Source organism: Pseudomonas sp. Leaf48 (assembly GCF_001421885.1).
GTDB lineage: Bacteria > Pseudomonadota > Gammaproteobacteria > Pseudomonadales > Pseudomonadaceae > Aquipseudomonas.
Map to the genome: position 1 here is coordinate 57,672 of NZ_LMLH01000006.1, position 57,671 is coordinate 115,342.

Genomic DNA, 57,671 nt, shown 5'->3' on the forward strand with positions numbered 1-57,671 from the left:
GCCAAGCTGTCCTCGCAACTGCTCGCGTTCGCCCGGCGCCAGCCATTGTCGCCAGCCGTTTTTACGCTGCGGCAGATTTTCGATGGCCTGGCAGAGCTGTTGCAACGTGCATTGGGCGAAACCCTTCAGGTGCATATGAGCGCTCCGAAGGCGCCATGGCAGGTGTTCGTCGATCGCAATCAGCTGGAAAACGCCATCCTCAACCTGGCCATCAATGCCCGGGACGCCATGCACGGTGAAGGAACGATCAATCTTTGTACCGAAAACATCACCCTCGACCGCGAGTTCTGCACCGGCAAAGGCATCGTCGCCGGGGACTACGTGCGCGTGTCAATTGCCGACAGCGGTGTCGGCATGGCGCCGCAGGTACTGGCCCAGGCGTTCGAGCCTTTCTTCACTACCAAAGCCGACGGTCAGGGTACCGGGTTGGGTTTGAGCATGGTCTTCGGTTTCGTCAAGCAGAGCGGCGGGCATATCGAGATTGCCAGCGAGGTCGGGCAGGGCACCCGGGTGCAAATGTATTTCCCCCGCACCTTGCGTCTGGCTGCAAGTGACGCGCCGAACCCCAACGTAGAGCAACGGGGCGGGCATGAGCGCATCCTGGTAGTCGAGGACAATGACGCGGTGCGGGTGTCGGTGGTCGAGTTACTGCGCGATGAAGGTTATGAGATCCTGACGGCTACCCATGCTGATGCCGCCATGCAAATCTTGCTGGAAGGTGCGCAGGTAGACCTGATTTTCACTGACGTGGTCATGCCCGGCCTGATCAAGAGTCCGGAGCTGGCCGCCTGGGCGAAAGTGCAGGAGCCACCGGTGGCGGTGCTGTTTACCTCCGGGCATACCCGCGACATCATCTCGCGCAACCATCAGCTCAGCCCGGATACCCACTTGCTGAGCAAACCTTATAGCCCAGAAGCACTGACACAGATGATCCGTACAGTGCTCAAAGGTTGACCACGATCGAAATGTGGGAGCGGGCTTGCTCGCGAAGGCGCAGTGTCATTCAACACTCATAGTGACTGATACACCGCCTTCGCGAGCAAGCCCGCTCCCACATTATGATCGTGTTCTTTCAGTTTCCAACAAGGCGATTCGATGACTTCCAAACGTACCGGCAACTCTCTCTCCGGCATGGTCAGGGTGCGCGGCGCCCGGGAACACAACCTCAAGAATGTCGATGTGGATATCCCCCGCGATGCCCTGGTGGTGTTCACCGGGGTATCCGGCTCGGGGAAGTCGTCACTGGCGTTCTCGACCCTGTATGCCGAAGCGCAACGCCGCTATTTCGAATCCGTGGCGCCTTACGCGCGGCGCCTGATCGATCAGGTCGGCGTGCCGGATGTGGATTCCATTGAGGGGTTGCCGCCGGCAGTGGCCTTGCAGCAACAACGAGGCACGCCGAGCACGCGTTCTTCGGTGGGCAGCGTGACGACCTTGTCGAGCCTGATCCGCATGCTGTACTCCCGGGCTGGCAGTTACCCGCCGGGACAGCCGATGCTGTATGCCGAAGACTTTTCGCCAAACACCCCGCAAGGCGCCTGCCCGCAATGCCACGGCCTGGGCCGGGTGTATGAAGTCACCGAGGCGCTGATGGTCCCGGACCCGAGCCTGACCATACGCCAGCGTGCCGTTGCTTCCTGGCCCCTGGCCTGGCAGGGCCAGAACCTGCGCGACATTCTGGTGACCATGGGCTACGACGTCGATATTCCCTGGCGCGACCTGCCGAAAAAACAGCGCGACTGGATACTCTTCACCGAAGAAACCCCGACGGTGCCAGTCTACGCCGGGCTTACACCGCAGGAGACCCGAGTCGCCCTCAAGCGCAAAATGGAGCCCAGCTACCAAGGCACGTTCACCGGCGCGCGGCGGTACATCCTGCACACCTTCAGCCACTCCCAGAGTGCGTTGATGAAGAAGCGAGTCGCGCAGTTCATGCTCGGCAGTCCCTGCCCGTTGTGCGATGGCAAACGCCTCAAGCGCGAGGCGCTGTCGGTGACCTTTGCCGGCTACGACATCGGCGAACTGGCACAAATGCCGTTGCTGCAGGTCGCGCAAGTCCTCAGGCCGGTGGCGGCCGAGGATTATCCTGAACAGGGCGATGAGACGGGCGAAGTCTTGACTCACAGCCAGACCCGCGAGGCCCGTGAACAGCGCGTGGCCCACGGGGCCAGTGGTCACGCCAACGCCCCGGATGTGCGCCACACGCCGAACCTGTCCGTGGAAAAACGCCTGGCCGCGCAACGCATCGCCCAGGACTTGCTGGAGCGGGTCAGCACCCTGACCGATCTTGGCCTCGGTTACCTGGCCCTGGAACGCAGCACGCCGACCTTGTCGTCCGGCGAGTTGCAGCGCCTGCGCCTGGCAACGCAATTGGGTTCGCAGTTGTTCGGGGTGATTTACGTGCTGGACGAGCCTTCGGCCGGCCTGCACCCGGCGGATGGCGAAGCGTTGTTCGAAGCCCTGCAACGCCTGAAAGCGGCGGGCAATACCCTGTTCGTGGTCGAGCATGATCTGGAAACCATGCGTCGCGCCGACTGGTTGATCGATGTCGGTCCGGCGGCAGGCGAGAAGGGTGGACGGGTGCTGTACAGCGGCCCGCCGGCCGGGCTGGCGGATGTGCCGGACTCGCAGACCCGCGATTATCTGTTCGCCGGACAGCGCAGCCAATCGGCGAGCAATCGCAAGCCCGGCGACTGGCTGCGCCTGGAAGGTGTCACCCGCAATAACCTGAACAACCTCAGCGTCGAATTCCCCCTTGGCTGTTTTACCGCAGTGACCGGTGTGTCGGGCTCGGGGAAATCGAGTCTGGTCAGCCAGGCGTTGCTGGAACTGGTCGGCAGTCATCTCGGCCGCCCGGTGGCCGAGAGCGAAGCGCAGGAGTTGAATCTGGAAGACGATACGCCGCAAGTCAGCGGTGGCCGGGTCACCGCCGGGCTGGAATCGATCAAGCGCCTGGTCCAGGTCGACCAGAAACCCATCGGCCGTACGCCGCGCTCCAACCTTGCGACCTACACCGGGCTGTTCGACAACGTGCGCAAGCTGTATGCCGCCACAGCCGAGGCGCAGGCGGCGGGCTATGACGCCGGACAGTTTTCCTTCAACGTCGCCAAGGGGCGCTGCGCGACCTGTGAAGGCGAGGGCTTTGTCAGCGTCGAGTTGTTGTTCATGCCCAGCGTCTATGCGCCATGCCCGACCTGTCACGGTGCCCGTTATAACCCCCAGACCCTGGCGATCAGTTGGCAGGGACGCAACATTGCCCAGGTGTTGCAGCTGACGGTGGACGAAGCGGTCGAGGTGTTCGCCGAGCAGGCGTCCATACGTCGATCGCTGGAGGTGCTGCGCGATATCGGCCTGGGTTACCTGCGTCTTGGTCAGCCGGCGACCGAGTTGTCGGGTGGCGAGGCCCAGCGCATCAAACTGGCCACCGAACTGCAACGCAATCAGCGCGGGGCGACGCTATACGTGCTCGACGAACCCACCACCGGCTTGCACCCTCGCGACGTCGACCGGTTGCTCGAACAGCTCAATACGCTGGTGACGGCGGGTCACACGGTGATTGTCGTCGAACATGAAATGCGCGTGGTGGCGCAGAGTGACTGGGTGATCGACATTGGCCCGGGGGCGGGCGATTCGGGGGGGAGGGTGGTGGTCGCCGGAACTCCGCATAAAGTCGCCAAAAGCAAGAAGAGCCGCACGGCGCCGTTTTTGGCCAAGGCTCTTGAACTGGCTTGAAATGGAGGTGTTCTTCCTCACCTCATCGTCGGAACGCCGTCCGGACCAAGCCGGCTCCCACAGGGATTCGGGAACGCTACAGATCCCGTGTGGGAGCGGGCTTGCTCGCGAAAGCTATCTGTCATGCACCATCAATCGTGCGCCGTACCTTGTCCAGCAGCTCATTGATCTGGAACGGCTTGATCAGCATTTCCATGCCGTCGCCGAGGAACACCTGGCGATTGATCGCGGTTTCCGCATAACCGGTCATGAACAGGATCGGCAATGTTTCACGCCAGCCCCGCGCGACATCCGCCAGTTCGCGGCCGCTCATGCGCGGCAGGCCGACATCGGTCAGCAGCAGGTCGATTGACCGGTCGTTCTGGAGGCGCTCCAGGGCGCTCTCGATGTCGCCCGCCTGGGTGCAACGGTAGCCGGCATCCGCCAACACCTCAGCCACGAACAAACGCACCGACGCTGTATCTTCGACGATCAAGACATGTTCACCGGCACCCTGGGGATCGACGCTGACGGGTTCCAGCTGGCTCACGGTGGGGGCGGAGCTGGCCGGCAACATGATGGTCACTTCGGTGCCGCGCCGCGCCACGCTGCGAATGTGCGCATCGCCTCCCGACTGCCGGGCGAAACCATAGATGCTCGACAGCCCGAGCCCGGTCCCCTGGCCCAGGGGTTTGGTGGTGAAGAACGGGTCGAAAACCTTGCCGATCACGCTGTGGTCGATGCCGGTGCCGTCATCGCGTACCGACAGCGCAACGTAGGCGCCATCGGCCAGGTTCGGGTCGCCATGGGAGAAGGCGGCATAGGTGTTGACCCAGATGTTGCCACCTTGGGGCAGGGCATCGCGCGCGTTGATCACCAGGTTGAGCATGGCGCTTTCGAGCTGGATCGGATCGACCAACGCGATGGCTGGCTTGGACGTCAATTCCAGCTTCAGAGTGATGCGTTCGCCGATGGTGCGCACCAGCAATTCTTCGAGAGAGCGGATGTGTTCGTTGATATCCACGGGCCGGGTATCGAGTGGCTGCTGGCGGGCGAACGCCAACAGGCGATGCGTCAGGGACGCGGCGCTCATGGCCGAGCTCAGTGCCGCTTCGGCGTAGAACCCGACCTTGTCGGTGCGCGATTCGGCGGCGCGTTTCTGGATCAGCTCCAGGCTGGTGATGATGCCGGTGAGCAAGTTGTTGAAGTCATGGGCGATGCCTCCGGTCAATTTGCCGAGGGCGTCCATTTTCTGCACTTGCAGCAGTTGCGCTTCGGTGCGCGCGCGTTCAGCGACTTCCCTGGCCAGCTGGGTGGTGGCGTCGTCCAGCCGGGCCAGGTGCGAGCGTTCGCGGTGGCGGTGTTCGGTGACGTCCTCGACGAACACCAGGCTCAGTTCCGGGGTGCGATAGGGTGAAATCTGCCATTCGGTTTCGCGGGTTTCACCCAGCACCCGCATGTTCAGGGTGCCTTTCCAACGCTCGCCATAGGCCAGGCGCAGGCGCAGCTCTTCGATCACGCTATCCTGGTCGTCGGCAAAACACTCGTGCAGGGTGTCCGGTTCACGGTTGTCCTGCACCAGTTGCGTGAATGCGTGATTGCATTCGTGGACCTTGAGTTGAGCGTCGAGCACCGCAATGGGCGCCGAAACGTTGACAAAAATCTCGCGAAACCGCGCCTCGCTTTCGCGCAGGGCGTTTTCGGTATCCCGTACCCGCAGCAGGGTGCGCAGGGTGGCCAGCAGTACATCCGGGTCGACGGGGTGGATCAGGTACGCATCGGCACCGGCGTCCAGGCCGGTGATGATGTCGCCAGTCTGGATCGATGCCGCCGACACGTGAATCACCGGGAGCAGGGCGGTGGCAGGGTCGGCGCGCAGTTTGCGCACGATGTCGAAACCGCTCATGTCCGGCAGGTTGACGTCGAGTACCAGGGCGTCGAAGGTTACGCTGGCGATCAGTTCCAGGCCCTCGGTACCCGTGCCGGCTTCGAGTACCTCGTAACCGTGACGTTCCAGGCGCCGGCGCAAGGCGTAGCGCGTGGCAACGTTGTCGTCGACGACCAGCAAGCGCAGGTCACGTTTCATCGGCAGGCTCCATGGCGATGGCCAGAGGGATGATCACGAAAAAGGTCGAGCCTACGCCTGGAGCGCTTTGCATCCCGACCTCGCCACCGAGCAGGATGGCGAAGCGTTTGCACAGCGACAATCCGAGCCCGGTACCGCGCAGCCGCTTTTGCAGCGGTGAATCGACCTGGGAGAAGTCTTCGAACAATGCACCATGTAGCGACTCGGCGATACCGATACCGGTGTCGCTGACGGCAAAACGCACGTGGGTGTTGTTTTGTAGCTGCGCCGAAATCCTGACTTCACCCCGGGTGGTGAACTTCAGCGCATTGGCGATGAAGTTGCGCAGGATCTGCGCGAGCTTCTTGTCGTCGGTGTACAGGCGTGGCAGGCCCACCGGTTCCTCGAAAATCAGATCCACGGCGCTGGCGTCGACAATCGGCCGGAACATCCCGCGCAGCGCGGCGAACAGGTCGAACATGTCGAACCAGGCGGGTGAGATGGTGATGCGCCCGGCCTCGATCTTCGCAAGGTCAAGCAGATCGTCGACCATGTCGCTCAGTTCCCGTGCGGCAGTACTGACGAAGGTTACCTGTTTGTGCTGCTCGGGGCTCAACGGACCGTCCAGTTCATCGCTCAGCAGGCTGGCGATGCTCAGAATCGAGCCAAGCGGCGTACGAAACTCGTGGCTCATGTACGACAGGAACCGGCTTTTGAGGTCCGAGGCCTGGCGCAACTGTTCGGCCTGGGTATCGAGTTCGGCATACAGCGCCAGCACGCCCTGGTTGGTTTCATCCAGTTCTTCGCGCAACGCGGCGGCTTCGCCCTGCAACTGCGCAATGAGTGCGGCTTGATCAGCAAGCTCAATCAGGGGTGTCTCAGCCATGGGAGGCCTCCAGAGCTATCACCAGCACCGTGACATCGTCCCGCCCGCGACAGAAGTCGCGGTGCAACAAAGCGGCAATCACGGCCGGATGCCGGTACACCAGACCGGGGTAATCCTGCAGGTTCCAACGAGACTGCAAACCGTCGCTGTACATAATCAAAAGTTGTCCATTCACTTGAGCATAGTCAAAGGGTTGCGCCTTTCGATATTGCCCGCCAACGATGCCGGGATGGGAGGCCAGGCCACGGGATCGGTCCGGGGCTATCAGGCAGGCGCCGATGTTGCCTATACCGACGTAGTTCAGCGCATTGCGATGGGCGTCAAACTGGGCAATGGCCAGGGCACCTCCGCGCGTGCCGTTCATGGCCTGGTGAATGTCTTCGAGCAACAGAAGCGGCGTGTTGAATGACGAGGATGCGAACACTTTCTCCCCCGCCCGGGCCGCCAGTTCAGCGTCTTCGCCATGCCCCAGGCCATCGATCACCAGGGCACTGATGCGCGATCCGTCATAAGCTACGTGCCAGATATCGCCACAGGCCGGATCGTTGCGTAACGAATGCTGGCTGACGCCCATGCGTTGGTCCGGTCTCTTGTCTTCGCGCGGATACAGCCGGGCCAACAGCACGGCGCCCCGGGAATCGGCGTAGGCATCGAATACTTGCGCCTGACGTGAAATCGCCCCCAGCCCGATACCCTGTGTACCCCCCGTGGAAAAGCCATCGCTCAGACAGGCCTGCAGGTCGAAGCCCTGGGCACGGTCGACGGCCAGTATCTCGATGCCTGCGCCCGATGCACGGGGCAAGACCCGCAGATGAATTTCACCGCATGCCGCATGCTTGAGAATGTTACTGGCAAGTTCGGTGGCGACCAAGGCGACACGCCCGGCGTCGGTCTCATCAAAACCGTGCCTTTGCGCCAGCTGTTGGGCGGTGCGGCGGGCGTGACCGACCTGGCTACTGTCTTCGATCGCCAGCACCTGGGTCAGGGAGCTGCCGATGTTCATTCTGCCGATATTCATGTCCATCGGGTGATCGTTACGCGAGTGCCTTTGCCCGGCGCGGTATCGAGTTCGAACTCTTCCACCAGCCGCCTGGCACCGGTCAGGCCCAGGCCCAGGCCGGAGCCTGAGGTCCAGCCATCGGTCAGCGCCAGCTTGATGTCCGGGATGCCCGGTCCTTCATCGCGGAAGGTCAGGCGCAGGCCGGTGCGTGATTCTTCGTCGAGGATCTGCCAATCCATATCACCGCCGCCGCCGTAGACCATGGTATTGCGCGCCAGCTCGCTGACCGCGGTGACCAGTTTGGTCAGGTCGATCAGGCGCATGCCACACTCCTGGGCCAGCTTGCGCGCGGTCTGGCGCGCCAGCACGACGTCCTGCTCAATTTGAATGGGCTGGGTGCCGCTGCTGCGCACGGTCATTGTTCTTGTACTCGGTCCTGCAGCAGTTTCATCCCGCGCTCGACATTCAACGCGGTCCTGACACCCGGCAAGGTCAGGCCCAGTTCCACCAGGGTAATGGCGACCGCTGGCTGCATGCCGACCAGAACGGTCTGGGCATCCATGATGCTCGACAGCCCGGAGATGGTGCCGATCATTCGGCCAATGAACGAGTCGACCATGTCCAGCGCCGAAATGTCGATCAGTACGCCACGGGCGGAGGTTCTGCTGATGCGCTCGGACAGGTCGTCCAGCAAGGTCAGGGCCAGTTGATCATGCATGTCGACCTGAATGGTCACCAGCAGAAAGTCGCCCATCTGCAATATGGGAATACGTTCCATGGGCTCAGCCCGCCTTGCCGACAGTCAATCCCAGGCGGGTCAGGGCCAGCTTCAGGGCATCGGCCAGGTTGGCTTTGGTCACCACGCCTTGCAGGTCCAGGCCCAAGTGCACGATGGTCTGGGCGATCTGTGGGCGCACGCCACTGATGATGCAATCGGCACCCATCAGGCGAATCGCGGTCACGGTTTTGAGCAGGTGCTGGGCCACCAGCGTATCGACAGTCGGTACGCCGGTGATGTCGATAATGGCGATTTCCGAACCGGTGTCGACGATTCGTTGCAGCAACGATTCCATCACCACCTGGGTGCGTTGCGAATCGAGGGTGCCGATCATCGGCAGGGCCAGTACACCGTCCCAGAGCTTGACCACCGGGGTCGACAGCTCGAGCAACTCTTCCTGCTGGCGCTTGATCACCGCTTCCCGGGACTTCTGGAAGGTACGAATGGTGTGCATGCCCAGGGCGTCGAGCAGTTGGGAGACTTCCCAGAGCTGTTCGGCCAGCAATGCCGGGCTGTCCTGGTAATGATTTTGCAGCAGGGCGAACACCGGGCCCTTAAGGGAAAAGATGAAACTGGCGGTCTGGTGCGAATCCTGGCCGAGCAGGGCGCGGCTGTGGGAGAGCTTTTCGAGGAACTGCCGAATCGCGTCCCAGCCCGGCGCTGCCACGTTCTGTCCATTGCCCTCCTGCAGTCCGCTAACCAGTAATTGCAGGAACTCCGAGGTCTGCTGCCTCAGGTCCGCGTCTTTGAGATTGCGTGTGGCCCCACTGTTTTCCAGGCTTTTGGACCATTCGGCAATCAGTTGCGCCTGGCTTTTGTTCATCGCATCGAGAGTGCTGGTTTGCAGTGCCGCCATGAGACTTTAACTCCTTGAAAGTGTGGGCCCGGTTGCCAAAAAACGGCCGGCGCAATGCAGTGACATTTGCCGGATGAAATAGTTGTTCGTTTTTTGCAGGAATTTGAATTTGCTCACAGCAACTGTAGGAGCTTGTGAAGCCTGCGATCTGTTTTTTTTAGTCTTTCGCAGGCGCAAAGGGCTGTTTCCAGTGAAGAAGTTCAGTCGCCAGAAAAAAACAGCCGCCAGAACAGGCGGCTGTTTTAGTGCAGGGGGACGCTACTTGTCCGGGTGGGCGGCCTGGAGCTTTTTCGCCATGGCCAGGTGTTTCTCCAGCGCAGGCAGCATTTTTTGCGCAAAGGCCTTGAGTTCGGTGGCGCCCTTGGTCTTGTCGTCGGTCACCGTGTTGGCTTCCTTCTTGAACAACTCGATAGTGTCTTCGTGGGCTTTGACCTGGTTGTTGGCGTAGGCCGAATCGAAGGACTCGTCGCGCATGTCGAGTAGCTTCTCCTTGGCCTGCTTAACCAGAGTCGAGGTATCCGGAACCTCGATATCGTGCTTTTTCGCCAGGGTCGCCAGTTCATCGTTGGCCTTGGAATGATCGGTGATCATCATGTTGGCGAATGCCTTGATGTCGGCCGACTGGCTTTTTTCCAGGGCCAGGCGGCTGGTTTCGATTTCCGCGATGCCACCGGCGGCGGCATTGTCGACGAAGTCATTGGAAGTGGCAGCAAAAGCGCTGCCCATGCTGGTGCTCAGGGCGACAGCCAGGGCGAGGTGGCGCAAGTTGAATCCGTCCATTGGTCATTCTCCACACAGGTTTTTATGGCCGATCGATTGATCGTTATGCTGTGGAGGCGTTTTTACCGGTAAAGGTTTTATCGCATTTGCGACAGGACGACGAACGGAGGCCGCTGGTCTGACAGGTGGTCGACAGAACCGGCTAACCAAGGCCATTCTGATAGTTGGTGAACGCAATTGATCGCGTTTCGCTGCCGATCAACAAACGGAGGTGTTCCATGCCGGTGACCCATGACCTTTATCAGGATTTACGCTGCACGAAGGAAGAGATCCAGCAAAAACGCACCAAGGATCCGTTACTGGATTCACTGCTGAACAAGTATTCCCAGGCCGATGCCGACGTGGTCAAGGCCGAGACCGCGACATCGGATGCCCCCAGCGATGACGCCCTGAAAAAACTCAAGGAAAAGCGCTTGCAGGTCAAGGACAAGATCGTCCAGCAACTCCAGGCCAGCTCCTGACGTTAAGTCATCTGCCGCCGACGGCTGGTGACTGAAAAGTTGGAACGGCGATCAAAACCGGCACCTCGAATGTTCAGAGACGCAATTTTACGGCTCTATGCGAGGTGCCCCATGACCGACCCCAAATTCCCCAGCGAACAAACCGGTGGTTACGACCCGATGCCCACCCATCCCGAACCCTTGAGCCCGGAGCACAGCACGGTCAATCCTGAGGAAGAGCCGGGCATCGATGAATTGCCGGAGGATGAAGGTAACGAACCCTCGTAGGCGCCGGCTTGCCGGCGATGGCGTCACTACGGGCGTTGCTTTACTGCAATGCCTTACTCAAAGGCAACCGCACCATGTACCTTGCCTTGAGTGAACCGAAATACAACCAGTCCCCATACTCACGCACGGTGGTGACTGGCGAGTAATTGTCACTGCCGGCATCCTGCAAATTGGCAATCACCTTGCCCTCAAGGTCCAGGCCGAGGGCAAAGGCACGTTTCTCGACGGGCTTGGGCAGCACGGTCATCGCCCGTACGATCATCTTGCGTACGAAGGGATGCGCTGCAGTGGCGTCGAGTAGCGCATTGCGCGGGGCATACAGCGCCACCCAGAAACGGTCATGACCGTTGAACGACAAGTTGTCTGGCAGGCCAGGCAGGTTATCGATGAACAGATCATGGGTGCCCGCCTTCGGCCCGCTGAGCCAGTAGCGGCTGATGCGATAGGCGCCGGTTTCATTGACCAGCACGAACGCATCTTCCGGGCCCAGGGTCACGCCATTGGCGAACTGCAGTTTATCCAGCAGGACCGAGGTTTTGCCGGTCTGGAAGTCGTAGCGCAGCAAACGGCCGTCACCGCCGTGCTCGAGGATGGCTTCGCCGTCGTGGCCATAGCCGAAGCGGCTGGAGGCATCGCTGAAGTAGGCGTAGTGACCGGGCTTGTCGATGGCCACGTCGTCGGTGAAACCGAACGGCACGCCACCGGCCTCGGTGCTCAGCGCGACCAACTGCCCTTGGGCATCCAGCGACAACAAGCCTTTGACCGCATCGGCGATCACCAGCAAACCATTGGGATGTCGGGCCAGGCCCAGCGGTCGGCCGCCGGTATCGGTCAGGACCTTGGTGCTCTTGCCGTCCAGGCTGGTGTGGATCAGGCGGCCGTCGTGCAGGCCAGTGAGCAATGTGTCGCCCTCCAGGAGCAAGGCTTCCGGCCCGTCGATGTCGGCCGCGCCAACGCGCTCCACGGCTTTGAGGCGCTGGTTGTCGGCGTACGCTCCGGTGCTGAGGGAGGGCGCCGGTTGCGGCGTCCAGGCCACTGGCTTGACCTTGGTCGGCATCAGCAGCAGGAAGCCGCCGATGGCGATGAACACCGGTAATACGATGTGGCGCCACTTCACGCGCTGACTCCGTTGAGGTGTTGGTGCGCCATTTCGCGCAAGGCCAGCATGGAAGCTGCGGATTCGTGATCGATTCGGCGCTTGAGCAGCAGCCGGTTGGCAATCCGCATCGCCAAGCCGCTGAACTGGTAGTGCAAGGTGCGCACAAACCGGGTGCTGTCGCCCTCGGCTTCGCACTCGTAAGTCAGCAGCAGCGACAGGCCATGATCACCTTGCGCCCGCGCGCACCAGCGCCGTCCGGGCAGGTACTGCGTCACCTCCCAGCTCAGGTGCCCATCGCGCCCGCCGGCGCGGATGTCTTCCTCGAAGCGCGCCCCGGCATGTAACGGGCCTTTCGGCCCATCGATGCGCAGCGATGACGGATGCCACTGCGGCCAAAGGGCGACGGTACTGGCGTAGGCAAGCACGGCGATCGGGGGCGCGGCGATGACGGTCTGGTGCTGCATGCGGGTCATGGGAGTTCTCGTCGGGTCGAGGGGTTCAGGCTCCCAATAGAGGGTGCCGAACAGATAGTCCATCAGTGGGAAAACGATGTTGAAATTACGCTCCTGCATCAACTCGCGGCGGTGATGCAGTTCATGCAGGCGACGCATCTGGCGGATCCACGGCAACCGCGTGAGCGGGTTGTGCGGCGGCAAGTGCTCGCAGGCGTGAAACACCTCGTAGGCCAGGTATCCGAGGACCAGGCAACCGCCGACCAACCCGGCGACGTTGGCATCCAGTTGCTTGAGCAACCACCACAGGGGCAGGGTGATGACGAGGGTGTGCAGCACGATCAGCCACGCCGGGAACAGGATCACCCGCCAGTCGCGTGCGCTGTTGTAGGTCATGTGGCCGGGGGCGAAAAAACTGTGATGGTCGCCGGCATGGCGGGCATAAAACAGCCGGGCGAATGGTTTTTTATGATGCCCCAGATGACGATGCACCAGATACACCCCAAGGTTGAAAAACAACAGGGTTACAGGCACAGCCAGCCATTGCAGAGGCAGTACCTGATGCACGGTGCTCCAGAAAACACTGATGGCCAGCACTCCGAACAACAGGACAAAGGCGCCGTGCAGCCAGGGGTTGTAGAGGGGATGAATGTCGGCACGGTAGCGGCTGCGGAATGCTTCGGTGGTCTGCCTCACTGCAATCACCTGACGTTATTGTTCTCTCCTGCAGATTAGTCGATTCCGGCGTGTTGATTGCGCTTACCTGGGCGACACAACGGCCATGCTCCGGTGCGCAGCGCATTCAGCTCAGCGGGTCCCAGCGTTGCGACCAGTCCTCGTGCGAGTCGATGACCTCGCGCAGCAGGTTGAAGGCCCGTTGCAAGGTGGGTGAGTCGCGGTCGCGGGAGTAGACCAGATAGGTCGGGTAACTGAACTCGGGCGCCCGGGGCACACGTTCCAGCACGCCGCTTTGCAGATAACTCTGCACGACGCGGGTACGGAAATAGCCGCTGCCGCCGTTCTCGAGGATGTACTGCAAGCCCAGCGGGCCGAGATTGAAGCTCAGCGCCGCCTTGGCTTTTTCCGGCAGGGCGGCGTCATGACGGCGCCGGAAGTCCGCTCCCCAGTCGATGTACACGTAGGGATCGGGCCGTTCGACTGAGCGCACCAGGATGAGCTTTTCTTCGAGAATTTGCTCGACCTGCAGCCGTGGCCAGTATTCAGGTTGGTAGACCAGTGCTGCATCCAGAACCCCCAGCTCCAGTTGGCGCAACAGGTTTTCACCGTCACGGATTTCCATGCGCAAGGCATGGCTGGGTATTTTCTCACGCAATTGGCCGGCCCAGCCGAGCATCAGCGGGTTGCACAGGCTGACCTCGCCGCCGATGTGCAGCACGTCACGCAGACCCTCGGGCAACGGCAGATCCCGGCGCGCGGCTTCCCAGGTTTCGACCAGTTGATTGGCATACACCACGAAGGCTTCACCATTGGCTGTCAGGCGCGCCCCGGCGCGATTGCGCACAAACAGTGTGCTGCCCAGCTGGCTTTCCAGTTTCTGCACCCGCGCGGTAATCGCGGTCTGGGTCACGTGGAGTTTTTCAGCGGCCGCGGCAAGGCTGCCGTGGCGGACGATTTCGAGGAAGGTGCGGGCGAGGTCGATGTCCATGGGCTGGCCGGTGTGGGGTGTGCAAGCATTGTAAGAGTATTTCTAGGCTGGAAAACGACGAATCCCGCCATCAGGGCGGGATTCGTTTGCCAGCGTACGTGCCCCCGGGAACCGGGAGCGGCATGCTTAGGCCGGGAACAGCTCGGACAGTTTCATTGCCAGCATCATGTCGCCTTCAGCGCGCAGTTTGCCGCCCATGAACGCTTGCATGCCGTCGGTTTCGCCGCTGACGATGCCTTCCAGGGTTTCGCCGTCCATCACCAGAGTGACCTGTGCGTCCGGGTTTTCGCCTTCTTGCAGCTCGCAGGTGCTGTCCTTGACGATCAGCGAGAAGTTCTTGGTGTCGTCGATGCGGAAACCGAAGACCAGGTCCAGGCCGGCAGCAGCGGCTGGGTTGAACTTGGCTTTCATTGCTTGTACGGCATCAGCTACGGAGGTCATGGTTCGATCCTTTCTTGAGTTATTAGAGCTGAGTGGTTACAGCCAGGGTCACAATAATCCGGACTCAGCGAAACGTGATGAGTTCCGGGGCCTTCAGCAGTTGCAGGTGCGCATGACTGTTGAAGGAAGCCAGGGCCACTTCGCGACCACGGAACTTCAGGTGGTTGAGCGAAGTGTTGACGATTTGCCAATTCAATTCAAAAGCCTGCCGTGCAGGCATTTGCGTGATCAGGTGGAGCAGGGCGGTGATGGTCCCGCCGGAAGTGAACACGGCGATTTTCTGGGTGTTGTCGGCCTGGTCGAGGATACGATGCAGGCCGGCCTGGACACGCTCGACAAAACCCAACCAGCTTTCCAGGCCCGGCGTGTCGTAGGTACCGGCGAGCCAGCGCTCGATGATCAGGGCGAAGATGCGCTGGAACTCGGCACGGTTGTGCGCCGCGTTGCGCAGAACGTTCAAGGCTTCAGGTTCGTCGGGCAGCATCGCCGGGAGCAGGGCGCGAATCACCGCATCGGCGTCGAACTCGTTGAAGGCCGAATCGGTCTCCAGGATCGGCACCGGCAGGCCCACCGCCGCGAATTGCTCCAGCGCGCTGGTGGCCGTGTGTTGCTGGCGGCGCAGGTCGCCCGCCAGGCAGCGATCGAAGCTGATACCGAGTTCGGCCAGGTGTCGACCAAGGATTTCTGCCTGACGAATACCGTTGGGCGACAGGACGTCATAGTCGTCTGCACCGAAGGAGGCCTGGCCATGTCGAATCAAGTAGATGCTGCCCACGTCCGCGTCGTCCCGGTACGTTGAAGGTTTGGCGAGGTTATGAGGATGGCGGTGAGCTGTCAATGAAAAAACATACGCTTGTTTGAAATGCTCGTTACAGGCCTGTTGCCAGAGGTTTCACGACTGGTCGCAAGGCCGGTGCATGGGTATGCTGGAGGTATCCCGCGCGTTCCAGCCGCGCATTGTTTAAGGAGTCCCTGTGGAGTTTTTGTCCGAGTACGCCATTTTCCTGGCCAAGACCGTGACCCTGGTGATCGCCATTCTGGTGGTCCTGGCCAGCTTTGCGGCGTTGCGCAGCAAGGGGCGGCGCAAGTCGTCGGGCCAGTTGCAGGTCAGCAAGCTCAATGATTTCTACAAAGGGCTGCGCGAGCGCCTGGAGCAAACCCTGCTCGACAAGGAGCAGCTCAAGGCCCTGCGCAAGTCCCAGAGTAAAACCGAGAAAAAACAGAAGAAGAAGCCTGAGGCCAAGCCCCGGGTGTTCGTGCTGGATTTCAACGGCGACATCAAGGCTTCAGCCACCGAAAGCCTGCGCCACGAAATCACCGCCTTGCTGACCTTGGCCACACCGAAGGACGAAGTGGTACTGCGTCTGGAAAGCGGCGGCGGCATGGTCCACAGCTACGGCCTGGCGTCCTCGCAGCTGGCGCGTATCCGTGAGGCCGGCGTGCCCCTGACCGTGTGCATCGACAAGGTCGCCGCCAGCGGTGGCTACATGATGGCGTGCATCGGTCAGAAGATCATCAGTGCGCCGTTCGCGATCCTCGGCTCGATCGGTGTGGTGGCGCAGTTGCCCAACGTCAATCGCCTGCTGAAAAAACACGATATCGACTTCGAAGTCCTCACCGCCGGCGAGTACAAGCGCACCTTGACGGTATTCGGCGAAAACACCGAAAAGGGCCGGGAAAAGTTTCAGGAAGACCTGGACATCACCCATCAACTGTTCAAGAACTTCGTGTCCCGCTATCGCCCGCAACTGGCGATCGACGAAGTGGCGACCGGTGAAATCTGGCTCGGCGTCGCGGCGCTCGACAAGCAACTGGTGGACGAGCTCAAGACCAGCGACGAGTACCTCGCCGAGCGCGCAAAGCAGTCCGAGCTTTATCACTTGCACTATGCCGAGCGCAAAAGCCTGCCGGAACGTATCGGCATGGCGGCCAGTGGCTCGGTCGATCGCGTCCTGCTCAGTTGGTGGAGCCGGTTGACCCAGCAACGCTTCTGGTAACGGCAAGCAGGCGTGCGAAGGCGCCAGTTCGACGTGAAACACATTGAGACCGGGTAAATCCCGGTTTCTTTGTTCTGGAGGGGCGGTTTCTTTCTGCTCTGCTGATTTTTTCCTCGCCGGTTCAGGATCTTTCCGACTTCCCGCCGACTCGGGCAGGTTTACTGTCGTCATTCATTTATGACTGCAATGGACTGCCCATGAATACCCCCGTACCTGACCCGACCCTCAGCGCTGTCGCGGCTCCCGCGCCCCGAATGCGTGACGAACTGCAGGCAGCCTTAAACGGCTCGATGCCACAAACCCCCGCCGATTTTGCGAAGCAACTGTTCCATGAAAAATGGGGGCGCGACATTGATCCGCAAACAGCCGTGCTGGTCACGCTTGATTACAACTACCAGGGCCATCCGCCACAGGATGGCATCCATCAAGGTCAAATATTCAAATCCCAGACCCTGATCCAGGCGCTGCTGGGCAATTACCAGAAGGTCGGTGACGACCGCTTCGGTGAAAACGCTTTCGGCCTGGTCACCCCGCACGACATCGGGCCTTCGGTGCGGATTGTCGAGCACGTCGACGAGTTCGCCCTGCGCGGCAGCGGCAATCACAGCACCTATGAAGGCATCTATCGCCGCGCCGTGCCGCAAACCTACGGACCACAAACACAAATCGCCCTGAGGCCCGCGGACTTCAAGCACTGGGTCTGGACCCTGGAACTCAAGGATCTGTATCAGGCGTACCTTGACCGAGCCTGGCCATCGGATACGGCAATTACCGCCAGCCATGCCTATGCGCTGCGAACTTCGGTCAAGGCCGCGTTTGTCATGAATGCGTTTTTGCAGCGCCACGAAAACAGTCTGAGCCAGAAGGGCCTGGAACTGGCCCTGCAAGCCGCGGGATTGCCGGCTGGTCAAACCTGGGACAAATTGACGTTCGAACAGATGCAGGCAGCGACCCGTATGCCCAGCTCGATCATGGCCGGGCGGCTTGAGGTGTATCGCTACACCGCAACGGATATCTGGACATACCGCGAGCGCAATGGCTCGAGAATTCTGTTCTACATACCCGGCAATTCATCACCCTTTCACGAGTTTTCGGACGCCGCGCAAATGCAACGCTGGGTGGTGGCGCAGGGCAGGTCCGAAGACACCAGGCACGCCGTGGCGCAGCACTATGCCGAAAACGATCGTACGGATGGCAATTTTCATGCCGGGGTACTGACCGCGCTGGAAGCGATGGCTCAATACCCGGACACTCACTGGCTGACAAAAACCGCCGGCTGGTTCAACAACGACGGGCCTTGGGATCCGGCCGAGTACATAGGCTTCGAGCAGGCTGGCGCGGCCACTGATCCCTTCGCGCAACTGGTGCTCTGCATCAAGCGCGCCGCGCAGGCAGGGGTGGAAACCATTCGTGACGACGCCCAGGTCAACCGCGACAACTTGAGTGCCTTCGTCGAGCCGCTTGTGCAATGGATCAACCGCTTCGGTGCCTTGGCGTTGTTTGTGCCGGGCGGTGAGGGCTTGCTCGCGCTAGCCGGGCTGATTGATGCCGGCTACGGACTGGATCAGGCCGTGAATGGTAAAACTGCCAATGAGCGGTCCGAGGGCGTTACGCGCACGGTGTTCGGCTTGCTCAATGCGCTGCCGATGGCTGGCGGCGCGGCTTTGGTAGAGCGCGAGGCAGCTGACATCGACGACTTGGCTAAACCGCCACGGGGCCCGGGCGAAACCGAGGCAGTGTCGTCAGTGCTGGAACCCGCCCGGCCATCGGCTGTTCCCGTTCCGACCCGGGTGGCGCTCCTGCGTGGCATCGGCCCGTCGGTGGCTTCATTCAGTGATGAAATGCTGGCGCAAATCGCCAAGGTCAGCGCGGTCGACGACGACATGCTGCGCCTGATGCAGCAAGGGCGCCCACTGACGCCTTTGCTGGCCGATACGATCAGCCGCTTCAGGATCGATCAGGAGCTTGGCCTGGCCGGTCAACCCGAGCTGTTCGATAGCCGTTATCGATTGCTCCAGCAATCAGGGAATGAATGGGTCCGGTTGTTTCAACAGCAATACCCTGGGTTGCCGACAGGAGCCATTGAACAGATGCTCGATCGCTATGGGGTGGATATTGGCACGGCGCCCGATGTAAGCGAGGCCAGGCACGTGTTCAAGCGCCTGGACAGCAAGGCCCGTCAGTATCAGCAGCACGTGCGGCTCAATCGCGCTTATGAGGGGCTGTACCTGCGTTCGGTGCTCAACCCGGAGTCGGACACACTGGCCTTGCATTCACTGGATAATCTACCCGGTTGGCCACAAAGTCTGCGAATCGACCTCCTCGACGAGTCGGCCAGCGGGCGGGTACTGGACCGTATCGGAGCACCCGTTACAACGGATGTCCGACAGTTGATAAAGAGCGAAAAGCACTATCGGCTCCGGGACCGGAAAACCGACTTGTATACGGCGCTGCTCGGCTTGTTGTCGGACGATGAACGTTCGGCGTTGCAATTGACATCACGTGATCCGGCCAGTGAACTGCGACTCAAGCTCGCTGATCGGGCAATGTCCAGAAGTGATTACATGCAAGGGTTGCGGAGCATGGATAGCAAGCTGCCGTTCAAGCCCCAAGGGCTCAGGGGAGGTGGCTTTCCGCAGACAGCCCAGGGCGAATCGATGAACCATGAAATGATGAGGTTGCAACTTAAGGAGGTTTATCCCGAGTTTTCCAGTGCCGATGCCGATCAGGTATTGCAACGGGCAGGTGCTGGCGCTCAGGCCCACATCGATGGGTTGAAGCAGCAACTCCAGCAGTTGCACACCGACTTGAGCAGTTGGGTCGATCAGGCCACAAACGACGCCGCCGACATGGACATTGATTTTCTGGTTCCCGGCGAAGAAGGAACGCAAGGGCTGACCCAGGCGCAGATCTCAGCCCGTAATGTGGCGATGCTGCAGGAAGTGATCAGGTACGAGGTCGAGACCCGAACCGAACTGGCAGATGAAATGATCGCCATCTGGCAAAAGCGAGACCCGGAGCAGGGCAGCCACTATTCAGGCTCTCACTTGACGGGGTTCAGGATGGAAATGGACTTTGAAGACTTCCATCGATTGCCCACGCTCAATGTTCGCCTCTTGGATTTGAGCGAGTTAACGATGCAAGGTTTTCACCTGTTCGAACGTGAAAGCCTGAATGGCTTCCTGGAGTCTTTTCCTAATCTGCGCACTTTGAATCTGCAAGGCTTCGATCTTCGACTGCCGAACATTGATGGCGAACTGGAAAGTTCGTTGCCTCCCGCCATTGCGCAGTTGCGTCATCTCACTTCGCTGAATCTGCAAAGTACCGAAATGCGATTGAGGGAGAGCACGGCTGGGCAGTTTTGTGAGTTGGTTCAGTTGCAGACACTCAATTTGAGTGAAAACCCGCTAATGGTACCGCCAGTAGTGCTGGGAATGAATGAGCTGCGTTCGCTGAACCTGAGAAACACGCGGATCAGCGCATGTCCGCTTATCAGCATGGATCAGCCGTATCTGAATCGGCTGGACTTGCGGGCTAACCGGATAACCCGGGTGCCTCCCGCCGTCATCAACCAGGCCATCAGCCGTGACCGCGTTCTGTTGCAGGGCAATCCGTTGAGCGACGAAGATACGTTGTTGCGAATCGTGGAACACCGCAAGCGCACCGGAATCAATCTGTGGTTGAGTGACCTTGGCCTCTCCCACGGCGACGTTGTTGATTGGTTGCGCGAGGGCAGCGAAGAACAACGGCAGGCCAGACGATTGATCTGGGAGCGTTTGGCAGCAAGACCGCAGGGCGAGCGCTTTTTAAGAGTGCTGGATGGCCTGGTTTTGACCGCGGATTTCCGGGTGGATTATCTGTCGCTGCAGGCGCGGGTCTGGCAACTGCTCGGCCAGGCAGATGCTTCTGAGCAGCTTTGGGCGCGACTGACTCAAGATGTCGAGGTGGCGGAGATGGATGCGGACAATCCGTTTGCGATATTCGCGGCGCTGGAGGAACGCGCCAGGCTTTACCGGGACTGGGTAGCGCTGGGGCAACCGTTTCCGATAGAGCACTGAACCGGCGTTGTGCCCGAAAGCATGCATGACAGGCAACGACTGAACGAAGCCTTGACCCGTTGCGGGTCAAGGCTTCGTTTGATCAGCGGCGACGGAACAGCGGCAGCGGTTCGTCGGTTGCGGCCTGATAGGTCACGGAGAAATCCTTGAGACCTTCCAGTGCTTCGTACGGATCTTTATCCGGGCGGACGGCAAAGGCGTCGAAACCGCAGCGATGCATGTAGAACAACTGGTCGCGCAACACATCGCCAATGGCCCGCAGTTCGCCTTTGAAACCATAACGGTCACGCAACAGGCGGGCATTGGAGTAGTTGCGACCATCGGTGAATGCCGGGAAGTTCAAGGCGATAACCTTGAATTGCTCCACGTCATCGCCGATCTCCTCGGCTTCTTCATCGGCATCCAGCCACACGCCCAGACCGCCATCGCGGGCCTGGAGCATGCGGCTATGTTCGCGCCACAACTTCAACGGCACGATCAGGTCGTCGCAGTTGCTGATCTCGTCGATATTGAAGTCCTTGGGCAGCAGGTGCCAGGTTTCGTCGACGACTTCGTTGTTCTTAATGATTCGCTGCATAGACGCGTTCCTTGAAGAGGTCGATGCCAATACGCTGATAGGTGTCGATGAAGCGCTCGTCTTCGGTACGTTGTTCGATGTACACATCGATCAGCTTCTCGATCACGTCAGGCATGGCTTCCTGGGCGAAGGACGGGCCGAGGATCTTGCCCAGGCTGGCGTCGCGGCTGGCGCTGCCGCCGAGGGAAACCTGGTAGAACTCTTCGCCTTTCTTGTCCACGCCGAGAATGCCGATATGGCCGACGTGGTGGTGACCACAGGCGTTCATGCAACCGGAAATGTTCAGGTCCAGTTCACCGATGTCGAACAGGTAGTCCAGGTCATCGAAACGACGCTGGATCGATTCGGCGATCGGGATCGACTTGGCGTTGGCCAGGGAGCAGAAGTCGCCACCCGGGCAGCAGATGATGTCGGTGAGCAGGCCGATGTTCGGCGTGGCAAAGCCTTTCTCGCGCAACTCGCCCCACAGGGTGAACAGCTTGTCCTGCTCGACGTCGGCCAGGATGATGTTCTGCTCGTGGGAGGTGCGCAGTTGACCGAAGCTGTAACGGTCGGCCAGGTCGGCCATGGCGTCGAGCTGCTTGTCAGTGATGTCGCCCGGTGCAACGCCGGTCGGCTTCAGGGACAGGGTGACTGCGACATAACCCGGCTTCTTGTGGGCCAGGGTGTTGCGCGTGCGCCAGCGGGCGAAGCCCGGGTGTTCCTTGTCGAGCTCGGCCAGAGCGGCGGTCTGGTTGTCCAGGGCCTTGTAGTCCGGGTCGACGAAGTGTTTGGCGACGCGCTGGACTTCGGCTTCGGTCAACGTGGTCTGGCCACCGCGCAGGTGCTCCATTTCCGCGTCGACTTTCTCGGCGAAGACTTCAGGCGTCAGCGCCTTGACCAGAATCTTGATCCGCGCCTTGTACTTGTTGTCGCGACGGCCATAACGGTTGTAGACCCGCAGGATGGCGTCGAGGTAGCTCAACAGGTGTTGCCAGGGCAGGAACTCGTTGATGAACGCACCCACGACCGGCGTACGGCCCAGGCCACCGCCGACCAGCACACGGAAACCCAGTTCGCCGGCGGCGTTGTGCACCGGCTCCAGGCCGATGTCGTGGACTTCGATGGCGGCGCGGTCAGCGCTCGAACCGTTCACGGCAATCTTGAACTTGCGCGGCAGGTAGGCGAATTCCGGGTGGAAGGTGGTCCACTGGCGGACGATCTCGCACCATGGGCGCGGGTCGATCAGTTCGTCGGCGGCGACGCCGGCAAACTGGTCGGTGGTAACGTTGCGCAGGCAGTTGCCGCTGGTCTGGATTGCATGCATCTGCACGGTGGCCAGTTCAGCCAGGATGTCTGGAATGTCTTCCACCGCCGGCCAGTTGAACTGCACGTTCTGACGGGTACTGATGTGGGCATAGCCCTTGTCGTAGTCGCGGGCAATTTTGGCCATCATGCGCATTTGCCGCGAAGTCAGCTGGCCGTAAGGCACGGCAACCCGCAACATCGGCGCGAAACGCTGGATATACAGGCCATTTTGCAGGCGCAGGGGGCGGAATTCTTCTTCGCTCAGGTCACCTGCCAGATAGCGTCGGGTCTGATCACGGAACTGCTTGACGCGGTCCTCGATGATTCGCTGATCGTATTCGTCGTATACGTACATATAAGTCCTGTTCTCAGGCTGGGTCGCTCGGATACAGCTGCGTTTTTGTGCTTGCCGGAGTCCGATAAAACCTCTGCAATTCTGCGCGCACGGCCGCGCACTCCCTTCGGAGCCGGGGCAAGATACCAGTTTGCAGTTATGCGCAAAAGTGATGTTTAAGAATATGTAAAGAACCAAATCGCCTAATGAATATCGTCGTTGCATTACCCTTGTTTGTGGTGAGGGCAATCGTCGTCTTTACTGTGATCGAGTCTTTATGCAATCACCGATAAAACCGACAAGAGGCGATGCAATGAGCAACCCAACCAAAGCACAAAAAAGCGATAGCACGGTCGATGCCTGGGCGATTTTGTTTCTGATCATTCTGGTCGTGGGGACAGCGGTATTCTGGGTCAGCCATCAATAAATGACCCCCGTCCGGGCCCGGCGATGACAATTGGCTGACAAAAGCCGGAATAAACACCGCTCTGGGAATGTTCACTGGCCATAGTGCGCAGCGAATTTTCCAGGGGCTCGGACGGCCGAATGTCGAAACTTCTGTGGGGGATCGACCGGGGCGTTACCCGTTCAACCTGCAGAGTCTGATGCGCTGAGCCGTTTCAGACCCCGGCCAGCAACAGCACAAGCTTGACGATGCCAAAGAGCGTCAGGGCAAACACTGCCGTGAACAGTATGCCCAACAGCACGAAATGACTGGGTTTTCCGTGTGTGAAGTCCCGGGCCCGGTTCTTCCCGCTCTGTACCCCAAAGGCGGCCGCCAGGACGCTGTGCAGCATTTGCCAGAAAGTCGGCGGTTTATTGTCGGCTGGATCGTCCATATATCCCTCATTGTGCGCGTGACTCAGGCAAGCATAGACAAGCCGCGGAAAAAAGATCACAGGCTGTGACATCCGCTATAGATATATACCACCTGGAGTCGCGGACCTGCTGATTGACTGATGCCTTATCCAATCGCATCAGGTATTGCTAAATGAATGGGACGTCATCGGCCACGGAAAAAGGCCTGCACAATCATTTCATCAAGAAAAAACTGCACTCGCGGATACGCCATTTCACCTCGGCAAATATCAGCGCTCTGGATCGGGCCAGAACGCCGGGAGGTCTGGCCGAAAACGCTATGCCTGACTGGTTTGAGAAAGCGACCAGCGAACAGCGCCAAAGCGTACGCGATAGTCAGACGTTGAGTCGAACGTCCAACCAGACGTTGGCGCACACACTGACAGGACTCAAAGGGGTCACCGAATTCGCGCAACCTTTGCTCGAGGCAGCGCTGAGAAAAAGGTTCGGGTTGACCGTGGATGTCACGCAGACCTGGTTCTATCAGAGGATTCTCAGCGACGATCTCGCCACCAACCAGACACTGCTGGAGTTGGCACTGCGCAATTTTGCAGACGGCCAACCGTTCGATGACGAAGACGTCATTGCAGAGCGGGGTGCTCTGGTTCCCTATTTGGAGGTCGGTAAGGGGCCTTATGGTTGGAACCGCCCGCAAAAGGGGCCGTCAACCCGTTACCGGATCAAGAAGCTCTCGATAAAACCCGCCGATTTCGCCGCCCTCTGCCGTGAGCTGGACATCGGCAAGCGCTACCAGAATCACTTGACGGCGATGTTTGAAGCCGCGGACCGGGTTTCTACCGTACGAGACCAAACGATCCAGGCGTGGAAGGACAGCCTGCGCGTGCATGCCCATATCGCCCATCTCAAGTCGCTGATCACTTCGTCGGCTTACAGCACTTTGCTGGCAGTGCTCAACGGCGACGCATCGCCGACCCTCGACGGTGAGCGCGTCACGTGCAGCCAATTGCACGTGCTGGGTTCGCCTGTCAGTGAATTGTTTGTCATTGGCGCAAGCCGGCGCAAAAACAAAAAGATCGATCTCAGCTGGACGAATCCAGGGGTAAACCTGATTGACGTCCTGACCTACGAAGATTCGCGAATCATCGTGTGCATTCCTGGCGATCCGCTGGCGCCGGTCATGGAGTACGCCTCGCTCAAGGCATTTGAAAATGACTTGTGCTACCGGCTGCGCGATGCGGCCTATCAGCGCGCGTTCCTCCGGTTGATTCCCCACGGCGATGCGGGGAAGTTTCTGAGCAAGATCAGTACGGCGCTGCAAACGCTCAAATGGAGCCCTGACTTCCCCCTCCGCCAGGAGACCCTGCTGGGGCACAGTAACGGAATCTACCAACATGCCTACCGGGACGAACCGGCTCTGGACATCAGTGAGGCGTTCTTTGATACGCAGCCGTTCGGCGAGCTGTACACACGGCACCAGACCCGCCTCAAAGACACGGCCGAACAACTCGCCGTGCCGACGGCCAAGGTCGACCACGACGCCTGGCATGCAAGGATGGTCCACTATGCCGAATGGGGGCTCGACATACTCAATGTGGGCGCATTTTTTGTGCCCGGCCTGGGGGAGGTGATGATGGCCGTGATGGCCGTGCAACTAACCACGGATGTTTATCATGGGGTTGAAGCCTGGAGCATCGGCGATACCGATCAGGCCTGGAATTACCTGGGGTCGGTCGCTGCGAACCTGGCGTTTATGGCAGCGATGGGCGCGGTGGCCAGCAAAGCGCCAAAAGTGCTGTCAAACCCGTTTGTCGATGGGCTGGTCAATATCAAGTTGCCGTTTGGCGATGAGCAACTGTGGCGCCCCAGCCTGGCCCCTTACAAGAGCGATGTGGTGTTGCCTGAAGGGCTCAGGCCCAACACGTCGGGGCAGTATGAATTGAACGGCAAGACCTACATCAAACTCGATGGCGATCCATACGAGAAAATTTTCGATCCGGCCTTGGGCAAATGGCGCCTCAACCACCCGAAGAACCCGCACGCCTATCACCCGGTGCTGGAACACAATGGTCAGGGCGCCTGGCGTCATCGCTTCGAGCGCCCATTGGAATGGGATCGAGCGATGATGCTACGGCGCCTGGGCCACGCAACCGACGGACTTGACGTTGCAACCCTGGATAAAATCGCAGAGCTCAGTGGCATCGACGACAATGCACTGCGCAAGGTGCATACCGATAACCGGGCAATGCCATCGGTGCTCTCTGATGTCCTGGCGCAATTTCAAGCCGACCGCCAAGTCACCGAACTGATTGAGCGGGTGCGTCTGGGCGAATCAGTGCCAGACACTCTCGTTAATATTTCTTTGCCGCACGTGGTCAACATGCCGCGTTGGCCGCAGGGTCGAGTCATCGAGATTTTCGATCAGGCAAACCCGGGTCGCGCTTCATTGACTTATGGCAAAGCGTCAATCCCGACCAGGCCGGCCATCAGGATTTCAAACGCGGATGTTTCTCTCGGGAAGCTGCCGCACCGGGTGCTTTCCTCGCTGGACGAGAGTGAGATCACCGCTTTGCTAGGTGGCGAAGGCGCCCGGGTCGAGGCCGAGCGAGAGGCGGTTTTTCGACAGCAGCTGGCCGATCATTTGTCGGCCAATAAAACCTCAATGTTTGACAGCATCGAAAAGGGCGCCAACGCAACAAAGCTGCAAACGGCTGAACTCAAGGCCTTGCAGCGCAGCTTTCCCGACTTGTCGAATGACGCGGTACAAGAACTACTTTCTCGAGCGACCACCAGAGAGCGTTTGCACTTAAAGCAAACGGCGCGACTGCCCGGCAGTCTGTTACTCAAGGCACGAGCGCGTGCGCGTCTGGCTCGCCTGAACAAGGCCATGGCCGGATTATCACTGGAGAGTATGGCGTCGGCCGACAGCCAGCGTTTGGCCCTGCATGCCTTGCAGAATCTGCCTGGCTGGCCAAAGAACCTGCGCATCGAGCTGCGCCAGGGCGACTGCGGCGGCACCTTGCTCGACAGCATCGGCAGCCCGTCGGCAACGCAGGTCAAGTACCTGGTCAAGGATGGCTATCAACATCGAAAAGCCAATCAGTTTCAGGCTTTTGACCAGCAAGAGAACGCGCTGAACAGTGTGCCGGAGCTGGGTGACAACTTCTTCTCTTCGATCATGCACGCTCTGCCCGACGCTACCCGCGAAGGGCTGGGTCTGCCCCACGTCGGGCAGAGTGTCGCGCTGCAAGAGACACTCACTGCCTACGCTACGCAGCATCGCCAGAAAATGCTCGTGACGCTGGTGCCAAACGCTGCCAGGCAACGCTTCAAATGGCCGCAGCGACTGGCCGACGCAAGGTTGGGGTACCCCTTGAGCGGAAGAGGTGCGGGCGCGACAGTGAACCAGTCCCTGGTCGGGAGAGTGCGTGATGTTTATCCGCGTTTCTCCGATGAACAGGCGTCGCAAATGATTGAAAGGCTGATACTGGATGGACGCACCGAATCGCAGATTGCTCACCTATTGAATCTGCGCGCTCGTGAGTACGAGGGTCTGTGTACAACGCTCGACCGCTGGCTGGAGACTGCGCAGGGTGAGCCACGCAATCTGCAGAATGCGGCGCAAAGTATTAAAGAAGCCTGGCAAGCCCGAGGTATCGTCGATGGCGAGGCCTCCACGATCATTATGTTGAACGGTATCGACAATCTCCCGGCGCTTGCCGCCGACTTCTCCCATGTGCGCCGTGTGTGCATGGATACCGACCTGTTGCTCACTCAAACCCCCGAAGCCATTTCACAAACCTTTCCCAACGTCGCAATGCTTGATCTGACTTACACGGAGTCCAACGATCTGGCACGGGTCGCCGAGGTTCTTGCCGGCCTGCCGCAAATCCGGGAGCTAGCGATTTACGGGTACGGACCGTTGTTTGCCGATGGAGCGCAGCAAATGATGGGTGCAATGCCGCAACTGGAGCGTTTGTACGTGCTTGGCAAGGTGAACGGGATGGATGTCAGCGCCATGACCGGTTTGCGCTCCCTGACGCTGGCCGGGGACATGGGCTGGCCGCAAGGGGTGCTGGATTTACCTGATCTGGAAGCGTTGTCCATTGAACAAACCTCGATCACAACGCTGCCGGCGGAGTTGTTTACGGGGCACGAAAATATCTGGCGCGCCCTGAAGCTCAATTGGATGGCGCTGGCGCCCGAGCAGTTCATGCGGGCGTTCGAGCACGTATCGAGTCATCTTGCACACGTGTTTGACGTCGACGCCATGGTGCACGGCTATTGCCGCAAGACCTTGCAACGCATCCTTTCCGAGGATTCGGTATTTTCCGCAAGCGTCATGCGCGAGTTGCTCGCCGAGGGCATGTCCAATCGCATGTTGGTGCAGCGTTTCACACAACTGAACCTGGAGGAGACGAGTCTGGAGCGGCAGCTGTCCCGGTGGCATCAATCATTCGCCGCTGGCGATCGCTTTAACGCCTCTGTGCTGAATGCGCAGCGTATTTGCTCCGACATCAGAAGTTGTTGGCTTGCCGGTCTGCGCAAACGTTATGGCGGGGAGACTGCGCAGGTCGCTCAGCCGTCGACTTCATGGGGGGCTCCTCAGGCGCAACCGCTTCGCGCGGCTTTCCTTGATCTGGCAGGCTCGCCATTGGGTTCGTTGCCTGAGCTGCCGGCGCTGCCGACCACCGGTTTTACCCATGTGCAGGTGTTGGGTCTGTCGGACCTGCGGGTGTCGGCTGAAGATCTCAGCGGTTTTGTGCAGCACTTTCCCGAGGTGCGATCGGTGGATCTGAGCGGCAATCAATTGTCGACGATTCCCCAGGGGGTGAGCTCATTGGGTCGATTGACAGAGTTGAACCTGGCGCGCAATCAACTTTCAGTCACAGCGGCGGTGCAGGCCGACTTGAATCGCCTGACCGCCCTTGAACAGTTGAACTTGCAGCTCAATCGGGTGGAATCGCTGGATGTCACCGCGATGACCCATCTGCAGACCTTGCGCCTGGGCCGCACGGGCATCAAAGAATGGCCCAATGGCGCGCTCGATCTGCCGGGGCTGCGCAAACTGGATTTGAGCCGTACGGCGATCACGACCATTCCCGAGCAGGCGCTGACCGAAGGTTTCAGTACTGTGGTCGATGTCAGCGGGTGTGCGCTGACACCCCGGGCGCGAACGGATTTGCTGGCCAGTACTTCCGCTCCCAAGGTAATGGGGATCGAGCGAACGGCATTGCTGGAGGGGCGAACCGGGGGCGAGCCGGAGTATTTTCCTGAGTTTGTGTCGCACAATCCGGCGTTATTGCTTGAAGTGCCGTCGATCACAGCCCAGGAACTACAACAAATTGCGCCAGTGGCACGGCTGATGCGACTGGATGCCCAGTTACTGGAGTCGGAGGCGACACAACGCATAGAGGCACTTTCCAGCAAGGGTATGAACGCAGAAGACGTTGATGGGCAAATCGCAGACTGGGAGCAGCAGCACCAGAATCTGGTTCAGACCCTCAACGCCTGGATCGAACAACCGCCCTATCAGGTCGGGGACTTGCGTACTTTGACTTGGGTGTCGGCGCTGGAACGGCGCCGGGCCGCCGATCAACTGCTGACGTGCTGGCGGCAAAACCTGCGCGGCGCAGCGGCGGGCGAGCATCCGGCCGGGGCCTACACCCTTGATTTTTCATCGATGCCGCTGGGCAATTTTCCGCCATTGGCGGGTGATTTTGCCCATGTTGGCACTTTGAAAATCAACCGGGTTTATCTGAGCGAGCAAGGTTTGCAGGGACTGGTCGACGCATTCAGCCATATCCACACACTAGAGATCGATTCCAATGGCCTGTTGAATTTGCCGGAGGCGGTTACCTCCTTTCGTCAGCTCAAACGGCTTAGCGCGGCTCGCAACGAGATGATCAACACACTGGACTTGCAGGCTCGAGTGTCAGCCCTGACCACCCTGGAGTCATTGAATCTGGCGTCGAACGCGCTGGAGGGACTCAATGTCACGGCCCTGAGGAATCTGCGCGAGCTCGACCTGCATGAGAACAATCTGGTCGTCTGGCCGGAGGGCGCGCTGCAACTTCCCTTGCTAAGGACGCTGAATTTGAGCGAAAACATGATCGAAGCGTTGCCCGAGGGACTTCTGAGTGATGTCCCGAGCGAGCTGGTCAGGGGTATCAATCTCACGGACAACAGCCTGGATGACGATGAGCTGAATGAGATTGGCAGTTATCTGGAGCGCACCGGTCATGGCTTGGGTTATACCACCGAGAGTCTTGATCAGGCATTGCGCACTTATGAGCACGAGTTTGGTGAGGGCGAGTCCACTTCTGACGGATCGGAATACGACACGAGTGACGAAGAAGTGGTGGTCGACACGACAGGGGATGTGGCCCGGGAGCAATGGATAGATTCGACATCCAGCACAGCTGATGAACTGAGCGGGATATGGAGCAATTTCAAACAAGAGCCCGAAAGCACGGCTTTTTTCAAGATGCTTCACAAGCTGTTGGGTACACCGGAGTACAAGTTACAACCCGGCAAGCTGAGGTTACGTGTCGCGGATGTTCTCAGGGCAGCCCAGGAAGATGAAACCCTCAGGGGTGTGTTGTTTGAAATGGCCAATGTGTCTGACACCTGTCCGGACGGTTACGCCCTGGTGTTCAGTGATATCGAGGTGAAAGTCTACGAGTGCGGCATTCTGAAGGCGGCTCCAGTGCAGGACCAGGCCAATGTTTTGTTTCGGCTTGGCAGGGCCCAGTTCCGCCTCGACACAATCGAGTCGATCGCCGCAGACTTCATCAAACTGCGCAAGCGCTTGAAGCTCCATTACGATGAAGCAGAAGTGCAGTTGGCGTACCGCATTGGCCTTGCCGATCGGCTGGACCTGCCGGGGCAGTTCAGAAACATGCGCTACGAGCAGTCCTCGCATGTGACGAGGGAGATGCTTGATGAGGCGTATGCCAAGGTCATCGCTGCCGAGCAGTCACAGGATCTGATCGTGGCTTTGGTGCAGCGCACCTATTGGGCGGATCTGCTCAAGAGCGAAAACCCTGAGCGGTTCATCGAACTGGAACAAGAGCGCAGCCAACGGCTGGAGGTGCTCGAGGGTCAATATCCGCAATTCAATGAGGCCTATAAGAGCGCCTTGGTGATGCTGGACATTGAAATGAAGCAAAAGGAAATGCAGGTGTTGATCGAACTATCAGGTCCGAAGATCGCCACGCTCACGCCGTGAACCTGTCATCCCGTTGATTGAAGACCCCGGGGGGGCAGTGTCTGGCCCCCCGGGTGTTTCGGGCAATCAATCAGTTGTCATAGCCCAGGTTCGGCGCCAGCCAGCGTTCGGTCACGCTCAACTCCTGGCCTTTACGCGACGTGTAGCTTTGCACCTGATCCTTGTCGACCTTGCCCACGGCAAAGTATTGCGCCTGCGGGTGGGCGAAGTACCAGCCGCTGACTGCTGCCGCCGGGAACATCGCGTAGTGTTCGGTGAGGAACACGCCGCTGCGGCCTGCGCGCATTTCCTCGGCTTCTGGATCGAGCAGGGCGAACAACTGGGCCTTCTCGGTGTGATCGGGGCACGCCGGGTAGCCCGGGGCAGGGCGGATGCCGCTGTATTGCTCCTTGATCAGCGCCTCGTTGTCGAGCGCTTCGTCCTTGGCATAACCCCAATAGTCTTTACGCACCTGCTGGTGCAGCCACTCGGCGCAGGCCTCGGCCAGGCGGTCGGCCAGGGCCTTGACCATGATCGAGTTGTAGTCGTCGCCGGCATCCTGATAGGCCTTGGCCACTTCCTCGGCGCCGATGCCGGCGGTGGTGATGAAGCCGCCCACATAGTCGGTGACCTCACTGTCCTTGGGCGCGACGAAGTCGGCCAGGGAGAAGTTCGGCTTGCCGTCGGTCTTGATGATCTGCTGGCGCAGGTGATGCAGCTTGGCCATTGGCTTGCCGTCATCGCCGTAGAGTTCGATGTCGTCGTCATGCACCTGGTTGGCCGGCCAGAAGCCGAACACCGCACGGGCGCTGATCAGCTTTTCGTCGATCAGTTTGCGCAGCATTTCCCTTGCGTCGGTGTACAACGAGGTGGCGGCTTCACCGACCACTTCGTCCTGGAGAATGCGCGGGAACTTGCCGGCCAGGTCCCAGGATATGAAAAACGGCGTCCAGTCGATGTACTCGGCCAGAACGTTAAGGTCGATGTTGTCCAGCACGCGGGTGCCAGTGAAGGTCGGCTTGACCGGCGTGTAGCCTGCCCAGTCGAACTGCGGCTTCTTGGCGATGGCCGCGCCATAGCTCAGGCGTTCGGTGCGGGCACTGCGGTTGGCGGTGCGCTCGCGAACGTCGATGTAGTCCAGGCGGGTTTTCTCGACAAAACCGGCCTTGAGTTCCTTGGACAGCAACTGGGTTGCCACGCCGACGGCGCGGGAGGCGTCGGTGACGTAGATCACCGCGTCATTGCTGTACTTGGGTTCGATCTTCACCGCCGTGTGCGCCTTGGAGGTGGTCGCGCCGCCGATCATCAGCGGCAGGTGGAAGTCCTGGCGCTGCATTTCCCGGGCGACGTGGACCATCTCATCCAGGGACGGCGTGATCAGCCCGGACAGGCCGATGATGTCGCACTTCTGCTCCTTGGCCACCTGCAGGATCTTTTCCGCCGGCACCATCACGCCCAGGTCGACGATGTCGTAACCGTTGCAACCGAGCACGACGCCGACGATGTTCTTGCCGATGTCATGCACGTCGCCCTTGACGGTGGCCATGAGGATCTTGCCCTTGGCTTCTGGCTTGTCGCCTTTCTCCAGTTCGATGAACGGGATCAGGTGCGCCACGGCCTGCTTCATCACCCGGGCGGACTTGACCACCTGCGGCAGGAACATTTTGCCGGCGCCGAACAGGTCGCCGACGATGTTCATGCCGGACATCAGCGGGCCTTCGATCACTTCGATCGGGCGGGCGAAGGACTGACGGGATTCTTCGGTGTCTTCGACGATGTGGGTGGTGATGCCCTTGACCAGTGCGTGCTCCAGGCGCTTGTTGACGTCCCAGTTGCGCCACTCTTCGGTCTCTGCTTCCTTGACGCTGCCGTCGCCTTTGTACTTGTCGGCGATGGCGAGGAGGGCGTCGGTGCCTTCCGGGGTACGGTTGAGGATCACGTCTTCCACGGCGTCGCGCAGTTCTGCCGGGATCTGGTCGTAGATCTCCAGTTGACCGGCGTTGACGATGCCCATGGTCAGGCCGGAACGGATCGCGTACAGCAGGAACACCGAGTGAATCGCCTCGCGCACCGGGTTGTTGCCACGGAACGAGAACGACACGTTGGACACGCCGCCGGAGGTCAGCGCGTATGGCAGTTCATCGCGGATGTAGGCACAGGCATTGATGAAATCGACGGCGTAGTTGTTGTGTTCTTCGATACCGGTGGCCACGGCGAAGATGTTCGGATCGAAGATGATGTCTTCCGGCGGGAAGTCCACTTCGTTGACCAGAATGTCGTAGGAGCGCTTGCAGATTTCTTTCTTGCGCGCTTCGGTGTCGGCCTGGCCGGCTTCGTCGAAGGCCATCACTACCACGGCGGCGCCGTAGCGCTTGCACAGTTTGGCGTGGTGAATGAACTGCTCGACGCCTTCTTTCATGCTGATCGAGTTGACGATGCCCTTGCCCTGGATGCATTTGAGGCCGGCTTCAATCACTTCCCACTTGGAGGAGTCGATCATGATCGGTACGCGAGAGATGTCCGGTTCGCCGGCAATCAGATTGAGGAAGGTCACCATGGCCTTCTTCGAATCGAGCATCCCTTCGTCCATGTTGATGTCGATCACCTGGGCGCCGGCTTCGACCTGCTGCAGCGCGACTTCCAGGGCTTCGGTGTAGTTGTCTTCACGGATCAGGCGGGCGAATTTGGCGGAACCGGTGATGTTGGTGCGTTCGCCGACGTTGACGAACAGCGAGTTGCGATCGATGGTGAACGGTTCCAGGCCCGACAGGCGGCAAGCCTTGGGAATGTCCGGAATCTCACGCGGTGCATAACCGGCGACGGCCTTGGCGATGGCTTCGATGTGGCCCGGAGTGGTGCCGCAGCAACCGCCGACGATGTTGAGAAAACCGCTTTGGGCGAACTCTTCGATGACCTTGGCGGTTTGTGCCGGCAGTTCGTCGTATTCGCCGAATTCGTTCGGCAAGCCAGCGTTCGGGTGCGCGGAAACGTGGGTGTTGGCCTTGTTCGATAACTCTTCGAGGTACGGGCGCAGTTCGCTGGCGCCGAGGGCGCAGTTCAGGCCGACGGAAATCGGCTTGGCGTGGGCCACGGAGTTCCAGAAGGCTTCGGTGGTCTGGCCGGACAGGGTGCGACCGGAAGCATCGGTGATGGTGCCGGAAATCATGATCGGCAATTCGACGCCCAGTTCCTCGAACACACCTTGCACGGCGAAGATCGCCGCTTTGGCGTTGAGGGTGTCGAAAATGGTTTCGATCAGGATCAGGTCGGCACCACCTTCAATCAGGCCTTTGGTGGCCTCGGTGTAGTTTTCCACCAGTTCATCGAAGGTCACGTTGCGATAGCCGGGGTTGTTCACGTCTGGCGACAGCGAGCAGGTGCGGCTGGTCGGGCCCAGGACGCCGGCGACGAAGCGTGGCTTGTCCGGGTTCTCGAGGGTTTTCGCATCGGCGACCTTGCGGGCCAGGCGCGCGCCTTCCACGTTCAGTTCGTACGCCAGTTCTTCCATGCCGTAGTCGGCCATGGAAATCCGGGTGGCGTTAAAGGTGTTGGTTTCCAGAATGTCAGCGCCGGCATCCAGGTAGGCTTTCTCGATGCCGCCAATCACATCCGGGCGCGTCAGCACCAACAGGTCGTTGTTGCCTTTGACATCGCTGGGCCAGTCAGCGAAGCGTTTGCCACGGTAATCCTGCTCCTCGAGCTTGTAGCTCTGGATCATCGTACCCATGCCGCCATCGAGTATCAGGATGCGCTCTTTGAGGGCGTGCTTGAGAGCTTGAAGGCGAACACTGCGATCGGACATTTGGACTACTCGGTAAGACCATGACGAAGGGCCGGGATCATAGCAAACTTGTGCGCTTGTAGAGCATCCTCGGGATTTGCATGAATATCGCTCATGTTCGCGCGATCGTCAGGCCGGTAGAATCGCGGCGTTTTCAAAAGGATCAGGACCAGGGACATGTCGTATCGTTTCGTCATCAGCACTGTGCTGTTGTTTTTAAGCTGGGGCGCAACGGCGCAGGGCCCGGCGATTTCCTCTGCCATTTCCTACAGTCGCGACATTCAGCCGATCTTTACGGAAAAATGCGTGGCCTGCCATGCCTGCAACGACGCTGCCTGCCAACTCAATCTGGGCAGCGGTGAGGGCGCGGCACGGGGGGCGACGAAAGTCCCGGTGTACGATGGTGACCGCAGGCAGGCAGTTGCACCGACCCGGCTGTTTTATGACGCCTGGGGCAAGCAGGCCTGGCAACAGAAGGGGTTTTATCCGGTGCTCGACGCCCAGGCCACCCAGGCCGGGTTGATGGCGCGGATGCTTGAGTTGGGGCATAAGACCCCATTGCAGCCCAATGCCAAACTACCGGCGGACATCGTCCTGGGCCTGAGCCGCAATAATATGTGCGCCACGCCCGCAGAGTTTGACGGCTATGCCGCCACCCATCCCAAAGAGGGCATGCCGCTGGCGGTGACCGGCCTGACCGATCAGCAATACCAGACGCTGCAGCGCTGGCTGGCCTCCGGTGCGCCGATCGATGAACACGCCCTGGTCCCCAACGCAAAAGAGGCGTTGCAGGTGGTGCAATGGGAAAGCCTGCTGAACTCGCCCGGCGCCCGGGAAAGCCTGGTGGGGCGCTGGCTGTATGAGCACTGGTTCCTCGCGCACGTGTTTTTCAAGGACGGTGAGCCTGGACACTTCTTCCAGTGGGTGCGCTCGCGCACACCGACCGGCCAGCCGATCGACCTGATCAATACCCGTCGCCCGAACGATGATCCGGGCACCGTGTTTTATTACCGCTTGTGGCCGGTGCAAGGCGTGATCGTGCACAAGACCCACATCAGTTATCCGCTGAGCGCGGCGAAACTGGCACGGGTGAAAAGCCTGTTCTACAGCGGCAACTGGCAGGTCGATGCCTTGCCGGGTTACGGACCGGAGCGCCGGGCCAACCCGTTTGCGACGTTCGAAGCGATCCCGGCCCAGGCGCGTTATCAGTTCATGCTCGATAACGCCGAGTACTTCGTGCGCACCTTTATCCGTGGTCCGGTGTGTCGTGGGCAGATTGCCACGGACGTGATCCGCGACAACTTCTGGGCGCTGTTCCAGGCGCCGGAGCACGATCTATACGTTATCGATCCGAACTATCGTGGCCAGGCGACGCCTTTGCTGGCGATGCCGGGACAGAACGACGATGTCGGCAGTGTCCTGAGCTTGTGGCATGACTACCGCGACAAACGCAACGAATACGAAGTGCTGCGCCGGGACAGCTACGCCGAGGTGCCGGCACCGAGCTGGTCGAGCCTGTGGGCCGGCAACGACAACTCGCTGCTGAGCATTTTCCGCCATTTCGACAGCGCCTCGGTGACCAAGGGCCTGATTGGCGACGTACCGCAGACGATGTGGCTGTTCGATTTCCCGTTGCTGGAGCGCACTTATTATCAGTTGGCGGTCAACTACGACGTGTTCGGCAACGTCTCCCATCAGGCCCAGACGCGCCTGTACTTCGACCTGATCCGCAATGGGGCCGAACAGAACTTCCTGCGCTTGATGCCCGCCGATTCACGCGAGGGCTACCTCGACGACTGGTATCAGAACAGTGGCAAATTCAAGATGTGGCTGGACTACGAGGCTATTGACGATGACACGCCAACTGCGCTGAAACTGGACGCGGCAGATCCCAAGCGCGATTTTGCCCGGCAATTGCTGGCCCGTTATGGCGAGCTCAATGCCCGGCCCGACCCGATCAATCGCTGCGAGGGTGCCTATTGCTCGCGCCCAAACATTGATCCCGAGTTGCAGGCTGCCGAGCAGGCAATGAGCCGCCTTACCGCGCGCCCTGCGGCAGGTCTGAAGGTCATTGACCTGTTGCCGGAAGCGACCATGTTGCGCGTCGAAACTCGCAGCGGCAAACGCGAGGTCTACAGCCTTTTGCGCAACCGTGCGCACAGCAATGTGGCGTTTCTGTTGGGTGAGTCGCTGCGCTACCAGCCAGGGCTGGACACCGTCACGATTTTCCCGGGCGTTCTCAGCAGCTACCCCAACTTCATGTTCAACATTTCGGCCAGGCAAATTCCCGTGTTCGTGGATGCAATGGAGCGCGCCAGGGATGCGAGTGACTTCGAGAAAATCGTCGAGCGCTGGGGTATACGTCGCAGTCATCCGCAGTTCTGGCAGTACTTCCATGACTTGAGTCGTTACATTCACGAGACCGAGCCGCTGGAAGAGGGCGTACTGGACATGAATCGCTACGAGAATCTCTAGCGGGTCGTTGACTGCGAGGTCGGCGATAGAAAAGCGAGGTCAGAGCCTGTACAGGGCTCAGACCTCGATCATCGCCAATTCATCCATCAGCGCGTCAGTCAGTGCATCAAGGTCACTGAAACGTCGGTTGCTCACCGCGCCGAATGCTGCGTGGTTGACATAGGCCTGGCTGCCGTCAGCGAACACCGGTACATCAATGCGCTCGCCTTGAGCGTTCACGTAGTGCACGGCTATCTGGTCGGAAGGCGTTCTGGTCGTCGTGAACTGATTGGGGCTATGCACACGAAAGGCGATCTCGTGTTCATTTGTCGGGCACGGCAGGCAGGCGAGCAGGTCGCATCCGTGAGTGACCTGGTGAGTTCCGGAAGGGGAATGGATAACGATGCCCGGATCACTTTTGACTCGCATGCTCGGTTGCGTGGCAATACGACTGTCCACCCGGACGCTGGAGGCATTGGTCAATTCGACCAGCCCGGGAATGCTCTGCAGTGTATTGCTGTGTCCTTGCCCGACAAGTGCGACCCAGCGATGCGGGCCGTGGGCCAACTGGTCAAATGAAATTTTTTTCCAGGCAAAGAAGTTGAACATCGTCACCCGATCAAGTTGATCCGATAGCGTCGGCAGGATGTGGGAGGGTATGAGAGTCTGCGCAGTGATCAATGAGCTTGCGGTGGTATCCAGGGCCATGACCGGGATTGCTTGAGCATGCGCTTCTTCTACCAGACGCGTGTAGCTGTAGGCGTCCGGGACGGTGCTCAGGTCATCAACCAGTTGAAGCCTGTCTCTCAGCACCTGAGGCAAATGAGCTGTTGGTGATGCGTTGAACTGATCCAGAAGGGCCTGGTGCAGGTCAGTGTTCAGTACTTCCAGGTAAAACCCCCGGACACCCTGGCGCTTGAGTTCCGCCATGTTGTTGATTAAAAACTGACGTGTCAGCGAATAGTGATGCGTTTCTCCGAACACCAGCCCATTGCGCTGGCCGAACAGGTATTGGAACAGTTGATCGGGCGACAGATTCCGGCCCGGTAGCACCAACTGTCTGGCAGGGGCCTGGAAGGTTCGAAAGTAGCTTCTGGCATGTCGGCGCAATCTCGATTGAATGGCAAAGATGTGCAACACGCCTGCTGTCTGGGCATTCATCGCAAAGGTCGGATGTAGCATGCCAAGACTCATGGAACCGGCGAGGGAGAGATTGAGCGCCGGCAGCGCCGCTAGGTCTGCCGGGGGCAATTCATAATCCAGGTAAGTGGTCTGCAGCGGACCTTTTTCGATAGGGCCCATGCCTCCTGATAATCGCAGCATGGGTTCGGCTTGCCAGTTTTCCAGTGTTTCATCCAGAACCAGCGGGTAGCGCAGGGTTTTGTAACCCGTACCCTGGGGGTAAAGGAAACGCTGCCCCTGAGCTATATCGCACAGGTAGTGCTTGCCGGCGATCAAGACGTATTGTTGGGGCGAAGTCTTGCTCTGAAAAAGATTGCCTTTGATCAGGTCCAGATCCAGCGGGTTGACCGCCACCTCTATTCCGGACAGATCAGGGGCCGGTCTGAATGCCGGTACCGCGCCGAATGCCGGTAGCCGCAAGGGGCGCCCCTTGGCTGCGGTGATGGACCAAAGGGCTCTGGCCGCAGATTTTGACGCCCCCATCTGATTGAGCAGCAGGAACGTTCGAGTAACGCTGCGGACGGCTTTGAAGGCGCTGGTGATGGGCAGAAAGCTGATCAGGTTCAGCGACAGGTCCAGCCCGAAGCTGATTTTGTTCCACAACGATTGTCGTTCGACTTCGGCGTTGCTGGTGGATTGATGATCGGCGTTACGCCGCAGCGTGACGACCTGCTGCTCGTACAAGGCGTCGTGCAGGGAGGTGTTAATGGCAAAGGTGTGAAGGGTGTCAAAGGGGTTGCCGATCCGGCTTCGGGCATTGAGCACCAGCTCGCTCAACAAGAGGGTGCGAGCGACCTTGCTTTCGGTCAGTGCCGCCTGCCCGGGCGTTGACAGGCGTTGCATGAAGTAGTGGCGCCATTCGGGCGATGTGTTCCACTGATCCTTGAGGAACTGCTGCATCGTCGCACTATCGGCAAACTCCTTGATGGCGTGTCCTGTCGGTGCCCAAGGGGTGTAAAGGATGACGTTGGGCAGCGCTCGGCGATTGTCCACGCTGATCATCAATACATCATTGAGGTTGTAGCCGTTGCGGGCATCCGGGGAATTGGCAATCAGAAGCGAGCTCGCCACGATTCTGTGTTTGCCAACGGTTTTTCGGCTGGCCGGGGTATCGCCATCGATGAGTGCCTTGACCCATTGGTAGCCACGGTTTTCCCTGTCCTCGAGAAAACAGTTCGGGTCCAGCCTGGCCGCCAGCGCATGAGTCGCCAGGCTGGCTCGGTGAGCATCGATCCAGGTTTTGCGCAGGGATGAACCTTTCTCCATCAGGCGTGTTTGCAGTAACTGGTCGTAACCTTTGCTCACGTCCAGCGTCTGGACGAGGGATGTCAGATAGCTTGCATCGAACTGGATGGGTGCGCCGGACGTGGTCTTGCCGGACGCAGACATCGAGGTTTTTTCACCGGTAAACAACTTATAGAAGCTGAAGTCCCACGGATTACTGTTTTTCAGTGCAAATTCGGTCAATGACAGGGTGATCGTGTACTCAGGCCGGATTGTCGGGTCACTGGAGTAGGGGACTTGATCAGATCCGACGCCGCCGCCCGTGCTGGCGGGGTTGATACTGGTGGTCATGGAGACGGGTACTTTATCCGGGTCAATTTCCTTGTCCGGGTAATCGATTGCCAGTTGCCGGACCAGTTCCTTGTGGGAAAATTCTCGCAGGAGCGGTATGGCCGCTTCCCGGATCTTTGTGGCCAGGATTTTATTGGCTGCCAGCTCGGACTCTGCCAGCCGTTTGAGTGCTTGTTGGTCCGCTGGACCGGCCTCCCGGTACCAGGATGGCAAACTTGCCTCGATGAAACGTCGGCTGCGTTCGATCAGCAGATCCCGGGTATCCAGGAATGAGCCGATAGTGGCCAGACGGTTGAACAGTTCATGGACCTGCTTACCGTTGACCTCATGCCGGGGCAATTGACGCCAGCCGTACTCGATGTCCTGTTTCTGCAAGGCCAGCAACGCGTGCACTCGATTCTCGAAAAGGTTCTCGTGAACTTGAATGTAACTGAACAGCGGTGACGCCTGGTATCCGTTGGCGCGTGCCTGGTCTTGCCAGGTGATATGAGTCATCAGGCTGTCGCCGGTACCCGCATTGGTGAATCTGGTACGCAAATATTGATCAAGAGCCTGCAGTGAGACAAATGAATCAATACCCACACCCTGGGTGAAAAGCGCGACTGCACCGATATCGGCAACAGGGGTTTTGCTTGAGAGCACGAATACCCCGGCCAAAGGGATGTCAGGCTCGTCGTTCCGGCCTTTAAGGCTCAGCGAGAAGGCGGCTGGCCTATGCGTTTGCGGCAGATGTGCGCGTGATTGACTGGATGGATGGCTGACGATTTGCCCGACCAGGGTCTTGCATGACTCGTCGAGTGTGCCGTCTTCCACACGCAATGCCGCTTCGGCCAGCAAGGCCTTGGCCAATTGATCGGCCAGCCATTGGCGACGGGTCATCGGGTTGCCCGGCGTGTATGCCCCGCGCCAGAAACGGTCCAGTTGCTGCTGATAGTGGCGATCCGGCCTGCGGATCAGCTCTTCAATAAAGGTTTCGAATGCTGGCGTGCTGCCGATGGTGCTGTTGATGGTGCGTAACTTGTGCGGGGCAGACGGATCATTCACCTGGTAAGTGGCTTTGGCGTAGTAGCGGTAAAACCGGTTTGGGGCGTCAAAATTCTCTCCTCCCCAGGGCTTGTCGTTGAACAGCGCGGACAACGGGCGTTGCGCTGTGCCTGAGTGCACAACCGTTTCCGAGCCTGATTGGAGGGTGAGCTTGATGTGTTCTTCGTAGCTCACTGCTTCCAGGGTAACGGGCGGGGGATGATCGAGGAACGAACGCTGGATTTTTGCATCGAGCAGGTCTGCCAGCACCCCGGCGGCTTCGGGCTGTTGGTCGAGCAGATGCTTTAGCGCGAGTTGATGCTCAAGCAGTTGTTTCAGGTAGGTTTGCTGTCGGGCTTCGATCAAGGCAGCGGAAGCGGTCATAGGGGAGGCGCCTGATAAAGAATTCTCAAGCGAGGACGTTATCGAAGCCGAAGGTGGTGACTGCGGTATATATGTACCGCCAAAAAACCGCAGTACGAGGGCGCGCGGGAGTCGGGCGCCATCGCTGGCACTTTCCTGACAAAAATACTGGGACTTTGTCCGGCGCGCTGATTGGCGTAAACTGCGCCCAAGCCTGCGAGGAGTTTCCATGACCGCTATTACCATTACCGACGCCGCCCACGATTATCTGGCTGATCTGCTCTCCAAGCAGAACACCCCGGGTATCGGCATCCGCGTCTTTATCACTCAGCCCGGCACCCAGTACGCCGAAACCTGTATTGCCTACTGCAAGCCGGGGGAAGAGAAGCCGGAAGACACGGCGCTTGGGCTGAAAAGCTTCACCGCCTACATCGATTCGTTCAGCGAAGCCTTCCTGGACGACGCGGTAGTCGACTACGCCACCGACCGCATGGGCGGCCAGTTGACCATCAAGGCGCCAAACGCCAAGGTGCCGACGGTCACTGCCGACAGCCCTGTCAACGAGCGGATCAACTATTACCTGCAGACCGAGATCAACCCGGGGCTGGCCAGCCACGGCGGCCAGGTCAGCCTGATCGATGTGGTTGAAGACGGCATTGCCGTCCTGCAGTTCGGCGGCGGTTGCCAGGGCTGCGGCCAGGCTGACGTGACCCTCAAGGAAGGCATCGAGCGTACTTTGCTCGAACGTATTCCTGAGTTGAAGGGTGTACGTGACGTGACCGACCACACGCAGAAAGAAAACGCCTACTACTAAGGTGTTCGCTGCGGCATGAAAAACGGCGCCCCGTGAGCGCCGTTTTTTTATGGGTGATGGATAATCTGTGCTGAGGGGCTTGCCTGTGGCGAGGGGGCTTGTCGGACCGCCGCACCGCCCCGCTCGGCGGCGAAGCCGTTGCAATACCTGAATGCAAGGTTTATCTGGATGAATGCCGGGGGCCGCTTCGCGCCCCAGCGGGGGCAAGCCCCCTCGCCACAGGTAAGCCCCCCAAGCCTCCTTACTACAGGCAAACCCCCTCACCACAGGGGCAGGCGTGCTCAAGGTCTGTAAAGATGCGCATGCCCGGCGCGATACAGCGACGACTCGCTGAAATGATCACTGCCCAGCACCCGACCCACCAGGATCAACGCGGTGCGCCGAAACCCCTTGGCCTCAACCTTTGCGGCAATGTCCGCCAGCGTCCCCACCACCCAATCCTGATCCGGCCAGGTCGCCCGGTGAATCACCGCAATCGGGCAATCGGCACCGTAATGCGGCAGCAATTGGACCAGTATTTTCTCCAGGTGATTGACCCCCAGGTGAATCGCCATGGTCGCGCCGTGCTGCGCCAGGCTACCCAGTTCCTCGCCGGCAGGCATCGCTGTTTTGTCGGCGAAGCGGGTAAGAATCACGCTCTGGGATACGTCCGGCAGCGTCAGCTCTGCACCCAACAGCGCCGCGCAGGCCGCCGTGGCGGTGACGCCGGGGACAATTTCGAAGGGAATATGCAGTTCGCGCAGGTAGCGGATCTGCTCGCCGATCGCGCCATACAGGCTCGGGTCGCCGGAATGCACCCGCGCGACGTCCTGGCCATTGGCATGGGCGGTCCTGATCAGCTCGATGATCTGTTCCAGGTGCAGTTCAGCGCTGTTGACCACCTGCTCGGCACTATGACCTTCCAATACCGCAGCAGGCACCAGCGAGCCGGCATAGATGATCACCGGGCAGCTGCGAATCAGCCGTTGGCCCTTGACCGTAATCAGTTCGGGGTCGCCGGGGCCTGCGCCAATGAAGTAGACGGTCATGCTCGGTTCCTGTGGCAAAAAACGGCTGGGCAAGGCTTCAGATGAAGAATGCTCATGATCGAAGGTGGGGATTATCGGGGATTTTATGCCGCGCCAGCCAATGCCAGGGTTGCCTGGGCATATTTTTGTCGCGCAATCAGCAGCTTTGCCGGCGCCTGGGCCAGTTGTTCGGCCAATGCCAGGGCGGCGCTTTCCGCTACGCCGTAGCAGCCGGTGCGTTCGAAGGCGATTTGCGATTGATGAGTGAGATGTTGCTCATAGGCGGCAAGTTGTTCGCTGCTGAAGTAGGTCACCGGTAGCCCAAGCTGCGCGGCCAACTCGTTCAGGGCCGGCTCTTCGCGCTTGAGATCGATACTGGCCAGGGCCTTTATTTCATGCAATTGGATCTGGTGTGCTTGCAGCGCCTGCTCCAGTAGCGCCAGCAGCGTACTGACCGGGCAGCCGCGCTGGCAGCCCAGGCCGACCACGAGGGTCGGCGCTGCGCTGATGTCACTCATGCGTGGTATTGGCCATCGCTTTTGCGGCGGAACAACCAGGCGCTGATCAGGCCCAGGGCCAGCCAGAACGCCACGTTGGTCAACTGCGAAGCGATTTTGAATTGTGTCTCCAGCGCCTCTGGAGCGAGCATCGAATGCACTTCAGGTTGCGGCGCACCAATCAAATGGGGAACGGCGAGAGTGGCGACACCCAGGGCTTTCATCAGCCAGTGACGGCCGAAAACGATCAGGGCGATACCGACAGCCGTGCAAGCCGCGGTGCCGATCCACCAGAGCTGACGTTGCGCCAGGTCGGCCGCCGCGGTGCCCGGCAGTTCCGGTGGCAGGCCGAGGGTTGGCGCGAGCACGAAAGTCGCATAGCCGGCCAGGCCCCAGAGCAGACCCTGCGAAGTCCTGGTCGGAGCGCGCAAGGTATACAGGCCGGCCAGCATCAGGGCGAAGCCGACGGCCACCACCAAATTTCCCCCAGTGGTCGACAGCACGCGCTGCCAGCCGTCTTGCGGCTCCCAGGCTTCGGCGTCGTGGGTGTGGGCGGCGTTGGCGCCCCCTGCGTGTTCATGGACTTCAACGGCGGCCGGCTCGGTTATTTCGTAGGTCTCGGCCTGCAATATCAACGGGGACACCCAGAAGCTTTGCAAGAGGGTCAGCAGCAGGGCGGCCAGAAGCCCGGTGAAACCTGCGGTTTGCGCGATACGCTTGATCATGTCGGCAGCTCTCAATGGCACGGAAAGGCAGAGCTGTGGCGGGTATCGTGAGCGGCGTTGTGCACCGCTTCGATGTGCGAGAAGCCGGCGAAGTAAACAAGGGACGCACCCAGGATCGACGCGCAGACGGCGGCGGTCAGACGCTGGGTCAGGGTCGTGGTGGTGCTGGCGGTGCTGTGGCCGGTGCTGCTGATGATCGACATGGCGTTTCCCTTTGTTCTGTCAGCGGGAACAAGAACGCATGCAGAGCCCTGCACGAGCGAGCGCGCAGAAGTTCAAACAGCGCCCGCCCACCGCGGGTTGTTGTTCAGAGACCGTACTGGTCACTTTGTGTTGCGGGCCGGTCTCCGGGCTCACGAGGGGCGCAGGCATCGCCTGAACCTGCAAGCATCACCTTCCCACGCCATATCGGCACAGTGGATCTGACGCTTCACTCGCTTACCGTTGCGGGGGCAGCACCGGACTGACATGGCTTTGGAGTAAAGCACATGATTCACCGGTTTCCCGTTTCACCCTGTGAAGGGCACCCGTAACAAGCGTCTAGGAGAGCATGGGCGGGGGTTGGGCGTCAATTGGCAAACGTTCTCATCGCAAACCGTGTCGCTCCCTTCGCGAGCAAGCCCGCTCCCACCTCCGGCCCAGTTCTGTCAGTGCAATACCGTCAAATGTGGAGCGGGCTTGCTCGCGAAGGCGACGCCGCAAAACCAATGTGAACATTGACCCGCCCCCGCACGATGCGTAGCCTTGCGCTTTCGAGGTTCTTCGGCGTTTGCCGAAGCTAAGAAGGGAACGCGGTCAATGCCGCGGCTGCCCCCGCAACTGTGAACGGTGATGTTCGTTGCCACGCCACTGCAGGCTCTCCATGAGGCCGGCGGGAAGGCGCAGCGAATGCCAGGTCGCCAAGACCGGCACACCGTCAGCCAGGAGACCTGCCTCGATACAGATTCTGACTTTCAACCGGGCGGGGTGATCCGGTGGCGAATTCTTCCAGGCACGCGCGTGCGCGTTGCCGGTCGTCGTCCCGTATGCCCGCCACCTTGCCAAAGGGCATCCGATGAAAACACTGGCCAAACTCCCCGTCACCATCGTCACCGGCTTCCTCGGCTCGGGTAAAACCACACTGCTGCGGCACATGCTCGACAATGCCCAGGGCCGCCGTATCGCGGTGATCGTCAACGAGTTCGGCGAACTGGGTATCGATGGTGAAATCCTCAAGCAGTGCTCAATCGGTTGCACCGAAGAAGAAGCCAACGGCCGTGTCTATGAGCTGGCCAACGGCTGCCTGTGCTGCACGGTCCAGGAAGAATTCTTCCCGGTGATGCGTGAACTGGTCGCCCGTCGTGGTGACCTCGACCATATCCTCATCGAGACCTCGGGCCTGGCTTTGCCCAAACCCCTGGTGCAAGCCTTCCAGTGGCCGGAAATTCGCAGTGCCTGCACGGTAGACGCGGTCATCACCGTGGTCGACAGCCCGGCCGTCGCCGCCGGCACCTTCGCCGCATTCCCCGATCAGGTCGACGCCCAGCGAAAACTCGATCCGAACCTGGACCATGAGTCGCCGCTGCACGAGCTATTTGCCGATCAACTGGCCAGCGCCGACCTGGTGATCCTCAACAAGGCCGATCTCATCCGCCCTGAAGATCTGGCCCGCGTGCGCCTGGAAGTCGCCGAAGAACTGCCGCCAGCGGTAAAAATCATTGAAGCCAGCAGCGGTCGCCTGCCGCTGGACGTGCTGATCGGCCTTGGCGCCGGCTCCGAAGAGCACATCGACAGCCGTCACAGTCACCATGACCATCATCACGATGGCGATGATCATGATGACCACGATCACGACGCTTTCGACTCCATTTCCATTGAACTGCCGCAAGCCGACGAAAGCCTGTTGCTGGATGCGCTGACCCAACTGGTGGTCCAGCACGGCATCCTGCGAGTCAAGGGCTTCGCCGCGATCCCGAGCAAACCGATGCGCCTGCTGATTCAGGGCGTGGGCACTCGCTTCGACAAGCACTTCGACCGCCAATGGGGCGCCGAAGAAGCGCGGGTCACCCGTCTGGTGCTGATCGGCCAGGAACTGGACGCCGCTCAACTCGAAGCGCAACTGCGCGCCGCGCTCAGCGTGTAAGCCATGCACCTGCTCAGGACCCAGCCCGGCGGTTTCGTGTCGGAGGACAACATTGCCGACCTTGGACAAACCCCCGCCGAACTGGTGATCCTGTGCAGCGGCGACTCCAGCCTGGCATTGCTCGCCGAAGCGGCGCAGCAGTTGCCCGACGACTACCCGAGCGTGCGCCTGGCCAATCCGATGCAGGTACAGAACCATGCCTCGGTCGACTTGTATGTCGACCAAGTGCTGCGCCACGCCAAGGTGATTCTGATTTCACTGCATGGCGGCATCGCCTATTGGCGCTACGGTGTCGAGCGTCTGGTCGAACTGTCACAGCGCGGCGTGCAGTTGATCCTGGTGCCGGGCGATGACCGTCCGGACCCGGAGCTGAGCGACCTGAGCACGGTGCTTCCTGAAGATCGCGAGCGGCTCTGGCATTTCCTGCGCCAGGGTGGCATGGCCAATGCGCTGGACCTGTTTCGCTGCCTGGCCAATCGATGGCTTGCGCGTGATTATTCATGGTCGCAGCCTCAGGTACTGCCGCGCACGGCGATCTACCACCCGCATACAAGTCCCGCACGACTCAGTGATTGGCAAGCCGATTGGCACGCCGGCCAGCCAGTGGCGGCGGTGCTGTTTTACCGTTCGCATTTGCAGGCGGCCAACACCGCTTTTATCGACGTGTTCTGCGAGCGCTTGCGGGCAGCGGGGTTGAACCCGTTGCCGATTGCACTGGCCAGCCTGAAAGAGCCCGCCTGCCTGACGGTGGTCGAGGACTTGTTGGATGAAGCTGAAGCAGGGGTGATTCTCAATACCACGGGTTTTGCCCAATCCAGTCCCGAAGCGCCGCATCTGCGACCTTTTCGCCGCAATATCCCGGTGATCCAGGCCATCTGCGCCCAAGACAACGAACCTGGCTGGCGCGCCAGCGAGCAGGGGCTTGGCCCCCGGGATCTGGCGATGCACATCGCCTTGCCGGAACTGGACGGACGCATCATCAGTCGGCCGATCAGCTTCAAGGACCTGGCGTGGCGCAGCGAGCGCAGTCAGTGCGATGTGGTGTGCTACCGGCCACAACCGCAGCGCATGGATTTTGTCGCAGAACTGGCCCGGCGCTGGGTAGATCTGGCGCGCCTGCCCAACGGGCAAAAACGCATCGCCTTGATCCTCGCCAACTATCCCACGCGCGACGGTCGCATCGGCAATGGCGTCGGTCTCGACACCCCGGCGGCGGCGCTGAACATCTTGCGCGCGCTGCACACCGAAGGTTATCCGCTGCCGGCCGAACTGCCGGACAGCGGCACGGCATTGATCCAGCAGTTGCTTGGCGGCGTCAGCAATGACCTCGACACCCTCGACCAGCGTCCCTGTCAGCAGAGCCTGGCCATGGACGAATACTGGCGGATGTTCAACGCTCTGCCCGAGGCCAATCGTGATGCGGTACTGCAACGTTGGGGCACGCCGGACAATGATCCGATGTGTCGCGACGGGCGCATGATGATTGCCGGCCTGCGGTTTGGTCTGACCTTCGTCGGCATTCAGCCGGCACGGGGCTATCAGGTCGATCCGAGTGCGGTGTACCACGACCCGGACCTGGTACCACCCCATGGCTACCTGGCGTTCTACTTCTGGCTGCGCAACACCTACGGCGCCCATGCCGTGATCCACGTTGGCAAGCACGGCAACCTCGAATGGCTGCCGGGCAAAGGCGTGGGGCTCTCGGAAAACTGCTGGCCTGAGGCGTTGCTCGGTCCGCTGCCGAACATCTATCCGTTCATCGTCAACGACCCGGGCGAGGGCGCCCAGGCCAAGCGCCGTACCCAGGCGGTGATCATCGACCACCTGATGCCGCCGCTGACCCGCGCCGAAACCTACGGGCCTCTGCGCGACCTGGAACTGTTGGCCGACGAATATTACGAAGCGCAATTGCTCGATCCGCGCCGTGCCCGGGAGTTGCAGCGCGACATCCTGCAACTGGTACGTGACAGCCATATAGACCGTGAACTGCAACTGGACGAGGAACTCGACAGCGATGCCGATGCGGCGATCTGGTTGCCGCGCCTGGACACCTATTTGTGCGACTTGAAAGAGTCGCAGATTCGCGACGGTCTGCATGTGTTTGGCGAGTCACCCACCGGCCGTTTGCGAATCGACACCTTGCTTGCGCTGCTGCGCATTCCTCGTGGCGATGGACGCGGTGCGCAGTCGAGTCTGCTGCGGGCGTTGGCCAAGGCGTTTGAATTGGCTTTCGATCCACTCGATTGTGCGTTGGCCGAGCCGTGGAACGGGCCGCGTCCAATCGAATTGCAAACCCTTAGCGATGAACCCTGGCGCATTACCGGCGACACCCGCGAGCGCCTCGAACTGTTCGCCGCGCAGCTGATTTCCCAAACATTGAAACACCCTGCAGGTATACCCGTACCCTGTGGGAGCGGGCTTGCTCGCGAAGGCGGTGTATCCGGCAAATCAATGTCGACTGACACCCCTTTTTCGCGGGCAAGCCCGCTCCCACAGGATTTCGTGTGGACTGAAGTCACCGCCATCCTCGACAACCTGCGCGATGTGGTTGCGCCACGCCTGGACGCCTGCGGCCCGGCAGAAATGTGCGGCCTGCTCGACGCCTTGAGCGGTCGCTTCGTCCCGGCCGGCCCCAGCGGTGCGCCGAGTCGTGGTCGTCTGGACGTCTTGCCCACCGGACGCAACTTTTACTCGGTGGACGTGCGCAACCTGCCGACCACCACCGCGTGGCGCATCGGGTTCCAGTCGGCCAACCTGATTCTCGAACGGCACCTGCAAGACCACGGCGATCATCTGCGTCAGCTCGGGCTGTCGGTCTGGGGCACCGCGACCATGCGCACCGGCGGCGACGACATTGCCCAGGCCATGGCCCTGATGGGGGTGCGTCCGGTGTGGGCCACCGGCAGCCAGCGGGTCGATGACTTTGAAATCCTGCCATTGAGTCTGCTCGATCGCCCTCGGGTGGATGTGACCTTGCGGGTCTCGGGTTTTTTTCGCGATGCCTTCGCCAATCTGATTCGCTTGTTCGATGCGGCAGTGCAAGCCGTCGCCGAGCTCGATGAACCGGACGACCTCAACCCGCTGGCGGCCAAGGTCCGCAGCGAACGTGAAGCACTGCTGCAAACAGGACTGGACCAGGATGCGGCACGGCGCCAGGCCGGCTGGCGCATTTTCGGCGCAATGCCCGGTGCCTATGGCGCGGGTGTGCAGGGCGCCATCGACGGACGCCTGTGGCAGAGCCGCGAGGACCTTGCCGAGGTCTACCTGAACTGGGGTGGCTACGCTTATGGCGGCGCCGACGAAGGCACCGCCGCTCGCGATCAGTTCGCCCAGCGGCTGAGTCAGGTGCAGGCGGTGCTGCAAAACCAGGACAATCGCGAGCACGACTTGCTTGATTCCAACGACTACTACCAGTTCCAGGGCGGCATGCTCGCGGCGGTCGAAAGCCTGCGGGGTGAAGCGGCTGCCAGCTATCATGGCGATCACAGCCAGCCGGACTTGCCGAAGATTCGCACCTTGAAGGAAGAGCTCAACCGGGTGATTCGTTCCCGGGCGGCCAATCCGAAGTGGCTCGACGGGGTCAAGCGCCATGGCTACAAAGGTGCGTTTGAAATGGCGGCAACGGTCGACAATCTGTTTGCGTTCGATGCGACCACGCAGCTGATTGATGATCATCAGTATGCGTTGTTGGCGGACGCGTATTTGCTGGACCCGGCGACCCGGGAGTTTGTCCGTGAGCACAATCCTCATGCATTGCGTGATATGACTGAGCGGATGCTGGAGGCGCAGCAGCGGGGGATGTGGAAAGAGCCGGGGGCTTATCGGGAGGCGCTGGAGAATTTGTTGCTGGATATAGAGGAAGAGGGGTAGTGCATTCAAAAGCCACCCCTCACCCCAGCCCTCTCCCCAAGGGGGAGAGGGGGAAAGGGGGAAAGGGAGCCGATCTCCAGTGCTTTCAGATACCGAGATCAACTCGATTTCCCAGGTCGATGTAATTCGACTAAACACCTCGTTAAGTCCCCTCCATCCATGGGAGAGGGGGAAAGGGAGCCGATCTCCAGTGTTTTCAGATACCGAGATCAACTCGATCTCCCAGGTCGATGTAACTCGACTAAACACCTCGTTAAGTCCCCTCCATCCATGGGAGAGGGGGAAAAGGGAGCAATCGCCAGTGTTTTCAGATACCGAGTTCAACTCGATCTCCCAGGTCGATGTAATTCGACTAAACACCTCGGTCAGTTCCCTCTCCCTCCGGGAGAGGGCTAGGGTGAGGGCAGCAATCTAACTGGCACACCACAATCATCACTACCACCGAACCCCAAAGACCACGACCGAGACCCCCAAAATGACCGACACCCCCCATTTCCCCCTCTCCGCCGTGGTCGGCGCCGACGATCTGAAACTCGCCCTGTACCTCACCGCCATCGACCCGAAAATCGGCGGCGTGCTCATCGAAGGCCCTCGCGGCATGGCCAAATCAACCCTGGCCCGGGGCCTCGCGGACCTGCTGGCCAGCGGTCAGTTCGTCACCTTGCCCCTGGGCGCCACCGAAGAACGTCTGGTTGGCACCCTGGATCTGGATGCCGCCCTGAGCGAGGGGCGCGCACAATTCTCCCCCGGCGTACTGGCCAAGGCTGACGGTGGCGTGCTCTACGTCGACGAAGTCAACCTGTTGCCCGATCACCTCGTCGACCTGTTGCTCGACGTGGCAGCCAGTGGCACCAACCTGGTTGAGCGCGACGGTATTTCCCATCGGCATTCAGCGAAATTCGTGCTGATCGGCACCATGAACCCGGAGGAGGGTGAGCTGCGTCCGCAACTGCTCGACCGTTTTGGCCTGAACGTCGCCCTCGGCGGACACACCGCACCGGTCGAACGCGGCCAGATCATCCGTCGACGGCTGGATTTCGACAGCGATCCACAAGGCTTTTGCGCCGAATGGGAAAGCCCTCAGCAAGCCCTGCGCGAGCGTTGCCAGAAGGCGCGCAGTGCGCTGACCAGCATTCCCCTGGACGACGAAACACTGGCGCGGATCACCGAGCGCTGCTTTGCGGCCGGCGTCGATGGCCTGCGCGCTGATCTGGTCTGGCTGCGCGCCGCCCGGGCCCACGCGGCGTGGCGCGGGGCGAACGCTATCGCCGAGGAAGATATCGATGCAGTCGCCGAGTTTGCCCTGCGCCATAGGCGTCGCGAACATCCAGCACCAGCGCCGCAACACGCCCAGGCCCCGCAGCCATCAGCACCGCAGCAGCCCAATCCAGGTGAAGGGCAGGGCCAGTGGGGCGAAATGCCCGCCAAGGCGCTGCCGGTCGGCGCCAGACGTGAAATACCGAGCTGGCCAAAAAAGCCTTAGGCATTCGCCCCCGTGCTGACGCGGGGGCGAATGCCAGACCCCGCGCCGGGGAGCTCGATCACGGCAGACAGGGCAAGCGTCACGCCACACACAATGGCATGGTCAATTGGCTGGGCACCTTGCTCAATGGCCGGCCGCAACAGCGTGACGACCTGTTGTTTCAACTGCGCACCCGTTCGCCCCATGAACTGTGGCTGGTGATCGTTGATGCCTCGGCTTCGACCCGCCGCCATCAGGCGCTAAGTGATGCCAAGGGCTTGCTCGCGCAGATTTTCGACGACGCGTATCGCCAGCGTGCGCGCCTGGCGTTGCTGACGGCCAGTGGTGCCGAGCCGAAATGGCAGGTGCAAGGGTTGAAAGCGTCTACGGGATTGCGCCATTGGCTCGATGGTCTTGGTGCGGGCGGTGGCACGCCGTTGCTGGCGGCGTTGGCAGAGGCAGGGCGGTGGCTGGCGATACGACAGAAACGCTTTCCAGCGGAGCAGCAGCGGTTGTTGCTGGTCACCGATGGCCGATTGAAAAATCTGCCGATACTCGAGCCACTGACATGCCCGGGGTTGCTGATCGACATTGAGCGTGGCCCGATTCGGCTGGGGCGCAGCAAGGTGCTGGCAGCGCAGTTGCAGTCCGAATACCGGCATATCGACGAACTGCTTCCTGGGTGACTCCACAATTGCTGCGTTAACCGCAGCTCCTTGTATGGTGATCGCAAAAAGTCGTACACCAACCGTTTACTTGCCCATCGCCTGCCGATACTGGCGGATGGTAGCGGTTGAGGAACGCGGGTGACCGGGTTTTATAACACCAGTCGCAGATTGATTTGCAGTAACTAACGGGGCATCGCTAATCGAATAAAAATTAAACCTGTCATATGTGCTAGCTGCGTTTATTGTTTTTTTCACGCTAAATAAACAGGTCGCTTCCCATGCGCCGTGCGCATTACGGTACATGGAAGCGCTTATTTATTAGAAAAGGACTGTCCCATGACGCAGATGGAAGAAGTTTCAAGTAAAAATAACCTGGTGAAAAATGGCGATTTTTTGTTTGGTGCAGAATACTGGTATCTCAATAAAGCTTCGGTAACCAATGGTTCCTGCCATCTTGTTGATGGGGCAACGTGCAACCAGTTTGTCTGGGATTTTGTTGTCGAGAAAACCTACGTGATTTCGTTCGAAACCCACTTCAGTGGGAACGGTAACGGGCGATTGCTTCTTGGTTTTGCTCCAGACTTCAATATGGAACCCTACCCATTTCAATCCGGGGAAGGCTGGGTAACCCAACAGGTTCGATTTGTCGCAAAGGCTGGAGGTCGGCTTCAAGTGACCTTTGAGGACATGAATTCACCCGGCGGTTATATCCGTAATATTCGCATGGTCCAGGAAGGGGAGGTTGAACCCGTTGAGGAACTGATCCGGGGCGGAGATTTTACCGGGAGCTGGCAAGTCAAAGCGCAATCGCCCGACCTCGTCAACTTTTGGAACGGGCATTGCAATATTACGGGTAACGCACGGATCGACCAGGAGTTTGCGCTCAAGCCAGAAACCGACTATCTCCTCTCCTGCCTGGCACAGTTTCCCAAGGGGGGCGCAGGTACAGCAGTACTCGTATTGGAGCCAGGTTGTGAAGTGGAGATCCTTTCAATTCCAGGCAACCCTGAGTGGACGACACATACAAAAAACTTCGTTACTCCGGCCGGCACCACGACCGGGAAGTTGATCGTAACAGGCGTCGGCATTAGAACCGATGACGTTTCAATCACAACCCCCAGTAAAACATAATCCCTTCAGTTTGAAGCGCCATCGCCGGACAAGAATGGATTCGCATACTTGGGCGTTGTACATGCGCAGCCATGCAAACGTTTAACTGTTCACTCAAGGAGTTACACCGTGACTATAAAAGAATTGTTTTCAGAACAGACAAGCCACCAAGTTGAACCAAGGGAAGAGTTGATCAAGGACAGCGATTTCGGTAGGCACTGGGAAGTCTACACACCGTTGAATGGTACGGTTTACTTTGTCCGCGGCCATTGCTTTATTGCGGGTGAAGGGCGAATCGAGCAGGAGTTCCCAGTCGCGCAAGATACCCGTTACAGGCTCTCCCTTTTGGCGCAAATGCCCGGTAACGTCGCCGGTGCATTAACGGTGGTATGGCAGCCAAGTGGAAAAATAGAGACGATTGCAATCCCGCCTTCTGATATTTGGACGCGGTATGAAAAAGAAACTGTTTCACCGGTTGGCACCACGAGTGGGAGGGTCGTTCTGTCTGGCGCTCACTCGAAGTACGACGATGTTTCACTAAGGCCCATCAGTAAGGCGTAGCGCCTGAAATCCGGAACGCAGTTACCCGCACAGGTGGCTGCGTTTCGGTGGTTGTTATGCATCCGCAAGACTCGGAGGCGATAGGCCGTTGCACCTATTGTGCACTGGGATACCCGCCCTCCATCGCCAACGTCAGTACTCGCGGTCTGTGCGTTGGGCAGTTCCATTTCCTCGCTTTCTGCATCCTTCTGTTTCAGAAACATACTTCAAAATCCACGCAGATGACTGACCACCTGTGGCACACTTTCTGCTGTTTGGTCCGTTGTTGCATACCCTGTTCCGTTATAGCGGAGTCGGCGCGCCCTTGGAACGCTTGATATGCATCGCCGAGTGCCCGCAATCGTCACGACTGGCGCCATTTCTTAAAAGCACAGGATTTTAATCGTTCACTATTCAATCAGGAGCGTCCCGCATGAGCATTACTCGTTACGGCACCGGCAGTACCGCCGCTGGCGGTCAGCCTCGCCCTTTCGCGCGCGCCGTAGAAGCCGATGGCTGGCTGCACGTTTCCGGGCAGGTGCCGGCGGTGGATGGCGAGATCATTACCGGCGGCATTGTCGAGCAGACCCACCAGACCATGAAGAATCTGATCGCGATTCTGCAAGAAGCCGGTTATGGCCTGGAAGATGTGGTACGTGCTGGTGTGTGGCTAGAGGATCCGCGGGATTTCACCAGTTTCAACAAGGTCTTCGCCCAATACTTCAAACCCGAACACGCCCCGGCTCGGGCCTGCGTGCAGGCGAACATGATGGTCGACTGCAAGGTTGAGATCGACTGTATTGCGTACAAGAAAAAGGCTTGAGAGTTGTGGTGGTCTTAAGGGCTGGCTCTGACTGACACAACCACAACAGCCACTACCATCCCGGCGACGTTGAATGGGAACCCACTGAAATGACCGAAGACACCATCAAGCGCCGGGCTCGCGGTCTGGATCGGGCGTTCGATATCCTCGATTTCCTCAAGGAAGTCGGCCAGCCCCTGCGCCCGAACGAAATCGCCAGCGGCATCGGCAGCCCCAAATCCACCGTCTACGAGCTGGTTGCCTCGTTGCTCGAACGCCGGATCCTGGAGCCTGTCGGCAAAGACGGTCACGTCTACCTGGGGCGTCAACTGTACTTTCTCGGCCAGGCGCATTTGCGTCATTTCGACCTGACCCGCGAGGCCGATCACGCCTTGCAGGAGATCGTCAGCCAGACCCGCGAAACCGCGCAGATGTGCCTGCTCAACGGAAGAAAATACACCGTGGCGTTGATGAAAGAGGGCGAGCGGCATTTCCGCATCTCGTCGGACATCGGTGAAAACGCGCCCATCCCCTGGACCGCGTCCGGCCGGCTGTTGCTGGCGCATCTGAGCGACCAGGCAATCATCGACCTGATCGACCCTGACGACTTCATTCTGCCCGGCGGCGAACGCTTGCCGGTCGAGCAGTTCCTCGAGGAAATCCGTCAGGCCGGCAGCGATGGCTTCTTCTCCTTCGACAGCGTCGCGGACACCTTTACCCATTGCTTCGCCGCACCGGTCAAAGACCCCGGCGGCGTGGCCATCGCCACCCTGTGCATCGTCGCGCCAAGGGCCGACGCCAGGAAAAATTACGCCGACTACCGCCGGGTGCTGATCGACAGCGCCAACAGCCTGGCCCGGCGCATCAACGATTAACAGCGGCTGCCGGCAGCCGCGTGGATGAGGAGTTCAAACATGTCTTCTGCCCCAAACACTGCCAATGTGGAAAAAGGTGCGGCCAGCCACGGCGCCAGCCTGGTCCGTGATGTGAGCCTGCCAGCGCTGGTGCTGCATCGCCAGGCACTGGAGCACAACATTCGCTGGATGCAGGACTTCGTCAGCAACAGCGGCGCGCAGCTGGCGCCCCACGGCAAAACCAGCATGACTCCGGCATTGTTCCGTCGACAACTGGACGCTGGTGCCTGGGGTATCACCCTGGCCAGCGCCACGCAAACTCGCGCGGCCTACGCCCATGGCGTGCGCCGGGTATTGATGGCCAACCAACTGGTTGGTACGCCGAACATGGCACTGATCGCCGACCTGCTGGCCGACCCGGCCTTCGACTTCTATTGCATGGTCGATCACCCGGACAATGTCGCCGACCTTGGGGCGTATTTCGCTTCGCGCGGTGTGCGCCTGAACGTGATGATCGAATACGGCGTGGTCGGTGGGCGGTGCGGTTGCCGTAGCGAACAGGAAGTGCTCGACCTGGCCCAGGCCATTGCCGCGCAACCGGCGCTGGCTTTGACTGGCATCGAGGGTTACGAAGGGGTGATTCACGGTGACCACGCGGTGAGCGGTATCCGCGATTTCGCCGGCTCGCTGGTGCGCCTGGCGGTGCAGTTGCAGGACAGCGGCGCATTCGCAATCGCCAAGCCGATTATCACGGCCTCAGGTTCTGCCTGGTATGACCTGATTGCCGAAGAGTTCGAAGCGCAGAACGTCGCTGGGCGTTTCCTTAGTGTGCTGCGCCCTGGCAGTTATGTGGCCCACGACCATGGCATCTACAAGGAAGCACAGTGCTGCGTGCTCGACCGTCGCAGCGACCTGCACGAAGGCCTGCGACCGGCGCTGGAAGTCTGGGCGCATGTGCAGTCGCTGCCGGAACCGGGGTTCGCGGTGATTGCCCTGGGCAAACGCGACGTGGCCTATGACGCCGGTTTGCCGGTGCCGCTGCTGCGTTACAAGGCGGGCGTGGTGCCGGCCAGCGGGGACGATGTGAGCGCATGCAAGGTGACTGCGGTCATGGATCAGCATGCGTTCATGACCGTGGCACCGGGAGTGGATTTGCGAGTGGGCGATATCATTTCGTTCGGCACTTCCCATCCGTGCCTGACGTTTGACAAGTGGCGTGTTGGCTGCCTGGTGGATGAGCAGTTGAACGTCATCGAAACCATGGAAACCTGTTTCTAAGGGTTGAGACCGCGGCGCTGCTATCGCCGGCAAGCCGGCTCCTACAGCTTTGTGTCGACCGCAGAATCTGGCGGTCACCCCTACCTTGCAGGAGCCGGCTTGCCGGCGATGGCGTCCTGCCAGACACCACCGAAACACAGAGAGCCGCCATATGAACACCATCAGCACCCTGGGCCCCAACACTCCGCGCATCGCCCTGATTGGCGAATGCATGATCGAGTTGCAGCAACGTGCCGACGGCAGTCTGCAGCAGAGCTTCGGCGGCGACACCTTGAACACCGCGGTCTACCTGTCCCGCGAATTGGGGGCGGCCGGCAGTGTGGATTACGTCACCGCCCTGGGTGACGACAGTTTCAGCGATGCCATGAGCCAAAGCTGGGCTGCGGAAAACGTCGGTGTGGGCATGGTCCAGCGTCTGCCTGGGCGCTTGCCGGGGCTGTATTGCATCCAGACCGACGCCGCGGGTGAGCGGCGTTTTCTTTACTGGCGCAATGAAGCGGCCGTGCGTGATTGTTTCACCACCCCGGCCGCAGCGCCGATTCTCGCGGCGCTGCCCGATTACGATCTGTTGTATTTCAGCGGGATCACCCTGGCAGTGCTTGGCGCGCAGGGACGGGAGAAGTTGCTGCAAACCCTGATAGAAGCACGACAGCGCGATGCGCGGATTGTCTTCGACAACAATTACCGGCCACGCTTGTGGGCCTCGGCCGAAGAGGCGCGCGCGGCTTATCGCAGCGTATTGCCCTATGTCGACCTGGCGTTGTTGACCGTCGATGACGAGCAGGCACTGTTCGATTTTGCCG

General features: G+C 60.0%; 40 protein-coding genes and 2 riboswitches (2 of these 42 cut by a window edge). Of the genes, 19 read left to right on the forward strand and 21 right to left on the reverse strand.

The features are described from left to right. Together ASE98_RS06645 and ASE98_RS06650 are read left to right on the forward strand one after the other, a co-directional pair. Positions 1-954: the 3' end of a hybrid sensor histidine kinase/response regulator gene (locus ASE98_RS06645; protein WP_060540591.1), read on the forward strand. It extends 1,158 nt beyond the left edge of the window; only the last 954 of its 2,112 coding nucleotides appear in the window; the start codon falls outside the window, past its left edge; it ends in the stop codon at positions 952-954. Between the two features lie 141 nt (positions 955-1,095). Further along, positions 1,096-3,732: an excinuclease ABC subunit UvrA gene (locus ASE98_RS06650; RefSeq protein ID WP_060540592.1), complete on the forward strand. Its 2,637-nt coding sequence runs from the start codon at positions 1,096-1,098 to the stop codon at positions 3,730-3,732. A 121-nt stretch (positions 3,733-3,853) separates the two neighbouring features. Here ASE98_RS06650 and ASE98_RS06655 read toward each other — a convergent pair whose 3' ends face one another. The 7 genes from ASE98_RS06655 to ASE98_RS06685 form a co-directional block, all read right to left on the reverse strand. Further along, complete coding sequence (locus tag ASE98_RS06655) at positions 3,854-5,797, reverse strand: response regulator (RefSeq protein WP_060540593.1); 1,944 nt, start codon at positions 5,795-5,797, stop codon at positions 3,854-3,856. Beyond that, positions 5,787-6,662: a sensor histidine kinase gene (locus tag ASE98_RS06660; protein ID WP_060540594.1), complete on the reverse strand. Its 876-nt coding sequence runs from the start codon at positions 6,660-6,662 to the stop codon at positions 5,787-5,789. The genes ASE98_RS06655 and ASE98_RS06660 overlap by 11 nt, the downstream gene beginning before the upstream one ends. Further along, positions 6,655-7,665 carry an ATP-binding protein gene (locus ASE98_RS06665; protein WP_060540595.1) on the reverse strand — a complete coding sequence of 337 codons (1,011 nt, stop codon included), beginning with the start codon at positions 7,663-7,665 and terminating at the stop codon, positions 6,655-6,657. Before ASE98_RS06665 ends, ASE98_RS06660 begins: the two co-directional genes overlap by 8 nt. Before the next feature lie 11 nt (positions 7,666-7,676). Then, positions 7,677-8,081, reverse strand: coding sequence for an anti-sigma regulatory factor (locus tag ASE98_RS06670; RefSeq protein WP_060540596.1), 405 nt, complete (start codon positions 8,079-8,081; stop codon positions 7,677-7,679). Next, positions 8,078-8,440, reverse strand: a complete 363-nt coding sequence (locus ASE98_RS06675; protein ID WP_060540597.1) for an STAS domain-containing protein — start codon at positions 8,438-8,440, stop codon at positions 8,078-8,080. The genes ASE98_RS06670 and ASE98_RS06675 overlap by 4 nt, the downstream gene beginning before the upstream one ends. A 4-nt stretch (positions 8,441-8,444) precedes the next feature. Next, positions 8,445-9,296 carry an STAS domain-containing protein gene (locus ASE98_RS06680; RefSeq protein ID WP_060540598.1) on the reverse strand — a complete coding sequence of 284 codons (852 nt, stop codon included), beginning with the start codon at positions 9,294-9,296 and terminating at the stop codon, positions 8,445-8,447. A 258-nt stretch (positions 9,297-9,554) separates the two neighbouring features. Further along, positions 9,555-10,076 (reverse strand): DUF4142 domain-containing protein, encoded by a 522-nt coding sequence (locus tag ASE98_RS06685; protein WP_060540599.1) that lies wholly within the window; start codon positions 10,074-10,076, stop codon positions 9,555-9,557. 218 nt (positions 10,077-10,294) lie between these two features. On the opposite strand from ASE98_RS06685, the gene ASE98_RS06690 reads away from it, so the two are divergent. Both ASE98_RS06690 and ASE98_RS26905 read left to right on the forward strand, forming a co-directional pair. After that, positions 10,295-10,537, forward strand: coding sequence for a YdcH family protein (locus tag ASE98_RS06690; protein WP_060540600.1), 243 nt, complete (start codon positions 10,295-10,297; stop codon positions 10,535-10,537). A gap of 111 nt (positions 10,538-10,648) precedes the next feature. Beyond that, positions 10,649-10,804: a hypothetical protein gene (locus ASE98_RS26905; RefSeq protein ID WP_177336952.1), complete on the forward strand. Its 156-nt coding sequence runs from the start codon at positions 10,649-10,651 to the stop codon at positions 10,802-10,804. Positions 10,805-10,844: 40 nt separating this feature from the next. Here the strand turns inward: ASE98_RS26905 and ASE98_RS06695 are convergent, their stop codons facing one another. The 5 genes from ASE98_RS06695 to ASE98_RS06715 all read right to left on the reverse strand — a co-directional run bounded on the left by ASE98_RS06695 (position 10,845) and on the right by ASE98_RS06715 (position 15,237). Continuing rightward, positions 10,845-11,921, reverse strand: a complete 1,077-nt coding sequence (locus tag ASE98_RS06695) for an SMP-30/gluconolactonase/LRE family protein (RefSeq protein WP_060540601.1) — start codon at positions 11,919-11,921, stop codon at positions 10,845-10,847. After that, positions 11,918-13,051, reverse strand: a complete 1,134-nt coding sequence (locus ASE98_RS06700) for a sterol desaturase/SRPBCC family protein (protein ID WP_060540671.1) — start codon at positions 13,049-13,051, stop codon at positions 11,918-11,920. The genes ASE98_RS06695 and ASE98_RS06700 overlap by 4 nt, the downstream gene beginning before the upstream one ends. 106 nt (positions 13,052-13,157) lie before the next feature. After that, on the reverse strand, positions 13,158-14,021 hold the full coding sequence (locus ASE98_RS06705; RefSeq protein WP_060540602.1) for a LysR family transcriptional regulator: 864 nt from the start codon (positions 14,019-14,021) through the stop codon (positions 13,158-13,160). A gap of 126 nt (positions 14,022-14,147) precedes the next feature. After that, complete coding sequence (locus ASE98_RS06710; protein WP_008154977.1) at positions 14,148-14,462, reverse strand: SCP2 sterol-binding domain-containing protein; 315 nt, start codon at positions 14,460-14,462, stop codon at positions 14,148-14,150. A gap of 64 nt (positions 14,463-14,526) precedes the next feature. Continuing rightward, positions 14,527-15,237: a histidine phosphatase family protein gene (locus ASE98_RS06715; protein ID WP_060540603.1), complete on the reverse strand. Its 711-nt coding sequence runs from the start codon at positions 15,235-15,237 to the stop codon at positions 14,527-14,529. 199 nt (positions 15,238-15,436) lie between these two features. On the opposite strand from ASE98_RS06715, the gene sohB reads away from it, so the two are divergent. Further along, positions 15,437-16,459: a protease SohB gene (gene sohB, locus ASE98_RS06720; protein WP_060540604.1), complete on the forward strand. Its 1,023-nt coding sequence runs from the start codon at positions 15,437-15,439 to the stop codon at positions 16,457-16,459. Between the two features lie 197 nt (positions 16,460-16,656). Beyond that, entirely contained in the window at positions 16,657-20,517 is a 3,861-nt protein-coding gene (locus tag ASE98_RS06725; RefSeq protein ID WP_060540605.1) for a dermonecrotic toxin domain-containing protein, read from the forward strand. A gap of 82 nt (positions 20,518-20,599) precedes the next feature. Here the strand turns inward: ASE98_RS06725 and ASE98_RS06730 are convergent, their stop codons facing one another. The 3 genes from ASE98_RS06730 to ASE98_RS06740 all read right to left on the reverse strand — a co-directional run bounded on the left by ASE98_RS06730 (position 20,600) and on the right by ASE98_RS06740 (position 23,554). Next, on the reverse strand, positions 20,600-21,094 hold the full coding sequence (locus ASE98_RS06730; protein ID WP_060540606.1) for a DUF934 domain-containing protein: 495 nt from the start codon (positions 21,092-21,094) through the stop codon (positions 20,600-20,602). Beyond that, positions 21,078-22,736: a nitrite/sulfite reductase gene (locus ASE98_RS06735; RefSeq protein WP_060540607.1), complete on the reverse strand. Its 1,659-nt coding sequence runs from the start codon at positions 22,734-22,736 to the stop codon at positions 21,078-21,080. Before ASE98_RS06735 ends, ASE98_RS06730 begins: the two co-directional genes overlap by 17 nt. A gap of 599 nt (positions 22,737-23,335) precedes the next feature. After that, positions 23,336-23,554 (reverse strand): DUF2970 domain-containing protein, encoded by a 219-nt coding sequence (locus ASE98_RS06740; protein WP_060540608.1) that lies wholly within the window; start codon positions 23,552-23,554, stop codon positions 23,336-23,338. Positions 23,555-23,853: 299 nt separating this feature from the next. On the opposite strand from ASE98_RS06740, the gene ASE98_RS06745 reads away from it, so the two are divergent. Continuing rightward, the gene (locus tag ASE98_RS06745) at positions 23,854-30,762 is read left to right on the forward strand and encodes an NEL-type E3 ubiquitin ligase domain-containing protein (RefSeq protein ID WP_330219609.1); all 6,909 of its coding nucleotides are present in this window, start codon (positions 23,854-23,856) and stop codon (positions 30,760-30,762) included. 70 nt (positions 30,763-30,832) lie between these two features. Here ASE98_RS06745 and metH read toward each other — a convergent pair whose 3' ends face one another. Continuing rightward, positions 30,833-34,543 carry a methionine synthase gene (metH, locus tag ASE98_RS06750; protein WP_060540610.1) on the reverse strand — a complete coding sequence of 1,237 codons (3,711 nt, stop codon included), beginning with the start codon at positions 34,541-34,543 and terminating at the stop codon, positions 30,833-30,835. 156 nt (positions 34,544-34,699) lie between these two features. Here metH and ASE98_RS06755 point away from each other — a divergent pair, with 156 nt between their 5' ends. Beyond that, positions 34,700-36,997, forward strand: a complete 2,298-nt coding sequence (locus ASE98_RS06755) for a fatty acid cis/trans isomerase (RefSeq protein ID WP_060540611.1) — start codon at positions 34,700-34,702, stop codon at positions 36,995-36,997. Positions 36,998-37,054: 57 nt separating this feature from the next. Here the strand turns inward: ASE98_RS06755 and ASE98_RS06760 are convergent, their stop codons facing one another. Next, positions 37,055-41,140, reverse strand: a complete 4,086-nt coding sequence (locus ASE98_RS06760) for a membrane-targeted effector domain-containing toxin (protein ID WP_060540612.1) — start codon at positions 41,138-41,140, stop codon at positions 37,055-37,057. 208 nt (positions 41,141-41,348) lie between these two features. Between ASE98_RS06760 and nfuA the strand changes: the two genes are divergently transcribed. After that, entirely contained in the window at positions 41,349-41,933 is a 585-nt protein-coding gene (nfuA, locus tag ASE98_RS06765) for a Fe-S biogenesis protein NfuA (protein WP_060540613.1), read from the forward strand. Positions 41,934-42,214: 281 nt separating this feature from the next. On the opposite strand, the gene cobM is transcribed toward nfuA, so the two are convergent. The 4 genes from cobM to ASE98_RS06785 form a co-directional block, all read right to left on the reverse strand. Beyond that, entirely contained in the window at positions 42,215-42,961 is a 747-nt protein-coding gene (cobM, locus tag ASE98_RS06770) for a precorrin-4 C(11)-methyltransferase (RefSeq protein WP_060540614.1), read from the reverse strand. Between the two features lie 83 nt (positions 42,962-43,044). Further along, a complete protein-coding gene (locus ASE98_RS06775) occupies positions 43,045-43,458 on the reverse strand; it encodes a cobalamin biosynthesis protein (protein ID WP_060540615.1) in 414 nt (137 codons plus the stop codon). Beyond that, positions 43,455-44,162: a CbtA family protein gene (locus ASE98_RS06780; protein WP_060540616.1), complete on the reverse strand. Its 708-nt coding sequence runs from the start codon at positions 44,160-44,162 to the stop codon at positions 43,455-43,457. Before ASE98_RS06780 ends, ASE98_RS06775 begins: the two co-directional genes overlap by 4 nt. Positions 44,163-44,173: 11 nt before the next feature. Then, positions 44,174-44,365, reverse strand: coding sequence for a CbtB domain-containing protein (locus ASE98_RS06785; RefSeq protein WP_060540617.1), 192 nt, complete (start codon positions 44,363-44,365; stop codon positions 44,174-44,176). 118 nt (positions 44,366-44,483) lie between these two features. After that, positions 44,484-44,708, reverse strand: a riboswitch (cobalamin riboswitch). Positions 44,709-44,900: 192 nt separating this feature from the next. After that, positions 44,901-45,113, forward strand: a riboswitch (cobalamin riboswitch). Between the two features lie 103 nt (positions 45,114-45,216). Between ASE98_RS06785 and cobW the strand changes: the two genes are divergently transcribed. The 10 genes from cobW to ASE98_RS06835 form a co-directional block, all read left to right on the forward strand. Further along, positions 45,217-46,284 (forward strand): cobalamin biosynthesis protein CobW, encoded by a 1,068-nt coding sequence (cobW, locus tag ASE98_RS06790; RefSeq protein ID WP_060540618.1) that lies wholly within the window; start codon positions 45,217-45,219, stop codon positions 46,282-46,284. A gap of 3 nt (positions 46,285-46,287) precedes the next feature. Further along, positions 46,288-50,154 (forward strand): cobaltochelatase subunit CobN, encoded by a 3,867-nt coding sequence (cobN, locus tag ASE98_RS06795; RefSeq protein ID WP_060540619.1) that lies wholly within the window; start codon positions 46,288-46,290, stop codon positions 50,152-50,154. 475 nt (positions 50,155-50,629) lie between these two features. After that, the gene (locus tag ASE98_RS06800; protein WP_060540620.1) at positions 50,630-51,637 is read left to right on the forward strand and encodes an ATP-binding protein; all 1,008 of its coding nucleotides are present in this window, start codon (positions 50,630-50,632) and stop codon (positions 51,635-51,637) included. 119 nt (positions 51,638-51,756) lie between these two features. Beyond that, a complete protein-coding gene (locus ASE98_RS06805; RefSeq protein WP_060540672.1) occupies positions 51,757-52,302 on the forward strand; it encodes a vWA domain-containing protein in 546 nt (181 codons plus the stop codon). A 318-nt stretch (positions 52,303-52,620) separates the two neighbouring features. Next, positions 52,621-53,415: a hypothetical protein gene (locus ASE98_RS06810; RefSeq protein ID WP_060540621.1), complete on the forward strand. Its 795-nt coding sequence runs from the start codon at positions 52,621-52,623 to the stop codon at positions 53,413-53,415. Positions 53,416-53,523: 108 nt separating this feature from the next. Then, on the forward strand, positions 53,524-53,955 hold the full coding sequence (locus tag ASE98_RS06815) for a hypothetical protein (protein WP_060540622.1): 432 nt from the start codon (positions 53,524-53,526) through the stop codon (positions 53,953-53,955). 412 nt (positions 53,956-54,367) lie between these two features. Further along, positions 54,368-54,757, forward strand: a complete 390-nt coding sequence (locus ASE98_RS06820; RefSeq protein ID WP_060540623.1) for a RidA family protein — start codon at positions 54,368-54,370, stop codon at positions 54,755-54,757. 89 nt (positions 54,758-54,846) lie between these two features. Beyond that, the gene (locus ASE98_RS06825; protein WP_060540624.1) at positions 54,847-55,611 is read left to right on the forward strand and encodes an IclR family transcriptional regulator; all 765 of its coding nucleotides are present in this window, start codon (positions 54,847-54,849) and stop codon (positions 55,609-55,611) included. Between the two features lie 39 nt (positions 55,612-55,650). Further along, on the forward strand, positions 55,651-56,868 hold the full coding sequence (locus tag ASE98_RS06830) for an amino acid deaminase (protein ID WP_060540625.1): 1,218 nt from the start codon (positions 55,651-55,653) through the stop codon (positions 56,866-56,868). A 151-nt stretch (positions 56,869-57,019) separates the two neighbouring features. Beyond that, positions 57,020-57,671: the 5' portion of a sugar kinase gene (locus tag ASE98_RS06835; protein ID WP_060540626.1), read on the forward strand. The gene runs 281 nt beyond the window's last position; the window shows 652 of its 933 coding nt (coding positions 1-652); it begins with the start codon at positions 57,020-57,022; the stop codon falls past the right edge of the window.

Excerpts from the sequence above, each read along its gene's own strand:
- ASE98_RS06650 (WP_060540592.1), top strand. The coding sequence starts at position 1,096 with ATGACTTCCAAACGTACCGGCAACTCTCTCTCCGGCATGGTCAGGGTG.
- ASE98_RS06655 (WP_060540593.1), bottom strand. The coding sequence starts at position 5,797 with ATGAAACGTGACCTGCGCTTGCTGGTCGTCGACGACAACGTTGCCACG.
- ASE98_RS06660 (WP_060540594.1), bottom strand. The coding sequence starts at position 6,662 with ATGGCTGAGACACCCCTGATTGAGCTTGCTGATCAAGCCGCACTCATT.
- ASE98_RS06665 (WP_060540595.1), bottom strand. The coding sequence starts at position 7,665 with ATGAACATCGGCAGCTCCCTGACCCAGGTGCTGGCGATCGAAGACAGT.
- ASE98_RS06670 (WP_060540596.1), bottom strand. The coding sequence starts at position 8,081 with ATGACCGTGCGCAGCAGCGGCACCCAGCCCATTCAAATTGAGCAGGAC.
- ASE98_RS06675 (WP_060540597.1), bottom strand. The coding sequence starts at position 8,440 with ATGGAACGTATTCCCATATTGCAGATGGGCGACTTTCTGCTGGTGACC.
- ASE98_RS06680 (WP_060540598.1), bottom strand. The coding sequence starts at position 9,296 with ATGGCGGCACTGCAAACCAGCACTCTCGATGCGATGAACAAAAGCCAG.
- ASE98_RS06685 (WP_060540599.1), bottom strand. The coding sequence starts at position 10,076 with ATGGACGGATTCAACTTGCGCCACCTCGCCCTGGCTGTCGCCCTGAGC.
- ASE98_RS06690 (WP_060540600.1), top strand. The coding sequence starts at position 10,295 with ATGCCGGTGACCCATGACCTTTATCAGGATTTACGCTGCACGAAGGAA.
- ASE98_RS26905 (WP_177336952.1), top strand. The coding sequence starts at position 10,649 with ATGACCGACCCCAAATTCCCCAGCGAACAAACCGGTGGTTACGACCCG.
- ASE98_RS06705 (WP_060540602.1), bottom strand. The coding sequence starts at position 14,021 with ATGGACATCGACCTCGCCCGCACCTTCCTCGAAATCGTCCGCCACGGC.
- ASE98_RS06710 (WP_008154977.1), bottom strand. The coding sequence starts at position 14,462 with ATGACCTCCGTAGCTGATGCCGTACAAGCAATGAAAGCCAAGTTCAAC.
- ASE98_RS06725 (WP_060540605.1), top strand. The coding sequence starts at position 16,657 with ATGAATACCCCCGTACCTGACCCGACCCTCAGCGCTGTCGCGGCTCCC.
- ASE98_RS06730 (WP_060540606.1), bottom strand. The coding sequence starts at position 21,094 with ATGCAGCGAATCATTAAGAACAACGAAGTCGTCGACGAAACCTGGCAC.
- ASE98_RS06735 (WP_060540607.1), bottom strand. The coding sequence starts at position 22,736 with ATGTACGTATACGACGAATACGATCAGCGAATCATCGAGGACCGCGTC.
- ASE98_RS06740 (WP_060540608.1), bottom strand. The coding sequence starts at position 23,554 with ATGGACGATCCAGCCGACAATAAACCGCCGACTTTCTGGCAAATGCTG.
- ASE98_RS06745 (WP_330219609.1), top strand. The coding sequence starts at position 23,854 with ATGCCTGACTGGTTTGAGAAAGCGACCAGCGAACAGCGCCAAAGCGTA.
- metH (WP_060540610.1), bottom strand. The coding sequence starts at position 34,543 with ATGTCCGATCGCAGTGTTCGCCTTCAAGCTCTCAAGCACGCCCTCAAA.
- ASE98_RS06755 (WP_060540611.1), top strand. The coding sequence starts at position 34,700 with ATGTCGTATCGTTTCGTCATCAGCACTGTGCTGTTGTTTTTAAGCTGG.
- ASE98_RS06760 (WP_060540612.1), bottom strand. The coding sequence starts at position 41,140 with ATGACCGCTTCCGCTGCCTTGATCGAAGCCCGACAGCAAACCTACCTG.
- nfuA (WP_060540613.1), top strand. The coding sequence starts at position 41,349 with ATGACCGCTATTACCATTACCGACGCCGCCCACGATTATCTGGCTGAT.
- cobM (WP_060540614.1), bottom strand. The coding sequence starts at position 42,961 with ATGACCGTCTACTTCATTGGCGCAGGCCCCGGCGACCCCGAACTGATT.
- ASE98_RS06775 (WP_060540615.1), bottom strand. The coding sequence starts at position 43,458 with ATGAGTGACATCAGCGCAGCGCCGACCCTCGTGGTCGGCCTGGGCTGC.
- ASE98_RS06780 (WP_060540616.1), bottom strand. The coding sequence starts at position 44,162 with ATGATCAAGCGTATCGCGCAAACCGCAGGTTTCACCGGGCTTCTGGCC.
- ASE98_RS06785 (WP_060540617.1), bottom strand. The coding sequence starts at position 44,365 with ATGTCGATCATCAGCAGCACCGGCCACAGCACCGCCAGCACCACCACG.
- cobW (WP_060540618.1), top strand. The coding sequence starts at position 45,217 with ATGAAAACACTGGCCAAACTCCCCGTCACCATCGTCACCGGCTTCCTC.
- cobN (WP_060540619.1), top strand. The coding sequence starts at position 46,288 with ATGCACCTGCTCAGGACCCAGCCCGGCGGTTTCGTGTCGGAGGACAAC.
- ASE98_RS06800 (WP_060540620.1), top strand. The coding sequence starts at position 50,630 with ATGACCGACACCCCCCATTTCCCCCTCTCCGCCGTGGTCGGCGCCGAC.
- ASE98_RS06810 (WP_060540621.1), top strand. The coding sequence starts at position 52,621 with ATGACGCAGATGGAAGAAGTTTCAAGTAAAAATAACCTGGTGAAAAAT.
- ASE98_RS06820 (WP_060540623.1), top strand. The coding sequence starts at position 54,368 with ATGAGCATTACTCGTTACGGCACCGGCAGTACCGCCGCTGGCGGTCAG.
- ASE98_RS06825 (WP_060540624.1), top strand. The coding sequence starts at position 54,847 with ATGACCGAAGACACCATCAAGCGCCGGGCTCGCGGTCTGGATCGGGCG.
- ASE98_RS06830 (WP_060540625.1), top strand. The coding sequence starts at position 55,651 with ATGTCTTCTGCCCCAAACACTGCCAATGTGGAAAAAGGTGCGGCCAGC.